At 71.9% G+C, this 41,559-nt stretch carries 37 protein-coding genes and 2 pseudogenes; 15 read left to right on the top strand and 24 right to left on the bottom strand.

Going from position 1 to position 41,559, the window contains the following annotated elements; translation table 11 throughout:
* Positions 1-460: DUF4870 domain-containing protein (locus E1193_RS09740; protein ID WP_132182345.1), on the top strand; the 460-nt coding region annotated here is incomplete at its 5' end.
* Between the two features lie 39 nt (positions 461-499).
* Here E1193_RS09740 and hemW read toward each other — a convergent pair.
* The gene (gene hemW / locus E1193_RS09735; RefSeq protein ID WP_207922645.1) at positions 500-1,723 is read right to left on the bottom strand and encodes a radical SAM family heme chaperone HemW; all 1,224 of its coding nucleotides are present in this window, start codon (positions 1,721-1,723) and stop codon (positions 500-502) included.
* A 19-nt stretch (positions 1,724-1,742) separates the two neighbouring features.
* Here hemW and E1193_RS09730 point away from each other — a divergent pair, with 19 nt between their 5' ends.
* Together E1193_RS09730 and E1193_RS09725 are read left to right on the top strand one after the other, a co-directional pair.
* A complete protein-coding gene (locus tag E1193_RS09730) occupies positions 1,743-2,543 on the top strand; it encodes an enoyl-CoA hydratase-related protein (RefSeq protein WP_132182349.1) in 801 nt (266 codons plus the stop codon).
* Positions 2,544-2,666: 123 nt separating this feature from the next.
* Entirely contained in the window at positions 2,667-3,527 is an 861-nt protein-coding gene (locus tag E1193_RS09725) for a hypothetical protein (protein WP_165945693.1), read from the top strand.
* A 113-nt stretch (positions 3,528-3,640) separates the two neighbouring features.
* On the opposite strand, the gene E1193_RS09720 is transcribed toward E1193_RS09725, so the two are convergent.
* The 4 genes from E1193_RS09720 to E1193_RS09705 all read right to left on the bottom strand — a co-directional run bounded on the left by E1193_RS09720 (position 3,641) and on the right by E1193_RS09705 (position 7,762).
* Positions 3,641-4,270, bottom strand: coding sequence for an MOSC domain-containing protein (locus E1193_RS09720; protein WP_243707466.1), 630 nt, complete (start codon positions 4,268-4,270; stop codon positions 3,641-3,643).
* 209 nt (positions 4,271-4,479) lie between these two features.
* Positions 4,480-4,767 carry a GlsB/YeaQ/YmgE family stress response membrane protein gene (locus E1193_RS09715; protein ID WP_132182337.1) on the bottom strand — a complete coding sequence of 96 codons (288 nt, stop codon included), beginning with the start codon at positions 4,765-4,767 and terminating at the stop codon, positions 4,480-4,482.
* Positions 4,768-5,075: 308 nt separating this feature from the next.
* Positions 5,076-6,953, bottom strand: a complete 1,878-nt coding sequence (gene lepA / locus E1193_RS09710; RefSeq protein ID WP_132182335.1) for a translation elongation factor 4 — start codon at positions 6,951-6,953, stop codon at positions 5,076-5,078.
* A 272-nt stretch (positions 6,954-7,225) separates the two neighbouring features.
* Positions 7,226-7,762, bottom strand: coding sequence for a DUF4240 domain-containing protein (locus E1193_RS09705; RefSeq protein ID WP_132182333.1), 537 nt, complete (start codon positions 7,760-7,762; stop codon positions 7,226-7,228).
* A 214-nt stretch (positions 7,763-7,976) separates the two neighbouring features.
* Here E1193_RS09705 and rpsT point away from each other — a divergent pair, with 214 nt between their 5' ends.
* The gene (rpsT, locus tag E1193_RS09700; protein ID WP_132182331.1) at positions 7,977-8,243 is read left to right on the top strand and encodes a 30S ribosomal protein S20; all 267 of its coding nucleotides are present in this window, start codon (positions 7,977-7,979) and stop codon (positions 8,241-8,243) included.
* A gap of 191 nt (positions 8,244-8,434) precedes the next feature.
* On the opposite strand, the gene E1193_RS33050 is transcribed toward rpsT, so the two are convergent.
* The 5 genes from E1193_RS33050 to E1193_RS09675 all read right to left on the bottom strand — a co-directional run bounded on the left by E1193_RS33050 (position 8,435) and on the right by E1193_RS09675 (position 14,856).
* Positions 8,435-9,007 carry a hypothetical protein gene (locus tag E1193_RS33050; RefSeq protein WP_243707463.1) on the bottom strand — a complete coding sequence of 191 codons (573 nt, stop codon included), beginning with the start codon at positions 9,005-9,007 and terminating at the stop codon, positions 8,435-8,437.
* The gene (holA, locus tag E1193_RS09690; protein ID WP_132182329.1) at positions 9,004-9,984 is read right to left on the bottom strand and encodes a DNA polymerase III subunit delta; all 981 of its coding nucleotides are present in this window, start codon (positions 9,982-9,984) and stop codon (positions 9,004-9,006) included. Before holA ends, E1193_RS33050 begins: the two co-directional genes overlap by 4 nt.
* Before the next feature lie 169 nt (positions 9,985-10,153).
* Positions 10,154-12,505 carry a ComEC/Rec2 family competence protein gene (locus E1193_RS09685; RefSeq protein ID WP_132182347.1) on the bottom strand — a complete coding sequence of 784 codons (2,352 nt, stop codon included), beginning with the start codon at positions 12,503-12,505 and terminating at the stop codon, positions 10,154-10,156.
* A gap of 92 nt (positions 12,506-12,597) precedes the next feature.
* Positions 12,598-13,515 (bottom strand): ComEA family DNA-binding protein, encoded by a 918-nt coding sequence (locus E1193_RS09680; RefSeq protein WP_132182327.1) that lies wholly within the window; start codon positions 13,513-13,515, stop codon positions 12,598-12,600.
* Positions 13,516-13,776: 261 nt separating this feature from the next.
* Positions 13,777-14,856, bottom strand: coding sequence for a LacI family DNA-binding transcriptional regulator (locus E1193_RS09675; protein ID WP_132182325.1), 1,080 nt, complete (start codon positions 14,854-14,856; stop codon positions 13,777-13,779).
* 170 nt (positions 14,857-15,026) lie between these two features.
* Between E1193_RS09675 and E1193_RS09670 the strand changes: the two genes are divergently transcribed.
* The 4 genes from E1193_RS09670 to E1193_RS09655 are packed head-to-tail and all read left to right on the top strand — an operon-like array spanning position 15,027 to position 20,038.
* Positions 15,027-15,893, top strand: a complete 867-nt coding sequence (locus E1193_RS09670) for a sugar ABC transporter permease (RefSeq protein ID WP_132182323.1) — start codon at positions 15,027-15,029, stop codon at positions 15,891-15,893.
* Positions 15,894-15,904: 11 nt separating this feature from the next.
* Entirely contained in the window at positions 15,905-16,702 is a 798-nt protein-coding gene (locus tag E1193_RS09665) for a carbohydrate ABC transporter permease (RefSeq protein WP_132182321.1), read from the top strand.
* A complete protein-coding gene (locus E1193_RS09660; RefSeq protein ID WP_132182319.1) occupies positions 16,699-18,750 on the top strand; it encodes a glycoside hydrolase family 43 protein in 2,052 nt (683 codons plus the stop codon). The genes E1193_RS09665 and E1193_RS09660 overlap by 4 nt, the downstream gene beginning before the upstream one ends.
* Positions 18,751-18,787: 37 nt before the next feature.
* Positions 18,788-20,038 (top strand): extracellular solute-binding protein, encoded by a 1,251-nt coding sequence (locus E1193_RS09655; protein ID WP_165945692.1) that lies wholly within the window; start codon positions 18,788-18,790, stop codon positions 20,036-20,038.
* Positions 20,039-20,432: 394 nt separating this feature from the next.
* Here E1193_RS09655 and E1193_RS09645 read toward each other — a convergent pair whose 3' ends face one another.
* The 4 genes from E1193_RS09645 to nadD all read right to left on the bottom strand — a co-directional run bounded on the left by E1193_RS09645 (position 20,433) and on the right by nadD (position 23,071).
* Positions 20,433-21,293, bottom strand: coding sequence for a DegV family protein (locus tag E1193_RS09645; RefSeq protein ID WP_132182313.1), 861 nt, complete (start codon positions 21,291-21,293; stop codon positions 20,433-20,435).
* A gap of 47 nt (positions 21,294-21,340) precedes the next feature.
* Entirely contained in the window at positions 21,341-21,970 is a 630-nt protein-coding gene (locus tag E1193_RS09640; RefSeq protein ID WP_132182311.1) for a histidine phosphatase family protein, read from the bottom strand.
* Positions 21,967-22,365 carry a ribosome silencing factor gene (rsfS, locus tag E1193_RS09635; protein ID WP_132182309.1) on the bottom strand — a complete coding sequence of 133 codons (399 nt, stop codon included), beginning with the start codon at positions 22,363-22,365 and terminating at the stop codon, positions 21,967-21,969. Before rsfS ends, E1193_RS09640 begins: the two co-directional genes overlap by 4 nt.
* A gap of 109 nt (positions 22,366-22,474) precedes the next feature.
* Positions 22,475-23,071, bottom strand: coding sequence for a nicotinate-nucleotide adenylyltransferase (nadD, locus tag E1193_RS09630; protein ID WP_132182307.1), 597 nt, complete (start codon positions 23,069-23,071; stop codon positions 22,475-22,477).
* Between the two features lie 139 nt (positions 23,072-23,210).
* Between nadD and E1193_RS09625 the strand changes: the two genes are divergently transcribed.
* Both E1193_RS09625 and E1193_RS09620 read left to right on the top strand, forming a co-directional pair.
* Positions 23,211-23,858: a PadR family transcriptional regulator gene (locus E1193_RS09625; RefSeq protein WP_132182305.1), complete on the top strand. Its 648-nt coding sequence runs from the start codon at positions 23,211-23,213 to the stop codon at positions 23,856-23,858.
* A gap of 161 nt (positions 23,859-24,019) precedes the next feature.
* Positions 24,020-25,225: an FAD-dependent monooxygenase gene (locus E1193_RS09620; protein ID WP_132182303.1), complete on the top strand. Its 1,206-nt coding sequence runs from the start codon at positions 24,020-24,022 to the stop codon at positions 25,223-25,225.
* 72 nt (positions 25,226-25,297) lie between these two features.
* Here the strand turns inward: E1193_RS09620 and pepN are convergent, their stop codons facing one another.
* Positions 25,298-27,814 carry an aminopeptidase N gene (pepN, locus tag E1193_RS09615; RefSeq protein WP_132182301.1) on the bottom strand — a complete coding sequence of 839 codons (2,517 nt, stop codon included), beginning with the start codon at positions 27,812-27,814 and terminating at the stop codon, positions 25,298-25,300.
* 67 nt (positions 27,815-27,881) lie between these two features.
* Here pepN and E1193_RS09610 point away from each other — a divergent pair, with 67 nt between their 5' ends.
* Positions 27,882-28,100, top strand: coding sequence for a DUF397 domain-containing protein (locus E1193_RS09610; protein WP_132182299.1), 219 nt, complete (start codon positions 27,882-27,884; stop codon positions 28,098-28,100).
* Between the two features lie 8 nt (positions 28,101-28,108).
* On the opposite strand, the gene E1193_RS09605 is transcribed toward E1193_RS09610, so the two are convergent.
* Entirely contained in the window at positions 28,109-28,516 is a 408-nt protein-coding gene (locus tag E1193_RS09605; RefSeq protein WP_132182297.1) for a hypothetical protein, read from the bottom strand.
* A gap of 230 nt (positions 28,517-28,746) precedes the next feature.
* Here E1193_RS09605 and E1193_RS09600 point away from each other — a divergent pair, with 230 nt between their 5' ends.
* From E1193_RS09600 to E1193_RS33945, 3 genes and pseudogenes are all read left to right on the top strand, one after another.
* Positions 28,747-29,994 carry a cytochrome P450 gene (locus tag E1193_RS09600; RefSeq protein ID WP_132182295.1) on the top strand — a complete coding sequence of 416 codons (1,248 nt, stop codon included), beginning with the start codon at positions 28,747-28,749 and terminating at the stop codon, positions 29,992-29,994.
* A 312-nt stretch (positions 29,995-30,306) separates the two neighbouring features.
* Positions 30,307-30,789, top strand: coding sequence for a DUF4383 domain-containing protein (locus tag E1193_RS09595; protein WP_132182293.1), 483 nt, complete (start codon positions 30,307-30,309; stop codon positions 30,787-30,789).
* Positions 30,790-30,835: 46 nt separating this feature from the next.
* Positions 30,836-31,114: pseudogene (locus E1193_RS33945) on the top strand (DUF6766 family protein); the annotation flags it as partial.
* Between the two features lie 46 nt (positions 31,115-31,160).
* Here E1193_RS33945 and E1193_RS09585 read toward each other — a convergent pair.
* The 8 genes from E1193_RS09585 to E1193_RS09550 form a co-directional block, all read right to left on the bottom strand.
* The gene (locus E1193_RS09585) at positions 31,161-31,610 is read right to left on the bottom strand and encodes a GNAT family N-acetyltransferase (protein ID WP_132182291.1); all 450 of its coding nucleotides are present in this window, start codon (positions 31,608-31,610) and stop codon (positions 31,161-31,163) included.
* A 70-nt stretch (positions 31,611-31,680) separates the two neighbouring features.
* A complete protein-coding gene (obgE, locus tag E1193_RS09580) occupies positions 31,681-33,213 on the bottom strand; it encodes a GTPase ObgE (protein WP_243707461.1) in 1,533 nt (510 codons plus the stop codon).
* A 91-nt stretch (positions 33,214-33,304) separates the two neighbouring features.
* Positions 33,305-33,559: a 50S ribosomal protein L27 gene (rpmA, locus tag E1193_RS09575; RefSeq protein ID WP_013288010.1), complete on the bottom strand. Its 255-nt coding sequence runs from the start codon at positions 33,557-33,559 to the stop codon at positions 33,305-33,307.
* An 11-nt stretch (positions 33,560-33,570) separates the two neighbouring features.
* The gene (rplU, locus tag E1193_RS09570; protein WP_088982529.1) at positions 33,571-33,885 is read right to left on the bottom strand and encodes a 50S ribosomal protein L21; all 315 of its coding nucleotides are present in this window, start codon (positions 33,883-33,885) and stop codon (positions 33,571-33,573) included.
* A 192-nt stretch (positions 33,886-34,077) separates the two neighbouring features.
* Positions 34,078-34,584 carry a hypothetical protein gene (locus E1193_RS09565; RefSeq protein ID WP_132182289.1) on the bottom strand — a complete coding sequence of 169 codons (507 nt, stop codon included), beginning with the start codon at positions 34,582-34,584 and terminating at the stop codon, positions 34,078-34,080.
* Positions 34,585-34,703: 119 nt separating this feature from the next.
* A complete protein-coding gene (locus E1193_RS09560) occupies positions 34,704-37,748 on the bottom strand; it encodes an Rne/Rng family ribonuclease (protein ID WP_132182287.1) in 3,045 nt (1,014 codons plus the stop codon).
* A gap of 132 nt (positions 37,749-37,880) precedes the next feature.
* Positions 37,881-38,600 (bottom strand): TIGR03936 family radical SAM-associated protein, encoded by a 720-nt coding sequence (locus E1193_RS09555; protein WP_132182285.1) that lies wholly within the window; start codon positions 38,598-38,600, stop codon positions 37,881-37,883.
* Between the two features lie 207 nt (positions 38,601-38,807).
* Positions 38,808-40,847, bottom strand: a complete 2,040-nt coding sequence (locus E1193_RS09550) for a TIGR03960 family B12-binding radical SAM protein (RefSeq protein WP_132182283.1) — start codon at positions 40,845-40,847, stop codon at positions 38,808-38,810.
* Between the two features lie 152 nt (positions 40,848-40,999).
* On the opposite strand from E1193_RS09550, the pseudogene E1193_RS33045 reads away from it, so the two are divergent.
* Positions 41,000-41,559, top strand: a pseudogene (locus E1193_RS33045) (hypothetical protein); the annotation flags it as partial.

Raw genomic sequence — 41,559 nt, 5'->3', positions numbered from 1 at the left:
TCCCCCGCCCACCGGAGACGTGCCGCCCACGGGCGGCTACCCTCCGCCGGGCGGCTACCCTCCGCCGGGCGCCGGCTACCCCGGCGGCGCGTACGGTGCCCCGCCCTCGGGCTACCCCAGTGGCGAGGACAAGACCTGGGCGCTGGTGGCGCACTTCGGCGGCGCGGCCGGCATGTTCCTCGGCGGTGGCGCGCTGGGCTGGCTGGCCCCGCTGATCGCGCTGCTGGCCCGCGGCAACCAGTCCCCGGCCGCCCGCGCGCACGCGGTCGCCGCGCTGAACTTCCAGATCCTCTGGTCGATCATCGCCGTGGTCGGCTGGATCCTCAGCTGCATCATCATCGGGATCTTCATCGGCCTCGCGGCCACGATCATCGGCATCATCTTCGGCATCGTCGCCGGAGTGAAGGCCAACGAGGGGCAGCTCTACCGCTACCCGATGTCGGCGAACTTCATCAAGTGACCCCCGACCGGCCGCTCCGGCGGCCGGTCGGTCTCCCGCTCAGGGCAGCAGGTCACGCACCACGGCGTCGGCGAGCAACCGGCCGCGCAGGGTGAGCACGGCCCGGCCCGCCGCGTACGCCGCCGGGTCGAGCAGGCCGTCGGCGAGCGCCCGCCGCGCCCCGGCCGCCCCGGTGGAACCCAGGGCTGCCAGCGGCAGGCCGGAGGCGAGCCGCAGCCGCAGCATCACGTCCTCCGTGTGCGCCTCGCCGGCGGTCAGCACCTCCCGGGCCAGGCCGGGCGACTCGCCGGCGACCAGCCGCCTCGCGTACGCCGAGGGGTGCTTGACGTTCCACCAGCGCACCCCGCCGACGTGACTGTGCGCTCCCGGGCCCAGGCCCCACCAGTCCGCGCCGGTCCAGTAGAGCAGGTTGTGCCGGCACCGGGCCGCCTCGCCACGCGCCCAGTTGGACACCTCGTACCAGGAGAGGCCGGCGGCGTCGAGGGCGGCCTCCGCCGCCAGGTAACGGTCCGCCGCCACGTCGTCGGAGGGGTACGGCAGCTCACCGCGACGCATCCGGGCGGCGAGCCGGGTGCCGTCCTCCACGATCAGGGCGTACGCGCTGACGTGGTCGACGCCCGCGGCGACGACCTGCGCCAGCGAGGCGGCGAAGTCCGCCGCGCTCTCCCCCGGCGTGCCGTAGATCAGGTCCAGGTTGACGTGGTCGAACCCGGCGTCCCGGGCCTCCCCGGCGGCGGCGACGGCCCGGCCGGCGCTGTGCTGCCGGTCGAGGACCGCCAGCACCCCCGACGCGGCCGACTGCATGCCGAGCGAGACGCGGGTGTAGCCGGCCGCCCGCAGGGTCTTCAACGACCCGGGGGTCACCGACTCGGGGTTGGCCTCGGTGGTCACCTCGGCGTCGGCGGCCAGTCCCCAGGTGCGGTCGATGCCGTCGAGGATCCTGGCCAGGTCGTCGGCGGGGAGCAGGGTCGGGGTGCCGCCGCCGACGAAAACGGTGTCCACCCGGGGCGGCGGGGCGTCGCCGAGCACCCGGGCCGCGAGCGCCAGTTCGGCGAGCACCGCGTCGACGTACGACTCGCGGTCCGCGCCGCCGCCCAGTTCGGCCGCCGTGTACGTGTTGAAGTCGCAGTAGCCGCAGCGGCTGGCGCAGAACGGGACGTGGACGTACACGCCGAAGCCACGCGCGCCGACGGCGTGCAGGGCGGTGGCGGGCAGCGATCCGTCGGCGGGGACGGTCTCACCTTCTGGAAGGAGGCCGGGCATGGCCACTAGTGTGCCCGGCATGACCAGTTCCGACGGCCTCGTGCGGGTCGCCACGGACCGTGGGGTGACCACCCTCACCCTGGACAGCCCGCACAACCGCAACGCGCTCTCCACCCCGTTGATGTCCGAGCTGCTGGCCGGGATCGCCGCGGCCGGCGCCGACGACACGGTCCGGGTGCTCGTGCTGGACCACACCGGGCCGGTCTTCTGTTCCGGGGCGGACCTCAAGGAGACGGCTGCCGCGTACGCCAGCGGCACGGTGCCCGCCGGGATGCTCGGCGACGTGCTGGCGGCGGTCTGGGAGTGCCCGAAGCCGGTGCTGGCGAAGGTGGCCGGTCCGGCGCGGGCCGGCGGGCTGGGGTTGATCGCGGCGGTCGACCTGGCGGTGTGCGCCGAGGAGGCGACGTTCGCCTTCACCGAGGTACGGATCGGCGTGGTCCCGGCGGTCATCTCCGCCACCGTGCTGCCACGGCTGCACCCGCGCGCGGCGGCCGAGCTGTACCTCACCGGGGACACCTTCGACGGCCGGCGGGCCGCCGAGATCGGTCTGGTGACCGCCGCGGTGCCGGCAGCCGGGCTGGACGCGGCGGTCGAGGGGTTCTGCGCCTCGCTGGTGCGTGGGGCGCCGAAAGCGCTCGCCGGGGCGAAGGAACTGCTGCGCCGACCGGTCGGCGCCGACCTGCGCGCCGAGCTCGCCGCGCTGTCGGCCGTCTCCACCGGCTTCTTCCTCTCGCCGGAGGGACGTGAGGGGGTGGCCGCCCTCCGCGAGAGGCGGGACGCGGCCTGGGTGCCGGCTCCGGCGGAGGATGGACCGGGTTAGCCAGCCTGCCCGAACTGCCGCCTCTATCCGCTTTTAGTCCCTTATTTTCCGGGCAAAGTGAACCGGTCGACCGACCCGGTTCACCTTCGAGGAGACGTACGCTTGGGAATCCTGAAACAGGAGGTGCGGGTGCGAAATCGGGCAATCGTGGCAGCCGGTGTCGTGGTCACGGTGGTAGCCCTGCTCGGGGTCTACGCCATCCAGCAGCTCGGCGATCGTCTCCGGCTTCCGCTGGTCAGCCGCACCTGCACCGTGCAGGCCGACGGCACGGTGCAGCTCGACGCCGCACAGATGGCCAACGCGGCGACGATCGCGGCGATCGGCATGCAGCGGAAGATGCCCGAACGGGCGGTGGTGGTGGCGCTGGCCACCGCCTACCAGGAATCCGGGCTGCGCAACCTCGCGCACGGCGACCGCGACTCGCTGGGCCTCTTCCAGCAGCGGCCGAGCCAGGGCTGGGGCACCCCCGAGCAGATCCAGGACCAGCGGTACGCCGCGAACCGGTTCTACGCCGCACTCAAGAAGGTGCGCGGGTGGGAAACGATGCGGGTCACCGACGCCGCCCAGGCCGTGCAACGGTCGGCTTTCCCGACGGCATACCAGAAGTGGGCCGACGAGTCGGAGGTGCTGACGCGGGCCCTACTCGGCCAGGCGACCGGCGCGGTGGCCTGCACGGTGAGCAGCCGGCCGGCGATGCGCGGCGAGGCCGCCGCCGCCGCGCTCACCCGGGGCCTGACGCTGGACTGGGGCCTGGCGGGCACCTCCCCGGCGGCCGAGCTGACCGGCCTCACCGTCCCGGTCGCCGATCCGCGCGTGGGTTGGCGGTACGCCCACTGGCTGGTCTCGCACGCCCCCGACCACGGGTTGAAGCGGGTCCGCTTCGGTGGACTGGAGTGGACCGCCGAGGACGGCACCTGGGGCAGGATCGCCGACGGCCGCCCGACCGACGGGCAGGTGCTGGCGGAGGTCTTCGCCGAACGCTGACCGCCCGCCCTCGTCGTCCGGATACCGCTGTCGTGTCCGGACGGGTCCCGGTGCCGCCGGTCGTTGTCCGGGCCCACCCGGGCCGGCCGGGGCGTTCGGCCCAGCCCCTGAAGCTAAGGGCGGGTGCCGGTCACCCGGCGGCGGACCTTATCCAGCACCGGCCCGGGCAGGTCGGTGGCGTCGAGCAGCCGGGGCAGCAGCTCGGGCTGGAGGCTCATCGCCCGGAACACCTCCCCGACGGTGACCCCGTGCGCGGGCCGGTCCACCACCTCCACCGGATCCCCGGCGCCGATCTCGCCCTCCTGGAGCACCCGCAGGTACGCCCCGGGCGCCGCCCGCTCCGTGAAGCGCCGGATCAGGTCCGGTACGCCCCAGAAGCCGGCGAAGGTCGTGCACGGGGTACGCGGCTTCGTCACCTGGAGCACGGTGGAGCCGACCACCCACCGCTCGCCGATCACCGCGCCGGTCACGTCCACCGCCCAGGTGGTGAGGTTCTCGCCGAACGCGCCGGGCGGAATCTGCCGGCCCAACTCGGCCGACCACCACTCGGCGTCCTCCGCCGCGTACGCGTAGACCGCCTGATCGGGGCCGCCGTGGTGGGCCCGCTCACCGATGAAGTCGCCGTCGACCCCGGCGAAACGCACCGGCACCGGCCCGTCGGCCGGGCGCTTGTCGATCCCGCTGCGACCGCTCGCGTCGCCCGCCCACGCCGCCTCGGTCACCACGCCGAGGTTCACCGCCATCACCCTGCCCGTCATGGCGAAAGCCTAGCCGCGCGCGGTTCGACGCGCGGGGGTGATTCTGCCTCCCTTTGGGACTTGGCGGCGGGTGGGCCGGTCGGGGCCAGCCCTCGCCCGTGCCGGCGAGCAGGATGGCGGCCAACCGCCGCCGGACCCGGAACGGGCGCCCGACCAGGAGGTCGGACGCCCGTTCGACGCGTGTTGCGGCGGTCTTACCGGTGGGTGACGCTGCGTCGGCGACCCACCCCGGCCACCAGGGCCACGGCGACGGCGGCCAGCACGACCTGCACCAGCAGCTCACCCCAGTCGATGCCGGCGGTCGCGGTGGCGATGCCCATGGCCCGGGCCAGCACCGTACCCAGCAGGGCCGCGCCGACACCGATCAGCATGTGCAGCCACATCGGCATGTCCTGGCGGCCCGGCACGAGCAGGCGGCCCAGAGCGCCGATGATGAGACCAACAACGAGCGCCGTGATGATGCCCCAAACGGTGAACTCCATGGTCGCCCTCCTTGAGAATCGAGTCACACGGTGTGTGTGGTTCCTGTCGTGACCGCTAAGTTCCCGACCGCCCGAAATCCCAAACCGAGGGCGCGGCGCGGGCCTCGCCCGACGTCGATGCCGCCGACCTCCGCCGGTTGCCCGGATTCGGTGGAAACCCAGGTCGATACGGCGAGAGCAGCGACGGACGGACCGCTGGAACGCCCGGAGAAGCCGGGAAAGGCGGGCGGAAGCGGGGAGCGCGGAGCCGGAGAACAGCCGGCGCCCCACCTCGCGGAGCGCCGGCCGTGACTCCTCGTGCTGGGCGGTTACTTCTTGCCGGGCGCCTTGCCGTCGCCGGAGTCGGAGGAGAGTGCGGCGATGAAGGCTTCCTGGGGCACCTCCACCCGGCCGACCATCTTCATCCGCTTCTTGCCTTCCTTCTGCTTCTCCAGCAGCTTGCGCTTCCGGCTGATGTCACCGCCGTAGCACTTGGCGAGGACGTCCTTGCGGATGGCGCGGATGGTCTCCCGGGCGATCACCCGGCTGCCGATGGCCGCCTGGATCGGCACCTCGAACTGCTGGCGCGGGATCAGGCTGCGCAGCTTCGCGGCGATCGTGGTGCCGTAGTTGTATGCCTTGTCCTTGTGCACGATCGCGCTGAACGCGTCCACCGGCTCGCCGTGCAGCAGGATGTCCACCTTGACCAGATCCGACGCCTGCTCACCGGAGGGCTCGTAGTCCAGCGACGCGTAACCCTTGGTGCGGCTCTTGAGCTGGTCGAAGAAATCGAAGATGATCTCCGCTAGGGGCAGCGTGTAGCGCAGCTCAACCCGGTCGGCGGAGAGGTAGTCCATGCCGAGCAGGCTGCCCCGGCGGCCCTGGCAGAGCTCCATCACCGCGCCGACGTAGTCGGTCGGGGTGAGCACGGTGGCGCGCACGACCGGCTCGTACACCTCGGCGATCTTGCCGGTGGGGTACTCGCTCGGGTTCGTCACCACGATCTCCTGGCCGTCCTCCGTGATCGCCCGGTAGACCACGTTGGGGGCGGTGGAGATCAGGTCGAGGTTGTACTCCCGCTCCAGCCGCTCCCGGATGATCTCCAGGTGCAGCAGGCCGAGGAAGCCGCAGCGGAAGCCGAAGCCGAGCGCGCCGGAGGTCTCCGGCTCGTAGTCCAGCGCGGCGTCGTTGAGCTTGAGCTTGTCCAGCGCCTCGCGGAGGTTGGGGTAGTCGGAGCCGTCGATCGGGTAGAGGCCGGAGTAGACCATCGGCTTCGGGTCCTTGTATCCGCCCAGAGCCGCCGTCGCCGGCCGCGAGTTGATGGTGATCGTGTCACCCACCCGCGACTGGCGGACGTCCTTCACACCGGTGATCAGGTAACCCACCTCGCCGACACCGAGCGCGTCGGCCTTCACCATCTCCGGCGAGATGACGCCGATCTCCAGCAGCTCGTGCACCGCGGCGGTGGACATCATCTTGATCCGGTCGCGGGCGCTGATCCGGCCGTCGATCACCCGGACGTAGGTGACCACGCCCCGGTACACGTCGTACACCGAGTCGAAGATCATCGCGCGGGCCGGGGCGTCCGCGTCGCCGACCGGCGGCACGAACTGCCGGACGATCTCGTCGAGCAGGTACGGCACGCCCGCACCGGTCTTGCCGGAGACCCTGATGCAGTCCGCCGGGTCGCCACCGATCAGGTGGGCCAGCTCCTCTGCGTACTTCTCCGGCTGGGCGGCCGGCAGGTCGATCTTGTTGAGCACCGGGATGATGCGCAGGTCGTCCTCGAGCGCCAGGTAGAGGTTCGCCAACGTCTGCGCCTCGATGCCCTGGGCGGCGTCCACCAGCAGGATCGCACCCTCGCAGGCGGCCAGCGAGCGGGACACCTCGTAGGTGAAGTCGACGTGGCCCGGAGTGTCGATCATGTTGAGGACGGCGGTCTCGCCGGCCCGGTCACCCTCGCGGATCGTCCACGGCATCCGGACGGCCTGGCTCTTGATGGTGATGCCACGCTCGCGCTCGATGTCCATCCGGTCGAGGTACTGCGCGCGCATCTGCCGGGGATCGACCACGCCGGTGAGCTGCAACATCCGGTCGGCCAGGGTCGACTTCCCGTGGTCGATGTGGGCGATGATGCAGAAGTTCCTGATCCGCGCCGGGTCGGTGGCACCAGGAGCGTTCGCGCCGGGATCGAGCGTCGGTGGCACAGCGGTCCGTTCTGGTCGGCTGACGTGAGCGGGCCGGCGCGCCGCCGGCCCCCTCTATGCTCCCACGTCGCTCCGGACGCGGTCCGATCACTCCTGGGGTGCCGGCGCAGCGGATCGGACGACACCGGCCATCCGCCCCACGCCCGCCCGCCGCACTCGGCGCCGGGACAGAGCGGCGGGGCGGCTCCGCTGGCCTACCCGGGCGCCACCGCCGGTCCTCCCCCGCCGGCGGATCGACCCTGCGCCGGGCTCGGCGCCTCTGCCGGGCTCGGTCACTCCGCCGGCGGCTCGACGAAGAGGGCGGCCAGTCGGGGTAGCCGGCGCCGGGCCTCGTCCTCGTCGTCGAAGTCCCAGAAGTCGTTGAGGTCCGGCACCGCGACCGGGTCGCGGCCCGCCGGCAGCTCGGCCGCGGTCGCCTTTCGGTACGCCGCCCAGGGCACCGCCAGCATCTTCTCGCAGGCGAACTCCTCGCCGCTCAGCGCGGCGGCCCGAACCCGGGGCAGCTCCGCGAGCGAGTCGGGGTCGGCGACCGCCCGGGCGAAGGCCACCCGCCCCTGGGTCATCAGCCAACCCCGGAAGTGCTCGAAGCCGTCGTCGGAGACGCCCCCGTTGATCAGGTACGCGGCGCCCCACAGGTCGACCTTGTGCGAGGCGGCCAGCACCCGCCGCTGGTGGTGGGCGTACCCGACGATCTCCTCCGGGTCGCGCTCGGCGAGCAGCGCGACCGCGCGGGCGGCGACCGCGTCGGGCTCTGTCCCAGCGCCCGCCCGCGCCCGGTCGATCAGCTGCCAGAAGTCGTCGGTCCTCATGGCCCGGCAGTCTCCCAGACCCCACTCCCGGCCCGACCGGGCAGCGGGAGCAGCACGCGGGTCACGGGTGACGGCAGCACCTCCGGCAGGGTCATGCATGTGTGGTTTTGGCTCGTCCCGGCCGACCTGGTAACCTGGCTCTTCGCGCAGCGATGAGCCATGCTCGTCGCGCGCACAAGCAGACCAAACCGAGCTATCAAGACGAGGCTGTCGCGTGGCGAACATCAAGTCCCAGATCAAGCGCAACCGGCAGAACGAGAAGCGCCGGCTGCGTAACAAGTCGGTCAAGTCGTCGCTGAAGACCGCCATCCGAAAGTTCCACGAGGCTGCGGAGGCCGGCGACGCAGAGAAGGCCGCCGTCCTCATGCGTGAGGCCACCCGCAAGCTGGACAAGGCTGCCAGCAAGGGTGTCATCCACGCCAACCAGGCGGCGAACCGGAAATCGGCGATCGCCAAGCGCGTCGACTCGCTCTCGGTCTGACCGAGCGGCCTCAGACCTGACCGGAAGCCCCGGGCGCTGCCCGGGGCTTCCGGCTGTTTGCGTCGCCGCCCCCTGGCGCGCGTTAATCGGCTTTCGTTTGCGGCATGTCAGGTTCTCCGGCGGCGTGCCCACCGCGTTTCGCCGCAGACCGCGACGATCTTGGAATCGGCCCCAGGTCGGATTCGGCCGGGTCAGCGGCGATGCGGGTCAGTGGAGCGATCGGTCGATCCGCGCGCCAAACCTGCTGAGCCCGGGGCCGCCCCCGGCACGGGCCGCCCCGACCCGGGCCACACGGGCCTCGGCCGGGCCTGCGCCACCCCCGACGGCTGCTGGCCCACGGCGAACGGGTACCGAATCGTGTCCGGCGACTTCCACGACAGGCCGGGGAGTGTCTCGGCGACCACGACGCCGGCCACCGTCCGGGGCACCCGGGCCCGCCCGACCACCGGCTCCACCTGCCGGCGGAACCGGTCCCGTTCCTGTTCCGGCACCAGCGCCGCCGAGCGGACCACCCGCTCGGCCACCACGTCGTTGAGCTTGACCATCATCGCCACCGCGAGGGGCAGCGCCGGCACGGCCCACCAGCTCACCAACTCGGCCAGGGCAAGCAGTACGGCGAGCGCCACGGCACCTTCGAAGAAGACGAAGCAGAGCACCCCACCCGGATTGACGAAGCGCAGTCCGAGCGCCCGGGCGTAGAGCGGTCGGTACCGCTCCGCCTCGGTCGGCACGGTGCGCCACGCCGTCCGGGTGGGGCCGGTCACCGGGCCCCGCCCCGCCGGGCGGCCGCGACCGAGAAGACCGCCTTCTCCAGGGCGTACGCCCGGTCGTCCGCGCCACCCTTGACCGCCGCGTTGCACTCCGCGGCGGCCCGCATCGCCTCGACCAGGCCCTCCGGCGTCCAGCCCCGGGCCCGCTGCTGAGCGTTCTTGATCTTCCAGGGAGGCATGCCGAGACTGCTGGCGAGCTGGTACGGATCGCCCCGTCCGGCGGCGGCCACCCGGGCCACGGTGCGGACCCCGTCGGCGAGGGCATCGGCGATCGGCACCGGGTCGACCCCGACGTGCAGCGCCCAGCGCAACGCCTCCAGCGCCGCCGGGACGTCCCCGATCATCGTCGCGTCGGCCACGGTGAAGCCGGTCACCTCCACCCGACCCTTGTAGTACCGGGCGACGGTGTCCGCGCCAATCCGCCGGTCGGTGTCGGCGAGCAGCTGGGAGCAGGCGGCGGCCAGCTCGCGCAGGTCGGCGCCGACAGCCGCGATCAACGCCTCGGCCGCGTCCTCGGTGCAGGTGCCACCGCCCCGACGGATCTCGTCACGGACGAAGGTGACCCGCTCGCGGTGGCCCTTGAGCTTCGCCGCGGGCACCACCGTGGCCCCGGCCGCCTTCAGCCCGTCGGCGAACGCCTTGCCCTTCGCCCCGCCCAGGTGCAGGACCACCAGTTGCACGTCCGGGTCGGGGTTCTTCGCGTACCCCAGCAGCTCGGCGACCAGATCCTTGCGGGCGTCCTGGCCGGCCCGAAGCACGAGCAGCCGGCGACCACCGAAGAGCGAAGGGCTGAGCATCTCGGCGACCTCGCCGGGGGTCAGCGCTCCGGCCTGGTACTCCCGGACGTCCACGTCGGGGCCGACGCTGCGGGCCCGCGCCACGGCTTCGGTCACCGCTCGCGTGGCGAGCAGCTCCTCGTCGCCGAGAACGAGGAGAATGGGAGGAGGGCCGGCGGCGGTCACGTCGCCCATCTTGGCACGCCCCACACGCGATCGTGCCTGCTCATCGGCAGCGCTGACGGCACGCCCCGCAGACAGCGCAAATCCAGGCATTTGCCATCATTATCTGATCTAAACCGCCAATCTGCCTCAATCCCTGAGGGCGCCCATCGGACCGGTGCGGCCGACGGTCAGCGTGCGGTCAGCGCCCACCCGGCTGCTGCCCCCGCACCACCACCGCCAAGCCGTGCCGCCCGGTCACCACCGCCACGTCCCCGTCGGTGTCCGTACGCAGCACCCGGGCCCCGCCCCGGCCCAGCCGCGCCAGGATGGAGGGGCTGGGGTGGCCGTAGTCGTTGCCCGTGCCCACCGGCACCACCGCGACCGCCGGCCGGACCGCGTCCAGGAACGCCGGATCCTGGTAGGCGCTGCCGTGGTGGGCCACCTTCAGCACCTCGGCCCGCAGCGCCCCGGGTGGAAGGCGGTCCAGCATGGCGCGCTGCTCCTCGGTTTCGGCATCCCCGGCAAGCAGGACCCGCACCCCGCCGACGGTCGCCCGGAGCACCAGGGAGTTGTTGTTCGGGTCGGATCGGGTGCCGCGCATCGGGTACGGCGGACCAAGCACCGTCAACTCCACCGCACCCGCCCGGTAGGACCAGCCGGCCGACGCGGCCTGCGGCGCCACGGCCCCGGCCGACGCTGCGGTGACCAGATCCCGCCCGGCCGCCGGCTCGGCGAGCGCAGGCGTCACCAGCCCGCCCAGCTTGCGGCCCCGCAGCACCCCGGCCACGCCACCCACGTGGTCGGCGTGGAAGTGGCTCACCACCAGCAGCGGCACCTCCCGCACGCCCAACCGGCGCAGGCAGCCGTCCACCGCCGCCGGCTCCGGGCCGGCGTCGACCACCACGGCCCGCCCGGCCGCCACCGGCAGCACCAACGCGTCCCCCTGGCCCACCGCGCAGCCGACCAGCACCCAGCCCGCTGGCGGCCAGCCTCCGGCCAGGATGCGCACCGGCAGGGCGCCCAGCATCGCCGCGACGGCGCAGACCGCCACCAGCCGCCGGACCACCGGACGCCGGGTGGCCAGCAGCAGCGCCACGGTCAGCGCGGCCAGCAGCAGCGCCCCCGCGACCCCGCCGGGCCAGGGCAGGGTGCCGGCCGGCATCCGGGCGCCCACCCTGGCCACCGTCACCAGCCACCAGGCCGGCCAGCTCGCCAGCCAGGCCACGAACTCGGCGGCGGCCGGCCAGCACGGCGAGACGGCGGCGGCCAGCACCCCGAGCACCGTGGCCGGCGCGATGGCCGGCACCGCCAGCAGGTTCGCCGGCACCGCGACCATGCTGACCGTCCCGGAGATCCCGGCCACCACCGGCCCGCAGGCGAGCTGCGCCGCCGCCGGAACGGCCAACGCCTCGGCCAGCCCCGCCGGCACGCCGCGCCGTCGCAGCACGTCCCGCCATCCCGGGGCGATCAGCAGCAACCCCGCCGTGGCCAGGACGGAGAGCGCGAAGCCGGCGTCCCCGGCCAGCTCCGGATCGAGCAACACCAGGACGGCCACCGCGGCACTCAGGGCGGGCAGCGCGGCACGGGGACGGCCGGCGGCGAGCGCGGCCAACCCGATCGCGCCCATGGTGGCCGCCCGGACCACACTCGGCGACGGGCGCACCAGCACGACGAACCCGACCAGGGCCAGCCCGCAGAGCACGGCTCCCGCCCTGGGACCGGCCCGGGCCCAGCGGGCGAGCAGCAGCACCGCACCGACCACGATGGCCACGTTGGATCCGGAGACCGCGTTGAGGTGGGTCATGCCGGTGGCCCGGAAGTCCTCCTCCACCCCGGCCGGCAGCGCACTGGTGTCCCCCACGACCAGGCCGGGCAGCAGACCGCCCTGCTCGTCCGGGAGCGGGGCGCAGGCCCGTTGCAGACCGGCGCGCAGCGTACCGGCGGCGCGCTGGAGCCACGGTGGCCGCCCGTGTGGCACGGGCGGGCCGGCCACGATGAGCACGGCGGCGGAGAGGTCCCCGCCGCGCGGCGCGGTCAGTCGCCCCTCGGCGGTGAGCCGCTGCCCCGGCAGCCGGCCCCGCCAGCCGGGGTCGGTCGCCAGCAGCAGCACCCGTACCGGGGCGGCGACCCGCTGGCCCTCGGAGCCGGTGAGGTGGACCAGCTCGGCCGGGACCAGCAGGGTCGGCGGACGCCCCGGGGCGCCCCGGATCGGGCGGGGGTCGTCGCGGACGACCAACTCGGCGGTGACCCGAACGCGTTCGTCGACCAACGCGCGCAGTGGCGCGGCGTCCCGGACTGACAGCCGGGCGGCCGTGGCACTGGCCCCGCAGACGACGCCGAGCAGCACCGCGACGGCGATCCAGCCGTGCCGGCGGACCGCCCCGGTCGGTCGGCCGAACCGACCGAGCAGGTGCCCGGCGGCTCCCGCGGCGAGACCGGCAGCGGTGGCGGCGAGCAGGGCGGCCCGGGGCGCGGTGAGATGCAGGGCGGCCAGGGCCGCCAGCCAGGTCGCCACCGCCAGCCCGGCCAGCCGCAGGTCGGGTACGTCGATCGGGAGTCGGCCGGCGGTGTGCGGGCCAGACGGGGCAACTTCCGCCGCGTGCGGCGGATGGCTGCCGGAGCCCGGGGCGGCGACCAGCCCGGTCACACCGTCACCAGATCCTTGAGTTGCTCGTACCGGGCGTCGCCGATTCCGTCGACCCGGCGCAGGTCACCCACCGATCGGAAGCCGCCGTGCTGGTCGCGGTGGGTCAGGATGCGCTGCGCGAGCACCGGGCCCACCCCGGGCAGCGCGTCGAGCTGGGCCAGAGTGGCGGTGTTCAGGTTGAGCCGTTCGCCGGGGCCGGGAGCAGCGCCGGCGGCCGGCGGGGCACCGGGCGCGGCGGGCATGGTGACACCCGGGGGTGCTGCGACGCCGACCAGGATCAGCTCTCCGTCGGAGACCTTGCGGGCCGGATTGAGCAGGGCGACGTCCACGCCGGGCAGCGCACCGCCGGCCGCCTGCACCGCGTCGGCCACCCGCGCGCCGGCCGGCACCCGGACCAGGCCCGGACGACGGACCTTGCCGGCGACCGCGACGACCAGCTCACCGGTAAGGCTGGCGGCTGCCTCGGGCGCGACGGACGCCCCGGCCAGAACCGATGCTTCGGGCACGGCCGGGGCCGACGGCCGAACCGGCTCGGCCTCCGGCCGGGACCGCCAGGCCCAGAGGCCCGCGCCGAACACCACCACCACGGAGACAACGGCCAGCGCCCGTACGCCCCGACGGCCCGGATCGAACGCGCCGGGCCCGGGCAGCCTGGAGGCGGGCGGGGTTGTTGCCTCCGCCCTGCCGGCCGCCGCTTCGGTCGCATCGGCATCAACCTCGACGGCGTGCCACGCCGCGGGTGGGACCGGTCCGACATGGGAGGTGTCCGCCGCTTCAGTTCCGCTCGCCCAGGCGTCCCGGCCACCAGCCGGCCGGGACGCCGACAATGACCGCGGCCCGGACGGCTCGTCTGAACCTTCTGCCACCAGCCGGCGCAGCCGCCGCCGCACCATCGTCTCCTCGTCATCCGACACAGCGTGAGGCTAGGCCGCTGACGGTCGCTGGCACCTGCCAGCGGTGAGCCTTTGAGGACAGCCGAGGGCCCTGTGGACAACCGCCTGATCACTTGTCCGATGTGGTACGCGGGTCCAGCCCTTCCGGAACGTGACCGACACGACGTGGGCCCTGACCCTCCAGCAGCCGGTCGAGCTGCGAATCTGGTCCCTATCCCGGCCCTCCAGGAAGCCTCCTGCTCGCCGCGGCACATCACGCGCACACTCGTCCGCTGGGTGAAGTTAGCCCGTTCCGACTTCCCCGACCGCGGCAAAGATCTTCCTTACCGGACCCCTGACAGCACCGCTGCCATTGTGGTCGACCACAGCGAATGGGATCTGCTGACGTCCGCCTCGGTTCGGGTCGGCGCCGGTGATGATGTCCAAGACAGATTCGGACGTGAGGTGGAGGTTCGTGCAGACCGACGCGAGCGGTGGCACCGAGAAACGACCTTCCTCGATGGCGTCGAAGCCGACCACGCGCACCTGATCCGGAACACGGATCCCATGGGTGGCCAAGGTGTAGACCGCCCCGAAAGCCAAAGTGTCGTTGAAGCAGAAGAGGCCGTCGAACTCCGCTCCGGAGGTCAACAGAAGCGCGGCCGCCTCGGACCCTTCCGCCCGGTTGAAATGCCGGACTGTCCCGACTAGCGCCGGCTCGAACTGAACGCCGGCGGCCGCGAGCGCGCGACGATAGCCCTCGAACCGTAGGGTGGAGGTGGCTGTCGAGCCTTCCTCTTGCACACCGATCACGGCGATCCGACGGCGACCGTCTCGCAGGAGGTGCTCGGTTGCTGCCGCTGCGGCGGCGACGTTGTCCACCCCCACGTGCGGCACGTTCGGGGTGGCCAGCGCCTGACCGTGCTCACCGATGAGGACCAGGGGAACGGCGCTGCGGCGTTTTCCCAGATCCTTGCCGGTAAGGGCGAGAGGGCTAAGCACGAGGCCCTCCAATGCCGGCAGGCCCACCCCTTCGCAGAGGGCAGCCTCCACATCGCGGCGCCCTTGCGTCTGGCTGACGATCACGTTGAGTGAGCGCTCCTCCGCCGCACGAAAGAAGGCCGACGCGAACTCGGCGAAGTAGGGCTCACGCAGATCGGGCATGGCCAACGCGACCAGGCCGCTGCGTCCGTTGCGAAGTTGCCGGGCGGCGAGGTTGGGCTGGTAGCCGAGTTCGTCGATGGCCGCCTGCACGCGGCGCCGCACCTGGTCACTGACCATCCCCGTGCCGTGGACGACATTCGAAACCGTCTTCGGGCTCACTCCAACTCGAACCGCCACATCGACGAGCCTGACGCGCGCCACCTTCGCCTCCCCGACCACGAACCCGTCCCCTCGCTAGGGGTTGACACTCACTTCGGACGGACACTACTGTGCGATGCGCCCAAGTTCAACGTTGAACTTGCCCTTGACCAGGCAACCAGCTCTTTACATAGAGTTTTCCCCTGGGCTAGTTCAACGTTGAATTGAGATGTCAGGCGTAGGAGGTCCCCGTGCATCCTCTGGGAGGACGGTTCAAGCCGTACCTGTACATCCTTCCGGTGGCCACCGTCTCCGGCCTGCTCATCTACTTCTCCATCGGCTTCACCGCCTACGCCAGCCTCACGGACTGGGACGGCCTACGCCGGATGGACTTCGTAGGTTTGGCGAACTACCGCACATTGCTCTCGGACCGGACCTTCTGGATCGCCCTGCGCAACACGTTGCAGTTCCTCGTCGTGACAGTCGTCGTGCAGGCGTGCCTGGGGCTGCTGGTGGCGGTGATCTGCAAGGAACGCCTGCGCGGCAGCAACGTTTTCAAGGCGATCTTCTTCATGCCGATAGCGATGGCCCCGGCAATTATCGCGACGGTCCTGAAGTACGTGATGGAGGCGAACTACGGTTCCCTGAACGAGTCGTTGCGCACCCTGGGCCTGCTCGGTGATGGCGAGGTCATCCAGTGGCTGGGGCGCGACCTAGGAATCTGGTCAATCATCGCCATCAACATCTTCCAGTGGATGGGATTCTCGATGATGGTCTACTTCTCGGGACTCATGTCGATCCCGGACGAGCTGTACGAGGCGGCGATGCTGGACGGCGCCGGCTGGTGGCGCCGGCTGTTCAGCGTCACTATACCGTCGCTGCGCGGCACCACGAATGTACTGATCATCCTCGGGATCGTCGGCTCGCTGAAGACCTTCGACATCGTCTGGCTGACCACAGGCGGCGGCCCAGGTGTCTCGACACATTTCTTGGGCACCTTCCTCTACCAGGCTCGCGCCGACCGGGAAGCCGGCTACGCGTCCGCGATCGGGATATCCATCCTCGTCGTCGCATTCGCGCTGTCCATGGTCCAGATCAAGCTAGCTGATCGAAAGTAGTGACTGAGCCGATGAAAAAAACGCTGCCAGCCAAGGTTGCCATGTACGGCGCGCTTGTGTTCATGTCGGCACTGTGGCTGTACCCAGTCGCCATTGCCCTGTACAAGTCGACCAGCGTAGGCGGCTGGCACAACTACGCTGTCGTGCTGAATCACCCGACATTCAACTACTGGCACGCGGTCGGCAACAGCTTCCTGATGGCGGGCACAACGGCGCTCGTCGTCATGCTCATCTCCTCGCTAGGAGGCTACGCTTTTTCAAAAATGGCCTTCCGCGGCAAGAACGTCATCTACAATGCGCTCCTGGCGTGTCTGGCCGTACCCGTCGCCGCCCTCGTCACGCCATTGTTCTTCTCGATCCGGACCATCGGCCTCCGGGACACCTATGCCGGCGTCATCATCCCGCTCATCGCCTTCAACGTCCTGATGATGCTAATGATCATGAGAAATCACTGTGATGCGATTCCTGACGAGATCATCGACGCTGCCCGGGTAGACGGTGCCTCCACGTTCCGTATCTACCGGTCGGTCCTGATGCCGCTGAGCGGTCCGGCCCTGGCCAACGTCGGTGTCCTCTCCTTCGTGTACTCATGGAACGAGTACCTGCTGCCGACGCTGCTGCTGAAGTCTCCCGAGAAGTTTCCCGTCACTCAAGCTATCTCGCTCCTACAGTTCGACCGGATGAGCCAGGAGCAGATCTCCCAGTTGTATGCAGGCCTGATCCTGATGACGATCCCGTCGGTCATCGTCTACCTGTTCAGCCAGCGCTTCCTCCAGGCTGGCATCGCGTCCGGGGCGGTGAAGGGTTGAGCGGCCCGACCAGCGTGACGTCGTTGACGACAGCGGCCAGGGCGAGCCGGTACACCAACCCGGTCGCCTACCGCGACGGCGTCGAACGGACCAATCCCGACCCATTCGTGTTGCGCTTCCGCGGCCGCTACTGGTGCTACTCATCCGATGCGGCCGGCGTGAACGTCAGCGTTTCCTCGGACCTGGTGACTTGGGAATTCCTGGGCCACGCCCTTCAGGTTGACGGCCGATCCGACTACTGGGCGCCGTGCGTGATCTACGTCTCCGGCACCTTCTGGATGTACTTCTCCAACCGGCCGGCCGGCTCAGAGGACCCGCACGAGGAGGTCCTCCAAGTCGCGACCAGTGACCATCCCGAGGGCCCGTTCACGATGCGGCGGGCGTTGTTCGACACATTCTCCATCGACCCGCACGTCGTGCGAGACCCCGACACCGGCGAGTACGTCATGTTCTATTCGACGAACGACGTCACCGGGCTCAGCAGCGATAACGCGGGCACGTCGATCGTGGTCGACCGCATGGTTGCCATGGATCGGTTGCTCGGTCAGCCGCGACCGGTGGTCGTGCCGACGCTTGACGAGGAGATCTTCCAGAGGAACCGGTTCGGAGACGGACGCGACTGGTACACGGTCGAAGGCGCCACGTTTATCACCCACGGTGACACCGCCTTCCTCACGTACTCAGGCAACGCGTATGTCGGTGAGGACTACTTCATCGGCTACGCCCGCGCAGCCCTGTCCGGCCCGGTCGCCGATTTGTCATGGCGCAAGTTCCCCGAGGACTTCGGGTATGCCCCGCTGGTACGCCGCAACGCGGTGGTCGAGGGCACCGGGCACAACTGCGTGGTGCGGGCACCGAACCTCGTGGATGACTGGATCGTCTACCACGGTCGAGATGTCGCACAACCCCTGGACCCTGCCGTCGAGCAGCGGGTGATGCGAATCGACCACCTGTTCCACGACGGGAACCGGCTGACAACCGATGCGCCGACCTGGCAGCCGCAGCAGACTCCAGCAGCGGCGAACCTGTTCGAGGACTTCGCGGACGAGCGGCTCACGGACGCTTGGACGGTCATCTGCGGCGAGATCACCATCGGGGACCATGAGCTGCGCACCGCGAGCAGCGCCCCAGCCCTGCTCCTTCACGAGGCGACGTTTCGGCACGTCACCGCTGAGGTGTATCTGAGGGCTGAGATCAGCGATGCCGGCGCCCAGGTCGGACTCGTTCCCATCTACCACCACAAAGGCAACTACACCGCGCTGCTCCTCGACGCCGCGACCTCGACCGTGCAGGCCGTCGCGGTCCGCAACAGCATCGCGACCACACTCGCGACCGCGACCCTGCGCGACCTCGACCTCAAGGCGTGGCATCTCCTGCAGGTCCAGCGGACCTTCGACCTGCTCGAGGTATGGGTCGACGGCGCCTTCGCGCTGTCCGTACGCACTGGGGACGACCGTGCCGCACGGCTGGGCCTGAGTGCGGTGTCGCCCCGGGCAGCGTTCTCGGCACTCACCGCAACCGATCACCTCGACCTGTCCGGTCCGAGGCTGGGATACCTACCACGGGTCTTCAGCGCAGACCGGCAGGTGCGGCTGACCGACCGAGGACTGGGCACCCCATTCCGCCGCCCGGTCCGACTCACCAGCGAGGGCCTAGAGCCCGGCGTCGTCCTCACCCATGAGATCGAGTTCGTCGCACCGTACGGGCGCGTCTCCCTCACACCTGTCCAGATCGACCCGGGCACCTTCCTCCGCCTTGAGCTGGACGCATCCTCCTACCGAGTCGTGTGCCGCAGCAACGGAACGGAGGAATTCTGCGGGCAGGGTTCCGTGGAGCGCCATTCGTCGGTGCGTACCCAGGCCACCGGGGACGGTCTGGCCGTGCGCGTCGGCGGCCACACCTACCAGATTCCGATCAGCGTCCGCGTCGCCTTCTCGCAGTCTGTGGAACTCACCGGGGCAATACTGCGCAGCTTCGTAACAACATCGCTTGCCGAGCACCCGCGCGGCGTTCAACGAAGGAAGGAAATAGATGAAAGCGATCAGTAGTAGAGGGACCCTGCGCGCGGGCACAGCCGTTGCGGTCGTGCTCAGCTTGGCCCTGGCCGGCTGCGGCTCTGACTCCCAGGACGACACCGGCTCCGGCGGCGACGTCGAGCTGTCCTTCCACTCGTGGCTCCCGACGCAGGACCACTGGAAGGAACTGGTTTCGGCCTACGAGGCGCAGAATCCGAACATCAAAATCAACTTCACCCGGGATGAAGATTACGCGGCCTACAAGACCAAGCTCGACAACGAGATCCTCGCCGAGGAGACGCCCGACATCTACGGCATCCAGGTCGGCTCGTCCTTCGACTCCTACGCCGGTTACGCGATGCCGGTCAAGGATTACGCGTCCGACTGGATCGGCGACGTCAACGCCGAGTCGGTCAAGCAGACGACAACCGCCAAGGGCGAGGTCGCCGCGGTGCCGATTCTTAACGCCGGCATGGAGTTCTACCTCTACAACAAGACCCTGTTCGACAAGCTGGGTTTGTCCCTGCCGACGACGTACGACGAACTCGTCTCGGTGAGCAAGGCCGCACAGTCCGCCGGCTACTCACCATTCGCGATGGGAGCGGCCGATACGTGGCACGACTCAGACTTCTTCGTCTGGTTGTCCAACCAGTATGGCGACGGTGGAGACGTGTACAAGGCCGCCAAGGGTGAGATCCCGTGGGACTCCGACAACCTGGTCGCAGCCGCCAAGGCGTGGCAACGGCTGTTCACCGACGGGGTGTTCCAGAAAGCCGCGACCACCACGACGACGTACCCGTCCGCTCGCGACGACTTCTTCCTCGCCGGCAAGTCCATCGCGTTCCCGACCGGCTCGTGGCACGTGGGCGCGGCATTGTCGACCAGCCCGGAGGTGCCCGGCACCAAAGTCGAGAAGGACCAGATCGGCATGGCGGCCTTCCCCACAATCGGTCCCCGCAACGCCGGTGCCACCTCGGGTGTCGACTTCGCGCTCGCGGTGAGTTCCAACCTGTCTGGCGCCAAGAAGGACGCGGCGGCGAAGTTCGTCAAGTTCATGGCGGTCGGCGACGGTCAGCAGCAGTGGGTCAACACCCTGCAGGGCTTCCCTGTGGCGAACGGCATGTCGATCAAGCTCGGCGACAACGAGTCGCAGCTCGCCAAGGCCAGCGTTGACCTGGTCACCACGTCGCTCGCCGGGAGCAAGCACCCGCGCAAGCTGACCGGGGGCAAGGACTCTCTCGAGACCGACCTGGGTGTGGTGCTACAGAACATCGCCGAGGGTGCGGACCCGGCGAAGGAGCTCGCGTCGCTCAACAAGTGACAGTCCGGGACGGCACAGGCGATGTCGACCATCCCGGCTGTGGGGGCGGTCGGGGCGGCGCATCGTGCACTGGCGCATGATCGCCATGCCCGTAGACGCTCGGGCCGCCGGGATGGGGTCACCTGCTCAGCCCCCCGGAACACAAGCGACAGCCCGAACCCACAGGTTCGGGCTGTCGCCGATCTCCTAGCGACCGGCGACCTCAGGCGGGTACCCGCGCCTAGCCTGCCGCCCCACACGCACTGGTACAACTGGCCGGACTCCGGGCGCTGTAGCAGGGCCAGGCCCACGCTACAGGCCACCCTCAACATCAACACAACGACCGGACCTTGACGTCATCGCGGAAGTCCAGGACACAACGACCGATGTCGGCTACCGGGTGCGGCCTGCGACCTCAGCCGGTCGGATCGGGGCGGCGGTGGACCACCACGCTGGCCAGACCGGGGCCGGCGTGCGCGGCGACCACGGCGCCGGCCTCCGAGACGTACGTGTCGTGCAGCCGCGTGCCGAAGCGGGCGGCGAGCGCCGCGACGAGCTGTTCGGCGCGCTGCGGCGCGGCGAAATGGTGCACGCCCAGGTCGATTCCGGCGTCGCCGGCCGCCTCGACGGCGAGGTCGACCAGGCGGGCGAGGCCACGACTGGCCGTGCGCACCTTGTCCCGGAGCACGATCGCGCCGTCCGGCATGTGCATGATCGGCTTGACCGACAGTGCGGTGCCGAGCAGGGCCTCCGCCGCGTTGATCCGGCCGCCCCGGCGCAGGAACTCCAGCGTGTCGACGTAGAAGAAGGTGTTGGTGCGGTCGACGGCGACCGCTGCCGCGTTGCGGACGGTGGCCAGGTCGGCGCCGGCCGTGGCGGCGGTGGCGGCGGCGAGCACCGGGAAGCCGAGGCCCATCCCGGTAGCGCGGCTGTCGACCACCGTGACCCCCTCGCCGACCTCGGCGGCGGCCAACTCGGCGGCCTCGACGGTGCCGGAGAGCTCCGCCGACAGGTGCACCGAGACCACCCCGTCCGCGCCGGCGGCCAGCAGCTCCCGGTAGGTCCGGGCGAACTGCTCCGGTGCCGGCCGGGAGGTGCTGACGGAGACCCGCCGCTCGCCGAACGCGCGGGTGGCGTCGGCCGGGAGGATCTCCACCCCCTCCAGCCCTTCGGCGCCGTTGAGCACGACGGTCAACGGCACCACGGTCAGCCGGTGCGCCGACACCAGCTCGGGCGGGAGATAGGCGGTGGAGTCGGTGACGACCGCGACGGGCATGCCCGGCACGCTAGCCCATGTCGGATCGACCGCCGGGGCCGGCCGGCTCAGACCGGCTCGGCGAGCGCCGGCCGCGTGATCAGGCCGACATTGTGGGCACGCAGGTGCCAGCCCCGCGCCTCGCCGTGCCGCAGCTCCGTCCAGTGGCAGTTGCCCAGCGAGCCGACGGTGCGCATGACCGGGTGGTCCCAGCCGAGCAGGTGACCGACACCCTGCCGGGCGGCCCCGCCGTGGGTGGTGACCACCACGGTGCCGCCGGCGGCGAGGTCGGCCGCGTCCTGGAACGCCGCGCCGAGCCGCTTGCCGAGGTCGTCGAGGGTTTCGATGCCGGCGCCGGGGTCGGGGTCACCGGCCCGCCAACGGGCGTACTCGACGGGGAACCGCTCGGCGACCTCGGTGAGCAACAGCCCCTGCCACTGGCCGAAGTGCCGCTCGCGCAGCCGGGTGTCGGTGCGTACCGGAAGGCCGGTGACCTCGGCGAGGGCGGCGGCGGTGTCTGCGGCCCGGCTGAGGTCCGAGGCGACGATGACGTCGGGCCGCAGCCCGGCGAGCAGCGGCGCGGCGGTACGGGCCTGTTCCCGGCCCAGGTCGTTGAGGAGCACGTCGGTCTGCCCCTGCACCCGGCTGGCGGCGTTCCAGTCGGTGTTGCCGTGCCGCCAGACGATCAGGCGGGTCATTCGGTGGCGGAGGCGTCGGCCTCGACCAGGTCGCGGTCGACGAACGGGATCAGCGGGCAGTCCTTCCAGAGCCGGTCGAGGGCGTAGAACTCGCGCTCCTCGGTGTGCTGTACGTGGATGACGATGTCGACGTAGTCGAGCAGCACCCAGCGACCGCCCCGCTCGCCCTCGCGGCGCACCGGCTTGGCCTTCTCGGGCAGCTCCAGCAGGCGCTCCTCGATGGCGTCGACGATGGCCAGCACCTGCCGCTCGTTGGGAGCGGAGGCGAGCAGGAACGCGTCGGTGATGGCGAGCTGGTCGCCCACGTCGATGATGACGATGTCCTGGGCCTTCTTGTCAGCCGCGGCCTGCGCGGCGGCCATCGCCAGCTCGTGAGCGCGTTCGGAAACTGTCACCGTTCTCCTTCGATCAACCGTGCGACCCTCCCAGCGTCTCACACCCGGCCGGGTGCCGACTCGTCAGTTCTGGTCGAGTAAGGGGACGAAGCACCCGAACCCGGCGGGATCACTGCTTGTACAGGCCGCGCTTGGCGATGTACTGCACCACACCGTCGGGCACCAGATACCAGAGCGGCTCGCGCCGGGCCACCCGGGCGCGGCAGTCGGTGGAGGAGATCGCCATCGCCGGCACCTGCACCAGGCTCACCGTGTCGGCCGGCAGGTGCTCGTCGGAGAGCGCGAAGCCGGGCCGGGTCACCCCGATGAAGTGGGCCAGTTCCAGAACCTCGTCCAGATCCTTCCAGGACAGGATGCGCTCCAGCGCGTCCGCGCCGGTGATGAAGTACAGCTGCACCTTCGGGCCGTACTGGGCGTGCAGGTCACGGAGGGTGTCGATGGTGTAGGTGGGGCCGCCGCGGTCGATGTCGACCCGACTGACCTGGAAGCGTGGGTTGGAGGCGGTGGCTATCACCGTCATGAGGTAGCGGTCCTCTGCCGGGGTGACCGGCTGGTCCGCCTTCTGCCAGGGCTGGCCGGTCGGGACGAACACCACCTCGTCCAGGCCGAACCGGTCCGCCACCTCGCTGGCCGCCACGAGGTGCCCGTGGTGGATGGGGTCGAAGGTGCCGCCCATGATCCCGACCCGCCGGCTTCGCTCCTCCATTCCATGATCGTAGGACGCCCGCCCTCGCCGCCGGTTCGCGGTCCGCCGGGCGCCCATCGCCGTGGGGGTTCCGGGGCGGGCGCCCGCCCCTTATGCTCGTGCACGAGTACTCGTATACGAGCACCGAGGGGAGGTCGGCATGCCCCGACAACGCAGGGTCGGGAACCTGCTCGCCCTGGCCGTGCTCTCCGTCCTCACCCAACGGCCGATGCACCCGTACGAGATCGCCACGACGCTGCGCGCCTGGGGCAAAGACCAGGACATGGAGCTCAAGTGGGGCTCCTTCTACACCGTCGTGCGCAACATGGACCGGCACGGTCTGATCGCGGCCGTGCAGAGCGTCCGCGACGGCCGCCGTCCCGAGCGCACCGTCTACCGCATCACCGACTCCGGGCGGGAGGAACTGGTCGACTGGGCCCGGGAACTGGTCGCCACCCCGGGCGCCGAACTCTCCCGGTTCCGCGCCGGCCTGTCGGTGCTCGCCGCCCTGCACCCTGACGAGGCGGTGGCGCTGCTGCGACAGCGACTGGCGCTGCTGGAGGAGGGAATCAGTGCCGGCCGTGACGCGCTCGCCGAGCACCTGCGGACCGTGCCCCGGCTTTTTCTGGTCGAGTCGGACTACGACCTGACCGTCCGCGAGGCGGAAGCCGCCTGGATCCGCTCGCTGCTGGCCGAACTCACCTCCGGCGGCTACCCGGGCCTGGCCGAGTGGCGGGCCTACCACGAGGCCGGCCTGCCGCCCACGGAGCCGACCGAGGCGCGGGGAAGGAGCAGCCCCACCCAGTGACAGGCGGCCCCGGCACGGTGCGCCAACACCGCGCCGGGGCCTGTTACCTCGAACCGCACCTGGACAGGTGCCCGGCCCGAAGCGGCAACCACGAGGATAGCCGGGCTCTCTCCAGGTCGGTTCGGACGCGACGACGACCGACCATCCCCAGGAGGGACACCATGACCACAGTGAAGACCGCGATCGTGATCGGCGGCGGAATCGCCGGCCCGGTCGCCGCGCTGGCGCTGCGCCGCGCGGGCATCACCGCCACCGTCTACGAGGCGTATCCGAGCACCACCGACGGCGTCGGCGGCACCCTCGCGCTCGCGCCAAACGGCATCGCGGCCCTGCGCGCCGTCGCCGCGGACCAGGCCGTGACCGCGATCGCCACCCCGATCCACCGGACCGTGCTGGCCGTCGGGCACCGGCGCATCGATCTGCCGGCACTGGAGGGTGTGCCCCCGCTACGCGTGGTGCACCGCAACCAGCTCCACCGCGTGCTGCACGACCTCGCCGCCGCCGAGGGTGTGCTCGTCGAGCACGACAGGCGCCTGGTCGACGCGCAGGAGACGGAGGCCGGCATCACGGCCCGGTTCGCCGACGGCGGCACCGCCACCGCCGACGTCCTCGTCGGGGCCGACGGCATCCACTCGACCGTACGCACCCTGATCGACCCCGACGCCCCCGGCCCACGGTTCACCGGGCTGCTCGGCTTCGAGGCGGTCGCCCGGCACGAGGTCGATGTCGCACCGGGCACCATGACCTTCGCGTTCGGCCGGCGCGGCTACTACCTCTACTGGCCGGAGCCGGGCGGCGGCACCCGGTGGGGCGTCAACCTCCCCCAGGCCCGGCCGCTGAGTCTCCGCGAGGCCCGCGCGGTGGCCCCGGCCGACTGGATGCGGATCCTGCGGGCCGCCCACGCCGACGACGACCCCGGCCGCGACCTGTTGCTGACCAGTAGCGCCGACGAGCTCCAGGCCGTGGGCTCGTTGCACATCATGCCGCCGCTGCGGCACTGGCACCGGGGGCGCATGGTGCTGGTCGGTGACGCGGCGCACGCGCCGTCCAACAGTTCCGGCCAGGGCGCCTCGCTGGCCATCGAGAGTGCGGTGCAGTTGGCCCGCTGCCTGCGCGACCTGCCCGACGTCCGGTCGGCGTACGCCGCCTTCGAGCGGTTGCGGCGCGACCGGGTGGAAAAGGTCGCCGCCCGGGCGGCGCGGATCAACCAGGCCAAGGCCCCCGGCCCGGTCGCCCGCGCACTGCTGCCGCTGATGATGCCGCTGCTGGTGAAGACCGCGATGAACCCGGAGAAGACGATCGGCCCGGAGCAGCGCTACGTCATCGACTGGGGCGCCCCGGTGACGGCGGGGCGGACCGCCCGCTGAGCTGCCGGGTGGGGTGGGCGCCCCCCGGTCCGGGTGCCCACCCCACGCGGTGGCCCACCGCTGCCCGCCGGGTCAGGCCGACGCGGCGGCTACCGCCGTCCGGGCCACCAGCGCGCGGCGCAGGTCGTCGTCGAGGTCGGTCACCCAGCGACGCAGGCCGGGCGTGAGGTCGTCACGGGCCAGCAGCGCCGCGGCCAACTCCCGGGTGGACTGCGCCACGGCGTAGCGGGGAAAGGCCAGAGTGGTGATCCGGTCCGCCACCCACGGGGTACGCAGTCGGGCCGTGGCCGGCATGTCGGCGAAGTACCGCTCGACGTACGGTGCGGTCAGCTCGGCCTGCTCGGGCTGCCAGAAGCCCTCCGCGGTGGCCTCCACCAGCCGGTTGGACAGCTCCGTGCTGCGGGTGACGAGGTCCCAGGCGGTGTGTTTGGCGTGGGCGTCCGGCAGCGCGGCCCGGCAGCGGGCAGCCCGCTCGGCCCCGACGGCGCTGCGGTCGGCGGTCGCCTCGGCGGCGATCTCGACCTCGCCGGCTCCGCCCAGCACCACCAGGCGCAGCAGCAGCGCCCAGCGCAGATCGGCATCGACGGCCAGCCCTTCGGGCGCGCCGTGCCCGGCCAGCCAGGCGGTGAGCAGCCCGGTGTCGGTGGTGGCGGCGACCAGGCCCCGGGCGGCGGCGAGCTGCGTCGAACTGCCGGCAGGTGCTCCGGCGAGCAGGTCGGCGCACGCACCGGCGACCCGCAGCAGGGCGGCGTCGCGGGCGAGCGGGTCGAGGTACCGGTCGATGAGGCCACGGCTGAGCCCGAGCACCTCCTCCGCGATGATCACCTCGGTCTCGGCGGGCAGTGCCGCCGCGATCAGCGACACCAACGCCGGGACCGGCCGCTCCCCGTCGCGGGCGGCGTCCAGCGCCTCGCCCCACAACAACGCCCGCGCCAGCGGGTCGGTCAACCCGGGCAGCACCATCGGCACCGCGTCCGCGGAGGCCGGATCGAGGCGGATCTTGGCGAAGGTCAGATCACGATCGTTGGGCAGCAACAGGCCGGTGGCTGGCTGGCCGATCAGCGCGCTCACCTCGGTACGGCCCCCGTCGGTGTCCGGGTCGAGGTCCAGCTCGACCCGGATCACCGTCCCGTCGGCGGCGTACCGCCCGACGGCGATGCGGTGCGGGCGGAGCACCGGGTGCGACGTGGGGGCGGTCTGTGTCACGGCGACGACGCTCCAGCGGCCGGCGGCGTCCACCGCCGTCTCCATTCGCAGCGTGTTGACCTGGGCCCGGCGCAGCCACCGCTCCGCCCAGCCGCTGAGGTCCCGGCCGGCGGCGGCACCGAGGGCGGCGAGCAGGTCGGCCAGGGTGGCGTTGCCGAACCGGTGCCCGGCGAAGTGGGCGTTGAGCCCGGCGAGGAAGGCCTCGTCGCCGAGCCAGGCGACGAGCTGGCGGAGCACGCTGGCACCCTTGGCATACGAGATGCCGTCGAAGTTGAGCAGGCCCTCGGCGGCGTCGGCGACCTCCTCGGGGGCGACCGGGTGGGTCGACGGCCGCTGGTCGGCGGTGTAGCCCCACGCCTTGCGGCGGATCGCGAAGGTCGTCCAGGCCCGGTCGAAACGGGTCGCCTCCGCGGTGACCCGGGTGCCGAGGTACTCGGCGAAGGACTCGTTGAGCCACAGGTCGTCCCACCAGCGCATGGTGACCAGGTCGCCGAACCACATGTGCGCCATCTCGTGGGCGATGGTGGTGGCGCGCAACTCCCGCTGGGTGTCGGTGACCGCCGAGCGGAAGACGTAGTCGTCGCGGAGGGTGACCAGGCCCGGGTTCTCCATCGCGCCGGCGTTGAACTCGGGCACGAACGCCTGGTCGTACTTGGTGAACGGGTAGCGCTCGGCGAAGAGCTGGTGGAACCGGTCCAGGCACTGCTTCGTGACGGTGAACACCTCGTCGAGGTCGGCGTCCAGGTGCGCGGCGAGCGAACGGCGGCAGTAGACCGCCAGCGGGATGCCGTCGTGCGAGTCGCGTCGGACGTGCCACGGGCCGGCGATCAGCGACACGAAGTAGGTGGCCAGCGGCGGGGTCGTGGCGAACTCCCAGCGCCCCGGGCGGGGGCGGGCGGCGACTTGCCCGTTGGCCGCGACCGTCCACTGCGGAGGTGCGGTGACCGACAGGGTCACCGGTGCCTTCAGGTCCGGCTGGTCGAAGGCGGCGAAGATCCGCTGCACGTCGTCCAGGAAGGACATCGCGTAGAGGTAGGTCTCGCCGTCGGCCGGGTCGACGAAGCGGTGCATCCCCTCGCCGGTGTTCGAGTACGCCATCTCCGCGTCGACGGTGAGCGTGTTCTCCCCGGCCAGCCCGGTCAGCGGCAGCCGGTTCTCCGCCAGCGCGCCCGGGTCGAGGTCATGGTCGTTGAGGCGTACGGCTCGCAGGGCCGCGGGCTTGACCTCCACGAAGGTCGCGGCACCGGAAGTGGCTTGGAATCGGATGGTGACGGTGGAGCGGAAGTGGTCGCCGCCGCCGGTCAGGTCGAGGTCCACTTCGTAGGACACCACGGTGATCAGTGCGCGACGCGCGGTCGCCTCTGCACGGCTAAGGCTCGGCATCCGCTTATCCTGCCGGACGGAGAGCCGGACGGGCTCTTTCGATACGCATGGCGATGGAGGACCAACAATGGGTCAGCACCCCAAGGGCGACTTCGACCTGTCCCGAGCGGTCTGGCAGCGGGCGGAGGGCGACACCTCTGACAGCGCGGTCGAGGTGGCCTTCGTCGATGATCTGATCGGCATGCGCAACTCCGCCGAGCCGGACGGCCCGGTGCTGGTCTTCACCCAGGCCGAGTGGGACGCCTTCGTCGCGGGCGCCCGGGACGGCGAGTTCGACCTGGACTGAGCGGCCGGTCACCCGTCCCCCTCGCCCCAGCCCAGGCCGCCGGGGCCGGGGGCGTGGTGGAAGCCGGGATGTCCGGACACGTCGGTGCAGCGCTCACCGTCGGGACCGACCGCGGCACAGAAGAGCCGCTCCGCCCGGTGCCAGGCGTCCGCCGGGGAGAGGGCCGCCGCGACGAGCACCAGCTCCGGGCGGAGCAGGCTCAACGCCTCGGCGTACGCCACGGCCAGCTCGCGGGCCTGCTCCGGCCCGTCGGCGGCGAAACCCAGGTGGGCGGTGAAGTGCCGGGGTGGCCGGGGTACCCGCCGGGGCGGCGCGACCAGCGGCGCATCCGCCGGATGCGGGCCAGCCCCACCGGCCCGGCCCATCGCCTCGGTCGCCCTGCGCTGACGCCAGTACGGCGGCGTGTTCTCCCGCATCGGTCCTCCCCGTGGTGATCCGGCGGCCGGCTGGTCGCGGCCGGCCCGCTGACGAGCCAACCAGGTTCTCCGCGCCAGGGGAGGGGCCAGCCGGTCGTGCCGTCGCTGGCCCACACTCGCGGCGCCGGACCGACGCCGGCGTGCCGACCAGGAATGAACGCCCGGAGCCGGGGTAGAACCCGCCCGGCCGCCCGGTTGTCGGCCGCCCGCCACCGTGTCAGGAGAGCCCGATGGTCGCCACGCCCGCCGACCGCAGCCCGGAGAGCACCCTGGCCTTCCTGCGCGAGGGGTACCGATTCATCGGCACCCGGTGCGATCGCCTCGGCAGCGACATCTTCACCGCCCGGCTGCTGCTGGAGCCGACCATCTGCCTGCGTGGCCGACCCGCGGCGGTGCTCTTCTACGACACCGAGCGCTTCCAACGGGCCGGGGCGACGCCGAAGCGGGCGCAGCGGACGCTGACCGGCCGCGGTGGCGTACAGGGGCTGGACGGGGACGCGCACCGCGACCGCAAGGGCATGTTCCTGTCGCTCATGACGCCGGCCGCGGTACGCCGGCTCGGGCAGCTCTTCGCCGACGAGTGGCGGGCCCGGATCCCGGTTTGGGAGAGCGCCGGCCCGGTGATCCTGTACGACGAGGTGGCCTGCGTCCTCATGCGGGCGGTCTGCGCCTGGGCCGGGGTTCCGCTGGCCGAGCGCGAGGTGGCCCGGCGTACCGGCGAGATGCACGCGCTGATCACCAGCGCGACGGCGATCGGCCCCCGGCACCTGCGCGGGCTGCTCAGCCGCCGCCGCGCCGAGCGCTGGATCGGCGACCTGGTGGAGCGGACCCGGGCGGGCACCCTGCCCGTGCCGCAGGGCAGCGCGCTGCGGACCATCGCCGAGCACCGGGACGCCGGGGGGCGGCGGCTGCCCCGCAGGATCGCCGCCGTGGAGCTGCTCAACGTGCTGCGCCCGACGGTGGCTGTCGACCGCTACGTGGCCTTCGCCGCGCTCGCCCTGCACGACCACCCGGCCTGGGCCGACCGGGTCCGCACCAGCGACGAGGCCACCGAGTGGTTCGTGCAGGAGGTCCGCCGCTACTACCCGTTCTTCCCGGTGGCCGCCGCCCGGGTCCGGCACGCCTTCGACTGGCAGGGCCACCACTTCCCGGCCGGCTGTCGGGTGCTGCTCGACCTGTACGGCACCAACCACCACCCGGAGCTGTGGCCGGAGCCGGAGCGGTTCCGGCCGGAACGTTTCGCCGGCTGGCGGGACGACCCGTACGGCTTCGTGCCGCAGGGCGGCGGCGAGCATCTGGCCGGGCACCGCTGCGCCGGCGAGTGGATCACCATAGAGCTGATGAAGCAGGCGGTGACCCTGCTGACCACCGCGATGCGCTACCGGGTGCCGCCGCAGGACCTGACCCTGGACCTCGCCCGAATGCCGACGCTGCCGCCCAGCGGTGTCGTCCTGGACGCCGTGTGCCGCGCCGACTGACCCGAGGAGGGTCCCCCGACACGGCCCCGGCCTGACCGGTCCCAGCTCCGGACATGCCCCGGAACGAGCCACCCGGCGCGAGGCCGACGGTCACCGGAGCGGACCCCGGGCACGGACAGCTCGCGGCCGTACCCGGTGGACGCCGGGTCCGGCCGCGAGCTGTGGAGCTCAGTCCCGGACCTGTTCACGGGACTGCCGCGCCTGGTCCTTCACGAGCCTGATTCGCCATTCATCCGCTCTCCGTGGCGCGGCGGTCACAGAATGTGAGCAGTGTCCGGCTACCGTCGGCACCGCTCACGGAGGTGACAAGCGATGGCAGGTGACGTGCGCCGACGTGCCCGGACCGGTCCCCGAGCCCGGCTCAAGACGGTCGCCGTCGCGGTGGCCGGGGGCTTCGTGCTGGTCGGCGTGCTCGGCTTCGTTCCGGGCGTGACCACCGGGTACGGGGAAATGACCTTCGCCGGTCACCACTCCGGCGCGAAACTGCTTGGCCTGTTCCAGGTGTCGGTCCTGCACAACCTGCTGCACCTGTTGTTCGGCCTGGTCGGGCTGGCGCTGGTCCGCACCATTGGCGGCGCCCGGCTCTTCCTCGCCGGCGGCGGCGCCCTCTACCTCGGGCTCTGGATCTACGGCCTGGCCATCGAGCAGGAGAGCGCGGCCAACATCATCCCGGTCAACGCCGCCGACAACTGGCTGCACCTGGCCCTCGGCTTCGGCATGCTCGCCCTCGGCCTGCTGCTGTCCAACGACGCCGGCACCGGCGGCCGGCTGGACGCCCCGTTCGACCGCCCCTGAACCGGCCCGCCCGGAGCACCCGGCGTGTCCGGGTCGCCACAGCCTCTTCCTCGCCCTGCTGCTGATCTTCCTCGGCTCGTTCGTCGGCCACCTCCTCGGCGGCACCGCCGAGTACAACCAGCAGCAGGCGCTGTCCGGCGGGGCTCCGCCGATCAGCGCCTGGAGCTTCCTCGGCACCAGCGAGTTCTGGTTCCAGTCCATGCAGAACTGGCAGAGCGAGTTCCTCGCCGTCGGGGCGCTGATCGTGCTGAGCGTCTTCCTGCGCCAGCACGCCTCGCCGGAGTCGAAGCCGGTCACCGCCGCCCACGCCGAGACCGGCGCCTGAGAACCCGTCCCGCGTTGCTCGCCGGCCGGACACGGCACGGCAGGGCTCAGGCCGCGACTGGCAGACGCTTGGCGAAACAGACGCTGTACGGGTTGTTCACGTACTCGCCGTAGACCGGAATCGGCTGGTACCCGCAGGACGTGTAGAGACCGATCGCGGCCGTCAGGTAGACGCCGGTCTCCAGGCAGACCATCGAGTGCCCCTGCTGGAAAGCCAGCTCCTCCAGCGCGGTCAGCAACTGCCGGGCGATCCCCCGCCCCCGGTACGCCGGCCGGACGTACATCCGCTTCACCTCGCCGGTGGTCGGGTCGAGGGCCTGGATGCCACCGCAGGCGACCGCGCGGCCGTCGACGACCACCGCCAGGTAGCGGATGTCGTCGTGGGTCACCGTGGCCTGGCCGTCCAGACCTCCGTCGGCTTCCCGCAGTTCCCGCTGCTGGGCACTGACGAGGGCGTCGATCTCGGGATCGGTGGCGGGACGGGACTCGATCAGCATCAGCCCACGGTATGCCGGGGCCGTTTCGCCTAGGTTTCCGGTGCGCGACCCCGACACGTCCGGAACCGGGCTAATCCCAGTCCTCGTCGGCCACCGGCTCCTGCGACGCCGCTCTCACCTCGTCGGCCGCCGGCTCCTGCGACGCGGCCCTCACCTCGTCGGTCACCGGCTCCTGCGACGCGGCCTCCACCTCGTCGGCCGGCCGCTGCCGGCGTGCCTTGCGGGCGGCCAGCCGCTCGGCGGCCGCCGGACGGGTCGACCTCTCCTCCAGGCGGATGTCGGTGCCCCGGGTGCCCGGGACGAAGTCGACACCGGCGTAGAGGGTCGGCTGCCAGTCGAACTCGCGGTCGCCGATGCGCACCAGATCGCCCGGCTGGGCTCCGACCTTGGCCAGCTTCTCCTCCACCCCGAGCCGGGCCAGCCGGTCGGCGAGGAAACCGACGGCCTCGTCGTTGTCGAAGTTGGTCTGCCGCACCCACCGCTCGGGCCGCACGCCGCGGACCGTGTACGAGCCTTCGGGCTCCTGCTCGACGGTGAAACCGGCGTCGTCGACCGCCTTCGGCCGGATCACGATCCGGGTCGGCTCGGCCGGGGGTGCGGCCGCCCGGGACTGCTCCACCAGTTCGGCCATAGCGTAGGTGAGCTCCTTGAGCCCCTCGCGGGTGGCCGTGGAGACCTCGAAGACCCGGAAACCGCGCGCCTCCAGGTCGGGCCGGACGATCTCGGCGAGGTCACGCCCGTCCGGCACGTCGATCTTGTTGAGGGCGACCAGCCGGGGCCGGTCGGCCAGCCCGCCGTACTCGGTTAGTTCGGCCTCGATGGTGTCGATGTCGGCCAGCGGGTCGCGGCCCGGCTCCAGCGTCGCGGTGTCGACCACGTGCACCAGCACGGCGCACCGCTCGACGTGGCGAAGGAACTCCAGGCCCAGCCCCTTGCCGGTGGCCGCGCCGGGGATCAGGCCCGGCACGTCCGCGACGGTGAAGGTGTGGTTGTCCACCCGGACCACGCCCAGGTTGGGCACCAGGGTGGTGAACGGGTAGTCGGCGATCTTCGGCTTGGCCGCGGAGATCACCGAGATCAGCGACGACTTGCCGGCCGACGGGAACCCGACCAGGCCGACGTCGGCGACGCTCTTGAGTTCCAGCACCACGTCCAGCCGGTCGCCGGGTTCACCGAGTTCGGCGAAGCCGGGCGCCTTGCGCCGGGCGTTGGCCAGCGAGGCGTTGCCCCGGCCGCCGCGCCCGCCACGGGCCGCCTCGAAGGTGGTGCCCGCTCCGACCAGGTCGGCCAGGACCTTGCCGTCGCTGGTCTGCACCACGGTGCCGTTGGGTACCTTGATCAACAGGTCGCGGCCGTTGGCGCCGTCCCGGTTCGAGCCGGCGCCACCCTTGCCGTTCTCGGCCTTCAGGTGCGGGCGGAAGTGGAAGTCGAGCAGCGTGGTCACCTGGGGGTCGACCACCAGCGACACGCTGCCGCCGTGCCCGCCGTCGCCGCCGTCCGGCCCGCCGAAGGGCTTGAACTTCTCCCGGTGGATCGAGACACAGCCGTGCCCGCCGTCGCCGGCCTGCAGGTGCAGGACGACCCGGTCAACGAACGTCGTCACGACGCCAATCCTTCCAGCGAGGTCCGCCCCCGCACGCGAAAAAGGCGAAGCGGGCCGGGACCGGAGGTCCGCGGCCCGCAACGCCTTCCAACTACTGCTGCGGCACGATGCTGACGGTCTTACGACCGCGCTTGGTGCCGAACTGGACCGAGCCGGCGGCCAGCGCGAAGAGCGTGTCGTCGCCGCCACGGCCGACCAGGTCACCGGGGTGGAACTTGGTGCCACGCTGCCGGATGAGGATCTCACCCGCGCTGACGACCTGACCACCGAAGCGCTTCACGCCGAGCCGCTGGGCCGCGGAGTCACGGCCGTTGCGCGAGCTGGACGCACCCTTTTTGTGAGCCATTGGAGAACGACCTACTTCCCGCTGGAGATGCCGGTCACCTTGACCTGGGTCAACGGCTGGCGGTGACCCTGGCGCTTGTGGTAGCCGGTCTTGTTCTTGAACTTGTGGATCCGGATCTTCGGGCCCTTGGTGTGCGCGGCGATCTCGCCGGACACCGCGACCTCGGCAAGCTTCGCCGCGTCGGTCACCAGGTCGTCACCGTCGACGAGGAGCACCGCGGTGAGCTTCACCGCGTCGCCGGGGGCACCGGCGAGCTTCTCGACCTCGATCACGTCGCCCTCGGCGACCTTGTACTGCTTGCCGCCGGTCTTGACGATCGCGTACATCGGAGGCGGACTCCCTGTCGTTGAGGCTGCTAGCGTCTTTTCCTACCGTTACCGGTCGGTCGTTCCCACGGCGACTCGCCGGGTAGCAGTGACACCGGCGGCGCGGGCACGCGGGAACTCGGCACACCAAAGTGCGCCGCAGGAAAGAGTACGCCATGAACCGGCCGGGATCCAAACCGGCCCCCGCCCCGATCAGCGCCCGCAGAGCTGGTCGAGGCGCTGCTGGAGGCGGTCCAGCTCGGTCTCGTCGATCGACTCGACGTCGGTGCCGAGCGTGCCCACCTCGGTGGCCAGGTCGGTGAGCAGGGTCTTCAGCTGCGGATCGGTCGCCCGGGCGGACTGCTGCCGCAATGCGGTACGCCAGGTGGTCAGCGCCGACTCCGCCCGCTTACGGGCCGACTCCGCGCCGGAGCTGTCGTTCACGCCGACCGCCGCGATCATCCTGCCCAGCTCCTCGACGTACGAGCGCACCGCCGTGGTGGAGGCCGCCTCAGCCTCCGCGCAGACCTGAGGGCCGTTGCCGCCTGCCGGCGCGACACTGACCGGGGCGGACGGCAGCAGCGTGGCCGGGGCCGACGAACCAGCCGGACCGGTCCCGCCGGACCTGCCGGGCGGGGCGTCGTCGGCCCGGTCGCCGGAGCAGCCGGAGGCGGTCAGCAGGACGGTGGTCACCACGGTGGCGGTGAGCAGGCGGCGCATACGTCTTCTCCTGTCCGGGGGGACCGATCGTAAGACCGGACCCGGTCGACGCGACAGGGCCCCTGCCCCGGCTGCAGGCCGGGGCAGGGGCCCTGTCGGTGACGTCGGACGTCAGCCGGTCACGGGCGGGTACGCCGACGGGCGCCCGCCCGCCGGGACCGGCGCCGACCGGTGCCGCCCTCGCCGTCGGCGTCGCCGTCGCCCAGCGCGTCCGGATCGTCCGCTCCGGCCAGCCGCGCCGACTCGCCCTCCAGAGCGTCGGCGACCGCCGGCGCGGCCGGAGTGTCCGCCTCGAAGCGGGACAGGTCATAGCCCATGGTGTCGTGGTACTCGGCGTCGGTGTCCGGGCCGGTGACCTCGGGAGTCTCCGTCGTCTCCACCACCGCCCGCTCGGCCGCCACGCCCTTGCGGGAGCGCCGCCGGGACGTCGCCGCGGGCTGCTCGGCCGACGTGGGGGCCACCGCCGAGGCGACCGCCCTGACCTTCTCCCCCGCACCGGCGGAGCGCGGCTTCTCCGGCACCGGCTCGGTGTGGATGATCAGGCCGCGACCCTTGCAGCACTCGCAGGGCTCGCTGAACGCCTCCAGCAGGCCCGCGCCGATCCGCTTGCGGGTCATCTGCACCAGGCCCAGCGAGGTGATCTCGGTGACCTGGTGCTTGGTCCGGTCCCGGCCGAGGCACTCGGTGAGCCGGCGCAGCACCAGCTCGCGGTTCGACTCCAACACCATGTCGATGAAGTCGATCACCACGATGCCGCCGATGTCGCGCAGCCGGAGCTGACGCACGATCTCCTCGGCCGCCTCCAGGTTGTTGCGGGTGACCGTCTCCTCCAGGTTGCCGCCGGAGCCGGTGTACTTGCCGGTGTTGACGTCGACGACGGTCATCGCCTCGGTGCGGTCGATCACCAGCGAGCCGCCGGAGGGGAGGAAGACCTTGCGGTCCAGCCCCTTGATGATCTGCTCGTCGATCCGGTACTCGGCGAAGACGTCGACGGTGCCGACGTGCCGGCGCAGCCGGGCGACCAGGTCCGGCGAGACGTGCGACAGGTACGACTCGACCATGTCGTACGACTGCTCGCCCTCGATGACCAACTCGCGGAAGTCCTCGTTGAACAGGTCCCGGACCACCCGGATGACCAGGTCCGGCTCCTCGTAGAGCAGCACCGGGGCACCACCCTCGGCCACCTTGGCCTGGATGTCCTCCCACTGCGCCTGGAGCCGCTTGACGTCCCGGGCCAGCTCGTCCTCGCTGGCGCCCTCGGCAGCCGTCCGGACGATCACCCCGGCGCCGTCGGGTACCAGCTTCTTCAGCACGTCCCGCAGCCGCTTGCGCTCGGTGTCGGGCAGCTTGCGGCTGATCCCGGAGGCGTTGCCGTGGGGCACGTAGACCAGATGCCGGCCGGAGAGCGCGATGTGGCTGGTCAGCCGGGCACCCTTGTGCCCGATCGGGTCCTTGGTGACCTGGACCAGCACCGAGTCGCCGGAGCGCAGCGCCTGCTCGATCGAGCGGGCCCGGCCCTCCAGGCCGGTGGTGTCCCAGTTGACCTCACCGGCGTACAGCACGGCGTTGCGACCGCGCCCGATGTCGACGAAGGCCGCCTCCATGCTGGGCAGGACGTTCTGCACCTTGCCGAGGTAGACGTTGCCGGCCATCGTGCCGGAGGAGTTGCGCGTGACGTAGTGCTCGACCAGCACGCCGTCCTCGAGGACGGCGATCTGGGTGCGGTCGCCGCGCTGGCGGACCACCATCACCCGGTCGACCGCCTCCCGGCGGGCCAGGAACTCCGACTCGCTCAGGATCGGCGGACGGGTGCGCCGCTGCTCGCGGCCGTCCCGGCGGCGCTGGCGCTTGGCCTCCAGCCGGGTCGAGCCGGAGACGCCCTGCACCTCGTCGGCGGCCTTGCGCGGCTCACGGATCTTGACAACGGTCGGCACGCCGTCATCGGCGCCCGCCTCGACGTCCCCGGCGCCCCGGCGGCGGCGGCGCCGACGCCGACGGGTCATTCCGTCGCCGTCGCCCTCGCCTTCCTCCTCGGCCTCCTCGGCCTCGCCCGCCTCGTCCTCGGCGCTGGCGGCCTCCTCGGCCTCATCCTCGTCGGCCTCCTCGGCGCCGCCCTTGCCGCGACCGCGGCCCCGGCGACCGCGACGCCGACGGCGACGGCCGGCGGCAGTCTCGTCGTCGTCCTCCTCGTCGTCCTCCACGGCCTCCTCCGCCTCGTCGGCGGTGGGCTCCTCCTCGACGACCTCGACCACCTCGGCCTCGCGGCGTCCCCGGCGACGCCGGCGCCCGATCTCGGCCGACTCCTCCTCGACGACCTCGGCGGCCGGGCCGGGCTCGACCAGGCGGAAGGCCGGCAGTTCCTCCGGCTGCGGGGCCATGAACAGGACGGTGGGCGCGGAGAGCACGGCCCGCCGGCGACGGCTGCGCGGCGCCGGCCCGGTCGGCTCCGCCGGCTGCTCGCCGCCGGCCACCGCGACGCCCGGCGGGACCTCGCCCGCCCGGCTCTCGGCACCGGACGCGGCGACGACCGGCACGGCGGCGCCGGAATCGGTGGCAGCCGGCTCGGTGGCCTCGGCTTCGACGGCGACCTCGGGCGCGACCTTCTGCTCCGCGGTTTCCTCGGCGATGGCCTCCTCCTCGGCGACCTCCTCGTCGACCACGGTGGGCTCGGTCGGCGCCGCCGCCTCGACAGGCGGCTCCTCCTCGGCCGCGAGCGCGACGTCGCCGTCCGCCGGGGTGGGCTCGACGGCCGGTTCGGCGGCCTTGCGCCGGCGCGTACGGGTCACCTTCACCGGGGGTGCGACATCGGCCGAGCCCTCCTGCGCGCCGGTCGCCGCGACCGGTTCCCCGGCCGCCTTGGTCGGTGCCGCCTTACGCCGGCGGCGGGTGGTCTTGGGGGCGGTGTCCAGTTCGCCGGCGACCGGGGCGAGCACCTCGGCGTGGTGTGCCTCGTCGGTGGCGGACGCGGCGGTGGGCGACGCCTCGGCAGGGGCCCCGACCTGCTCCGGCTGGCTCAGCGGGGCCACCTTGCGCCGGGTGGCGCGTCGACGCTTCGGCGCCTCGGCGGGCGTGACCTCCGGGGTGCTGGCGGTGGTGCTCTCGGCGGTGTCGCCGGCCGGCTGCGCGCCGGTCCGTTCGCCGCCCTCGGGCTCGTTCTCGAGCATGGACGTTCTCCAGTTCTGGCTGCCCCGGGCGCGGGTGAGCGCTGCCACGCAGGGTCGCCGCAAAAGTGTTTCCGCCGGACGTGCGAGGTGCGCGACCGCCGAAGTCTGCCTGCCCAGAGCGCTGACCGACGGTCAGCGCTCTCCGATGGATGCCCTGTCGCGATCCGCGTCCAACGGATCCACGATCTCGCCCAGCGCGGTCAACGTGCCCTGCGCCAGCCGGGTCACTCTGGGCGAGACCGGCGGCTCCAGGTCGGCCGCCACGCGGAGGCCGGAAAGGACGTCATCGGGTCGCACGGACGGGGTGACCTGCCGTACGACCAGTTCGAGTATCGCACACGACACGCCCGCAGCCTCGGAAGGCGTCACCACAGGCGGCATAACATCGATGCGCATCACGGCAGCGCGGGCGTCGAAGGTCCGCCGACCCTGCTTGGTCATCCGCTCGACGAGTACCTCCTCGGCGGCGGTGAAGGCGCCCACCGCACGTTCCAGCGCGGCCGGCTCCACCTCCGGCAGCTCGATGCGCCAGTGCGAGGCCTCGATCCGGTCGGCCAGGCTGCCCCCGTTGGCGACCACCGCGTCGAGCACGTCCAGGCCGGGCGAGAGCGCGGCGTCCAGCGCGGCACGCAACCGCTCCGGGTCGACCGGCTCGCGCAGCCCGATCTCCAGGTACTCGGCCTCGCTGGCCACGCCGGTGGGGGCGGCGCTGGCGTACGAGATCTTGGGGTGCGGGGTGAACCCCTGGGAGAAGGCGATCGGCACACCGGCCCGGCGCAGCGCCCGTTCGAAGGCCCGGGCGAAGTCCCGGTGTGAGGTGAAGCGCAGCGGGCCGCGCTTGGCGTACCGGATCCGGACACGCTGGACGACCGGCGCCTGCCCGCCCTCCGGCTGTGGTTTCCTGCTGATCGTCGTGCTCCTCGTTCGGTCAGAACCGGTTGATCATGAAGTTGCCGGCCGCGACACCGTGCCGGGGGACGATTACCACATGATCACCGGAACGGAGCGGGCACGCGCGCGGGTACGCGACGCGGGGGCCCGCTCCCTGGGGGGAGGGGGTCAGTGCTGCGCGCCGGAGGGAACCTTCAGGCCGTTGACCGGGGTGAGCGGGAGCAGCTTCCTCCCGGTCGGACCGATCTGGATCTCGGTGTCCATCGACGGGCACACGCCGCAGTCGAAGCACGGGGTCCAGCGGCAGTCGTCCTGCTCGTACTGGGCGAGGGCGTCCTGCCAGTCCTGCCAGAGCCAGTCCTTGTCCAGGCCGGAGTCCAGGTGATCCCAGGGCAGGACCTCCAGCTCGTCGCGCTCCCGGGTGGTGTACCAGTCCAGGTCGACCCCGAAGGCCGGCAGCACCTCGGCCGCGGCGTCCACCCACCGCTGGTACGAGAAGTGCTCGCTCCAGCCGTCGAACCGGCCGCCGTTCTCCCAGACCCGGCGGATCACCGCACCGACCCGCCGGTCACCCCGGGACAGCAGGCCCTCGATCAGCGACGGCTCGCCGTCGTGGTAGCGGAAGCCGATCGCCCGGCCCAGCGACCGGTCCGCGTTGATCGCCTGCTTGAGCAGCTTGAGCCGGCCGTCGATGACCTCCGGCCGCTCCATCGACGCCCACTGGAACGGGGTGTGCGGCTTCGGCACGAAGCCACCGATGGAGACCGTGCAGCGGATGTCCTTGCTGCCGGTGGCGGCCCGTCCCGCCCGAATGACCTCGTGCGCCATGTCCGCGATCTCCAGGACGTCGGCGTCGGTCTCGGTGGGCAGGCCGCACATGAAGTACAGCTTCACCTGCCGCCAGCCGTTGGTGTACGCGGTGACGACCGTGCGGATCAGATCCTCCTTCGACACCATCTTGTTGATGACCTTGCGGATCCGCTCCGACCCGCCCTCCGGGGCGAAGGTCAGACCCGTCCGCCGCCCGTTGCGGGACAGCTCCTGCGCCAGGTCGATGTTGAAGGCGTCCACCCGGGTCGACGGCAGCGACAGCGAGACGTTCGTGCCCTCGTACTGCTGGGCCAGACCGGAACACATGTCGCCGATCTCCGAGTGGTCGGCCGACGACAGCGACAGCAGACCCACCTCGCGGAAGCCGGAGAACTCCAACCCCTGCTGCACCATCTGCCCCACGGTGGTGATCGACCGCTCCCGCACCGGGCGGGTGATCATGCCGGCCTGGCAGAACCGGCAGCCCCGGGTGCAGCCCCGGAAGATCTCCACCGCGTACCGCTCGTGCACCGTCTCGGCGAGCGGCACCAGCGGCTTCTTCGGGTACGGCCAGGCGTCCAGGTCCATCGTGGTGCGCTTGTGCACCCGGAACGGCACGTCCGGACGGTTCGGCACGACCCGCTGGACCCGGCCGTCGGGCAGGTAGTCCACGTCGTAGAAGCGCGGCACGTAGACGCTCTCGGTGCGCGCCAGCCGCAGCAGCAGCTCGTCCCGGCCCCCGGGCGAACCCTCGGCCTTCCACTCCCGGACGATCGTGGTGATCTCCAGGACGGCCTCCTCGCCGTCGCCGAGCACCGCGGCGTCGACGAAGTCGGCGATCGGCTCCGGGTTGAACGCGGCGTGGCCGCCGGCCACGATCACCGGGTCGGCGTCGGAGCGGTCGGCCGCGAGCAGCGGAATGCCGGCCAGATCGATCGCGGTGAGCAGGTTGGTGTAGCCCAGCTCGGTGGAGAACGAGACGCCGAACACGTCGAAGTCGCGCACCGGGCGGTGCGCGTCGACGGTGAACTGCGGCACACCGTGGGCGCGCATCAGCTTCTCCAGGTCCGGCCAGACCGCGTACGTCCGCTCGGCGAGCACGTCGGGCAGCTCGTTGAGCACCTCGTAGAGGATCTGCACGCCCTGGTTGGGCAGGCCGACCTCGTACGCGTCGGGATACATCAGCGCCCAGCGCACGGCCACCGCGTCCCAGGCCTTGACCACCGCACCCAGCTCGCCGCCGACGTACTGGATGGGCTTGGTCACCTGGGGCAGCAACGGCTCAAGCCGCGGCCACACCGACGGCTCCGGGTCGCGGCGCGACGACAGACGCGCCGAGCTGGAGCCGTCGCAGGAATTGGCCGCGCCGGGGCGCGGCGTCGTGGACGGGGCACTCATGATGCCCAAGGGTACGCGCCTCCCAGCCGGGCGCCGCGCCGCACCGTGCACACTTTCCGCCCCGGGTGTCCGGGCCCACACAGGTGACGCGGATCGCGGAGCCTGGCGGCCCGGTACTAACCTCGCTAGCGGCGCGAGAGGAGATTGCCGCGATGCCGCAGCCGCAGCCGGGTCCGGACCGGCCGGCCGAGGGAAGCACGCCGGTCACCGGCCCGGACCGGGATCCGGCCGTCACCAGAGTGCCGGCCCCCTCTCCCGTACCCCCGCCGGCCGGACCCCGCACGGGCCCGGAGGGCACCCGTGTGCTGCCCGCCGGGGCCGGCGATCACGCCGACGCCGCGGCTGCCACCGTTGCCGACCGGACGGAGTTCGATCCGCGGCCCCGCGAGTCACCCGGCGCCGCTCCCGTCCCGCACGGCCCCGCCGCGCCCGGGGCTCCCGGCGCGGCCGAACCGGCCAACGCGCCGGCCCCGGCCACTCCGGACCACACCCGGGTCGAGCACGAGCCGCCGCCCGCGCCGCGCTGGAGCGGGTCGGCGTCGGTCCCGCCGCCGCTGCCGCGCCGGCGCGCCTGGGGCGAGTCGGCCGAGCCCACCCCGGTGCCGCCGCCGGCCCCGGCGGAGCCGCCGGAGCACCGCACTCCGGTGGACCCGTGGGCGGGCGTGGACACCGGCACCTGGGAACTGGACGACCACCACCTCCCCCCGTTGCC

The organism is Micromonospora sp. KC606 (assembly GCF_004348675.1).
Taxonomy (GTDB): domain Bacteria; phylum Actinomycetota; class Actinomycetes; order Mycobacteriales; family Micromonosporaceae; genus Micromonospora.
The sequence above is the reverse complement of the archived record's forward strand: the minus strand, read 5'-3'. Positions and strand labels throughout refer to the sequence as shown.

Bases quoted from the DNA above. Each gene is read 5' to 3' on its own strand.
- hemW (WP_207922645.1), bottom strand. From the start codon at position 1,723: ATGCCCGGCCTCCTTCCAGAAGGTGAGACCGTCCCCGCCGACGGATCG.
- E1193_RS09730 (WP_132182349.1), top strand. From the start codon at position 1,743: ATGACCAGTTCCGACGGCCTCGTGCGGGTCGCCACGGACCGTGGGGTG.
- E1193_RS09720 (WP_243707466.1), bottom strand. From the start codon at position 4,270: ATGGCGGTGAACCTCGGCGTGGTGACCGAGGCGGCGTGGGCGGGCGAC.
- E1193_RS09715 (WP_132182337.1), bottom strand. From the start codon at position 4,767: ATGGAGTTCACCGTTTGGGGCATCATCACGGCGCTCGTTGTTGGTCTC.
- E1193_RS09705 (WP_132182333.1), bottom strand. From the start codon at position 7,762: ATGAGGACCGACGACTTCTGGCAGCTGATCGACCGGGCGCGGGCGGGC.
- holA (WP_132182329.1), bottom strand. From the start codon at position 9,984: ATGGGCGACGTGACCGCCGCCGGCCCTCCTCCCATTCTCCTCGTTCTC.
- E1193_RS09665 (WP_132182321.1), top strand. From the start codon at position 15,905: ATGAAAAAAACGCTGCCAGCCAAGGTTGCCATGTACGGCGCGCTTGTG.
- E1193_RS09645 (WP_132182313.1), bottom strand. From the start codon at position 21,293: ATGCCCGTCGCGGTCGTCACCGACTCCACCGCCTATCTCCCGCCCGAG.
- E1193_RS09640 (WP_132182311.1), bottom strand. From the start codon at position 21,970: ATGACCCGCCTGATCGTCTGGCGGCACGGCAACACCGACTGGAACGCC.
- nadD (WP_132182307.1), bottom strand. From the start codon at position 23,071: ATGGAGGAGCGAAGCCGGCGGGTCGGGATCATGGGCGGCACCTTCGAC.
- E1193_RS09625 (WP_132182305.1), top strand. From the start codon at position 23,211: ATGCCCCGACAACGCAGGGTCGGGAACCTGCTCGCCCTGGCCGTGCTC.
- E1193_RS09620 (WP_132182303.1), top strand. From the start codon at position 24,020: ATGACCACAGTGAAGACCGCGATCGTGATCGGCGGCGGAATCGCCGGC.
- pepN (WP_132182301.1), bottom strand. From the start codon at position 27,814: ATGCCGAGCCTTAGCCGTGCAGAGGCGACCGCGCGTCGCGCACTGATC.
- E1193_RS09610 (WP_132182299.1), top strand. From the start codon at position 27,882: ATGGGTCAGCACCCCAAGGGCGACTTCGACCTGTCCCGAGCGGTCTGG.
- E1193_RS09605 (WP_132182297.1), bottom strand. From the start codon at position 28,516: ATGCGGGAGAACACGCCGCCGTACTGGCGTCAGCGCAGGGCGACCGAG.
- E1193_RS09600 (WP_132182295.1), top strand. From the start codon at position 28,747: ATGGTCGCCACGCCCGCCGACCGCAGCCCGGAGAGCACCCTGGCCTTC.
- E1193_RS09595 (WP_132182293.1), top strand. From the start codon at position 30,307: ATGGCAGGTGACGTGCGCCGACGTGCCCGGACCGGTCCCCGAGCCCGG.
- E1193_RS09585 (WP_132182291.1), bottom strand. From the start codon at position 31,610: ATGCTGATCGAGTCCCGTCCCGCCACCGATCCCGAGATCGACGCCCTC.
- rpmA (WP_013288010.1), bottom strand. From the start codon at position 33,559: ATGGCTCACAAAAAGGGTGCGTCCAGCTCGCGCAACGGCCGTGACTCC.
- rplU (WP_088982529.1), bottom strand. From the start codon at position 33,885: ATGTACGCGATCGTCAAGACCGGCGGCAAGCAGTACAAGGTCGCCGAG.
- E1193_RS09565 (WP_132182289.1), bottom strand. From the start codon at position 34,584: ATGCGCCGCCTGCTCACCGCCACCGTGGTGACCACCGTCCTGCTGACC.
- E1193_RS09560 (WP_132182287.1), bottom strand. From the start codon at position 37,748: ATGCTCGAGAACGAGCCCGAGGGCGGCGAACGGACCGGCGCGCAGCCG.
- E1193_RS09550 (WP_132182283.1), bottom strand. From the start codon at position 40,847: ATGAGTGCCCCGTCCACGACGCCGCGCCCCGGCGCGGCCAATTCCTGC.